Annotated in this window: 46 protein-coding genes and 1 tRNA gene (2 of these 47 cut by a window edge); 29 read left to right on the plus strand and 18 right to left on the minus strand. The window is 59.7% G+C overall.

Translation table 11 applies throughout. The annotated features are described in order from the left end of the window. The 3 genes from ACA071_RS28785 to ACA071_RS28795 form a co-directional block, all read left to right on the plus strand. Positions 1-2,432, plus strand: partial view of an EAL domain-containing protein gene (locus tag ACA071_RS28785; RefSeq protein ID WP_497642132.1) — the 3' portion only. It extends 1,315 nt beyond the left edge of the window; the window shows 2,432 of its 3,747 coding nt (coding positions 1,316-3,747); its start codon lies off the left edge, out of view; its stop codon occupies positions 2,430-2,432. Positions 2,433-2,447: 15 nt separating this feature from the next. Further along, positions 2,448-2,524: transfer RNA gene (locus tag ACA071_RS28790), tRNA-Ile, on the plus strand. A gap of 211 nt (positions 2,525-2,735) precedes the next feature. Then, the gene (locus tag ACA071_RS28795) at positions 2,736-3,158 is read left to right on the plus strand and encodes a helix-turn-helix domain-containing protein (protein WP_497642133.1); all 423 of its coding nucleotides are present in this window, start codon (positions 2,736-2,738) and stop codon (positions 3,156-3,158) included. On the opposite strand, the gene ACA071_RS28800 is transcribed toward ACA071_RS28795, so the two are convergent. Both ACA071_RS28800 and ACA071_RS28805 read right to left on the minus strand, forming a co-directional pair. Then, positions 3,155-4,374, minus strand: a protein-coding gene (locus ACA071_RS28800; protein WP_497642134.1) for an IS3 family transposase whose coding sequence is annotated in 2 segments (ribosomal slippage) — positions 3,155-4,029 and positions 4,029-4,374 — 1,221 coding nt in all. Because the reading frame shifts where the segments join, the coding sequence is not laid out codon by codon here. The genes ACA071_RS28795 and ACA071_RS28800 overlap by 4 nt on opposite strands. A 145-nt stretch (positions 4,375-4,519) precedes the next feature. Continuing rightward, positions 4,520-6,874, minus strand: coding sequence for a glucose/quinate/shikimate family membrane-bound PQQ-dependent dehydrogenase (locus ACA071_RS28805; RefSeq protein ID WP_497642135.1), 2,355 nt, complete (start codon positions 6,872-6,874; stop codon positions 4,520-4,522). 174 nt (positions 6,875-7,048) lie between these two features. Here ACA071_RS28805 and ACA071_RS28810 point away from each other — a divergent pair, with 174 nt between their 5' ends. From ACA071_RS28810 to ACA071_RS28855, 10 genes are all read left to right on the plus strand, one after another. Further along, positions 7,049-7,510: an Lrp/AsnC family transcriptional regulator gene (locus ACA071_RS28810; protein ID WP_007980298.1), complete on the plus strand. Its 462-nt coding sequence runs from the start codon at positions 7,049-7,051 to the stop codon at positions 7,508-7,510. Between the two features lie 158 nt (positions 7,511-7,668). Then, complete coding sequence (locus tag ACA071_RS28815) at positions 7,669-9,351, plus strand: flavin monoamine oxidase family protein (protein WP_497642136.1); 1,683 nt, start codon at positions 7,669-7,671, stop codon at positions 9,349-9,351. Positions 9,352-9,363: 12 nt separating this feature from the next. Beyond that, on the plus strand, positions 9,364-10,158 hold the full coding sequence (locus ACA071_RS28820) for a carbon-nitrogen hydrolase family protein (protein WP_497642137.1): 795 nt from the start codon (positions 9,364-9,366) through the stop codon (positions 10,156-10,158). A gap of 48 nt (positions 10,159-10,206) precedes the next feature. Further along, positions 10,207-12,630 carry a pyrroloquinoline quinone biosynthesis protein PqqF gene (pqqF, locus tag ACA071_RS28825; RefSeq protein ID WP_497642138.1) on the plus strand — a complete coding sequence of 808 codons (2,424 nt, stop codon included), beginning with the start codon at positions 10,207-10,209 and terminating at the stop codon, positions 12,628-12,630. 157 nt (positions 12,631-12,787) lie between these two features. Beyond that, positions 12,788-12,862 (plus strand): pyrroloquinoline quinone precursor peptide PqqA, encoded by a 75-nt coding sequence (pqqA, locus tag ACA071_RS28830; protein ID WP_009045898.1) that lies wholly within the window; start codon positions 12,788-12,790, stop codon positions 12,860-12,862. A gap of 72 nt (positions 12,863-12,934) precedes the next feature. Further along, positions 12,935-13,846, plus strand: a complete 912-nt coding sequence (gene pqqB, locus ACA071_RS28835; RefSeq protein ID WP_497642139.1) for a pyrroloquinoline quinone biosynthesis protein PqqB — start codon at positions 12,935-12,937, stop codon at positions 13,844-13,846. A gap of 129 nt (positions 13,847-13,975) precedes the next feature. Next, positions 13,976-14,728 (plus strand): pyrroloquinoline-quinone synthase PqqC, encoded by a 753-nt coding sequence (gene pqqC / locus ACA071_RS28840; protein WP_054044160.1) that lies wholly within the window; start codon positions 13,976-13,978, stop codon positions 14,726-14,728. After that, positions 14,725-15,000 (plus strand): pyrroloquinoline quinone biosynthesis peptide chaperone PqqD, encoded by a 276-nt coding sequence (gene pqqD, locus ACA071_RS28845; protein ID WP_497642140.1) that lies wholly within the window; start codon positions 14,725-14,727, stop codon positions 14,998-15,000. The genes pqqC and pqqD overlap by 4 nt, the downstream gene beginning before the upstream one ends. 4 nt (positions 15,001-15,004) lie before the next feature. Continuing rightward, entirely contained in the window at positions 15,005-16,147 is a 1,143-nt protein-coding gene (gene pqqE, locus ACA071_RS28850) for a pyrroloquinoline quinone biosynthesis protein PqqE (RefSeq protein WP_497645398.1), read from the plus strand. After that, positions 16,113-17,939 (plus strand): S9 family peptidase, encoded by a 1,827-nt coding sequence (locus tag ACA071_RS28855; RefSeq protein WP_497642141.1) that lies wholly within the window; start codon positions 16,113-16,115, stop codon positions 17,937-17,939. Before pqqE ends, ACA071_RS28855 begins: the two co-directional genes overlap by 35 nt. A gap of 140 nt (positions 17,940-18,079) precedes the next feature. Here the strand turns inward: ACA071_RS28855 and ACA071_RS28860 are convergent, their stop codons facing one another. Both ACA071_RS28860 and ACA071_RS28865 read right to left on the minus strand, forming a co-directional pair. Next, positions 18,080-18,238, minus strand: coding sequence for a YqaE/Pmp3 family membrane protein (locus ACA071_RS28860; RefSeq protein ID WP_007904205.1), 159 nt, complete (start codon positions 18,236-18,238; stop codon positions 18,080-18,082). A 209-nt stretch (positions 18,239-18,447) separates the two neighbouring features. Beyond that, positions 18,448-19,731, minus strand: coding sequence for an aspartate aminotransferase family protein (locus tag ACA071_RS28865; protein WP_497642142.1), 1,284 nt, complete (start codon positions 19,729-19,731; stop codon positions 18,448-18,450). A gap of 169 nt (positions 19,732-19,900) precedes the next feature. Here ACA071_RS28865 and ACA071_RS28870 point away from each other — a divergent pair, with 169 nt between their 5' ends. Further along, positions 19,901-20,821, plus strand: a complete 921-nt coding sequence (locus ACA071_RS28870; RefSeq protein ID WP_497642143.1) for a LysR family transcriptional regulator — start codon at positions 19,901-19,903, stop codon at positions 20,819-20,821. A gap of 227 nt (positions 20,822-21,048) precedes the next feature. Here ACA071_RS28870 and ACA071_RS28875 read toward each other — a convergent pair whose 3' ends face one another. The 5 genes from ACA071_RS28875 to ACA071_RS28895 all read right to left on the minus strand — a co-directional run bounded on the left by ACA071_RS28875 (position 21,049) and on the right by ACA071_RS28895 (position 30,545). Next, positions 21,049-22,827 (minus strand): acyl-CoA dehydrogenase C-terminal domain-containing protein, encoded by a 1,779-nt coding sequence (locus ACA071_RS28875; protein WP_497642144.1) that lies wholly within the window; start codon positions 22,825-22,827, stop codon positions 21,049-21,051. Positions 22,828-23,014: 187 nt separating this feature from the next. After that, positions 23,015-24,811 (minus strand): acyl-CoA dehydrogenase C-terminal domain-containing protein, encoded by a 1,797-nt coding sequence (locus ACA071_RS28880; protein ID WP_497642145.1) that lies wholly within the window; start codon positions 24,809-24,811, stop codon positions 23,015-23,017. A 90-nt stretch (positions 24,812-24,901) separates the two neighbouring features. Further along, positions 24,902-26,188 (minus strand): GGDEF domain-containing protein, encoded by a 1,287-nt coding sequence (locus tag ACA071_RS28885; RefSeq protein WP_497642146.1) that lies wholly within the window; start codon positions 26,186-26,188, stop codon positions 24,902-24,904. A 210-nt stretch (positions 26,189-26,398) separates the two neighbouring features. Then, entirely contained in the window at positions 26,399-28,507 is a 2,109-nt protein-coding gene (locus ACA071_RS28890; protein WP_497642147.1) for a cytochrome-c peroxidase, read from the minus strand. Positions 28,508-28,739: 232 nt separating this feature from the next. Further along, positions 28,740-30,545 (minus strand): phenylacyl-CoA dehydrogenase, encoded by a 1,806-nt coding sequence (locus ACA071_RS28895; RefSeq protein ID WP_201189810.1) that lies wholly within the window; start codon positions 30,543-30,545, stop codon positions 28,740-28,742. 399 nt (positions 30,546-30,944) lie between these two features. On the opposite strand from ACA071_RS28895, the gene ACA071_RS28900 reads away from it, so the two are divergent. Further along, positions 30,945-32,210 (plus strand): hypothetical protein, encoded by a 1,266-nt coding sequence (locus tag ACA071_RS28900; RefSeq protein ID WP_497642148.1) that lies wholly within the window; start codon positions 30,945-30,947, stop codon positions 32,208-32,210. Positions 32,211-32,268: 58 nt separating this feature from the next. On the opposite strand, the gene ACA071_RS28905 is transcribed toward ACA071_RS28900, so the two are convergent. The 6 genes from ACA071_RS28905 to bioB all read right to left on the minus strand — a co-directional run bounded on the left by ACA071_RS28905 (position 32,269) and on the right by bioB (position 37,251). After that, positions 32,269-32,565, minus strand: coding sequence for a pyrroloquinoline quinone biosynthesis protein PqqE (locus tag ACA071_RS28905; protein WP_497642149.1), 297 nt, complete (start codon positions 32,563-32,565; stop codon positions 32,269-32,271). 109 nt (positions 32,566-32,674) lie between these two features. After that, positions 32,675-33,355, minus strand: a complete 681-nt coding sequence (gene bioD, locus ACA071_RS28910; RefSeq protein ID WP_497642150.1) for a dethiobiotin synthase — start codon at positions 33,353-33,355, stop codon at positions 32,675-32,677. Then, positions 33,352-34,164, minus strand: coding sequence for a malonyl-ACP O-methyltransferase BioC (gene bioC, locus ACA071_RS28915; protein ID WP_497642151.1), 813 nt, complete (start codon positions 34,162-34,164; stop codon positions 33,352-33,354). Before bioC ends, bioD begins: the two co-directional genes overlap by 4 nt. Then, a complete protein-coding gene (locus tag ACA071_RS28920) occupies positions 34,157-34,888 on the minus strand; it encodes an alpha/beta fold hydrolase (protein ID WP_497642152.1) in 732 nt (243 codons plus the stop codon). The genes bioC and ACA071_RS28920 overlap by 8 nt, the downstream gene beginning before the upstream one ends. Continuing rightward, positions 34,881-36,059 (minus strand): 8-amino-7-oxononanoate synthase, encoded by a 1,179-nt coding sequence (gene bioF, locus ACA071_RS28925; RefSeq protein WP_497642153.1) that lies wholly within the window; start codon positions 36,057-36,059, stop codon positions 34,881-34,883. Before bioF ends, ACA071_RS28920 begins: the two co-directional genes overlap by 8 nt. Positions 36,060-36,195: 136 nt before the next feature. Continuing rightward, the gene (bioB, locus tag ACA071_RS28930) at positions 36,196-37,251 is read right to left on the minus strand and encodes a biotin synthase BioB (RefSeq protein WP_054044178.1); all 1,056 of its coding nucleotides are present in this window, start codon (positions 37,249-37,251) and stop codon (positions 36,196-36,198) included. Positions 37,252-37,342: 91 nt separating this feature from the next. Here bioB and ACA071_RS28935 point away from each other — a divergent pair, with 91 nt between their 5' ends. From ACA071_RS28935 to rarD, 5 genes are all read left to right on the plus strand, one after another. Further along, positions 37,343-38,083, plus strand: coding sequence for a double zinc ribbon domain-containing protein (locus tag ACA071_RS28935; protein ID WP_497642154.1), 741 nt, complete (start codon positions 37,343-37,345; stop codon positions 38,081-38,083). Between the two features lie 63 nt (positions 38,084-38,146). Further along, a complete protein-coding gene (locus tag ACA071_RS28940) occupies positions 38,147-38,911 on the plus strand; it encodes a TOBE domain-containing protein (protein WP_497642155.1) in 765 nt (254 codons plus the stop codon). Positions 38,912-38,969: 58 nt separating this feature from the next. Further along, positions 38,970-40,871: a PhoX family protein gene (locus ACA071_RS28945; RefSeq protein ID WP_497642156.1), complete on the plus strand. Its 1,902-nt coding sequence runs from the start codon at positions 38,970-38,972 to the stop codon at positions 40,869-40,871. A 194-nt stretch (positions 40,872-41,065) separates the two neighbouring features. Next, the gene (locus ACA071_RS28950; protein WP_054616850.1) at positions 41,066-42,040 is read left to right on the plus strand and encodes a serine/threonine protein kinase; all 975 of its coding nucleotides are present in this window, start codon (positions 41,066-41,068) and stop codon (positions 42,038-42,040) included. Positions 42,041-42,201: 161 nt separating this feature from the next. Then, positions 42,202-43,089, plus strand: coding sequence for an EamA family transporter RarD (gene rarD, locus ACA071_RS28955; RefSeq protein ID WP_497642157.1), 888 nt, complete (start codon positions 42,202-42,204; stop codon positions 43,087-43,089). A 217-nt stretch (positions 43,090-43,306) separates the two neighbouring features. Here rarD and ACA071_RS28960 read toward each other — a convergent pair whose 3' ends face one another. Continuing rightward, positions 43,307-43,825 (minus strand): glycine cleavage system transcriptional repressor, encoded by a 519-nt coding sequence (locus tag ACA071_RS28960; RefSeq protein WP_427630708.1) that lies wholly within the window; start codon positions 43,823-43,825, stop codon positions 43,307-43,309. A 561-nt stretch (positions 43,826-44,386) separates the two neighbouring features. Here ACA071_RS28960 and ACA071_RS28965 point away from each other — a divergent pair. Continuing rightward, positions 44,387-46,564 (plus strand): malate synthase G, encoded by a 2,178-nt coding sequence (locus ACA071_RS28965; protein WP_497642158.1) that lies wholly within the window; start codon positions 44,387-44,389, stop codon positions 46,562-46,564. A gap of 200 nt (positions 46,565-46,764) precedes the next feature. On the opposite strand, the gene ACA071_RS28970 is transcribed toward ACA071_RS28965, so the two are convergent. Then, complete coding sequence (locus tag ACA071_RS28970) at positions 46,765-47,211, minus strand: response regulator (RefSeq protein ID WP_497642159.1); 447 nt, start codon at positions 47,209-47,211, stop codon at positions 46,765-46,767. A 259-nt stretch (positions 47,212-47,470) separates the two neighbouring features. Between ACA071_RS28970 and ACA071_RS28975 the strand changes: the two genes are divergently transcribed. The 8 genes from ACA071_RS28975 (at position 47,471) to ACA071_RS29010 (ending at position 56,625) form a co-directional block, all read left to right on the plus strand. After that, positions 47,471-49,405, plus strand: a complete 1,935-nt coding sequence (locus ACA071_RS28975) for a putative nucleotidyltransferase substrate binding domain-containing protein (RefSeq protein WP_497642160.1) — start codon at positions 47,471-47,473, stop codon at positions 49,403-49,405. Beyond that, complete coding sequence (locus ACA071_RS28980) at positions 49,402-50,109, plus strand: 3'-5' exonuclease (protein WP_497642161.1); 708 nt, start codon at positions 49,402-49,404, stop codon at positions 50,107-50,109. The genes ACA071_RS28975 and ACA071_RS28980 overlap by 4 nt, the downstream gene beginning before the upstream one ends. A gap of 219 nt (positions 50,110-50,328) precedes the next feature. Next, positions 50,329-50,847 carry an RNA polymerase sigma factor gene (locus tag ACA071_RS28985; protein ID WP_497642162.1) on the plus strand — a complete coding sequence of 173 codons (519 nt, stop codon included), beginning with the start codon at positions 50,329-50,331 and terminating at the stop codon, positions 50,845-50,847. Beyond that, entirely contained in the window at positions 50,844-51,815 is a 972-nt protein-coding gene (locus ACA071_RS28990) for a FecR domain-containing protein (protein WP_497642163.1), read from the plus strand. Before ACA071_RS28985 ends, ACA071_RS28990 begins: the two co-directional genes overlap by 4 nt. Before the next feature lie 239 nt (positions 51,816-52,054). Continuing rightward, complete coding sequence (locus ACA071_RS28995; protein ID WP_497642164.1) at positions 52,055-54,484, plus strand: TonB-dependent siderophore receptor; 2,430 nt, start codon at positions 52,055-52,057, stop codon at positions 54,482-54,484. Positions 54,485-54,556: 72 nt separating this feature from the next. Further along, positions 54,557-55,687: a PepSY-associated TM helix domain-containing protein gene (locus ACA071_RS29000; RefSeq protein ID WP_497642165.1), complete on the plus strand. Its 1,131-nt coding sequence runs from the start codon at positions 54,557-54,559 to the stop codon at positions 55,685-55,687. Continuing rightward, a complete protein-coding gene (locus ACA071_RS29005) occupies positions 55,684-55,863 on the plus strand; it encodes a hypothetical protein (protein ID WP_123513136.1) in 180 nt (59 codons plus the stop codon). The genes ACA071_RS29000 and ACA071_RS29005 overlap by 4 nt, the downstream gene beginning before the upstream one ends. A gap of 132 nt (positions 55,864-55,995) precedes the next feature. Further along, positions 55,996-56,625 (plus strand): glutathione S-transferase, encoded by a 630-nt coding sequence (locus tag ACA071_RS29010; protein ID WP_497642166.1) that lies wholly within the window; start codon positions 55,996-55,998, stop codon positions 56,623-56,625. A 189-nt stretch (positions 56,626-56,814) separates the two neighbouring features. On the opposite strand, the gene creD is transcribed toward ACA071_RS29010, so the two are convergent. Next, positions 56,815-57,671, minus strand: the 3' portion of a protein-coding gene (gene creD / locus ACA071_RS29015) for a cell envelope integrity protein CreD (RefSeq protein WP_497642167.1). It continues 514 nt past the right edge of the window; the window shows 857 of its 1,371 coding nt (coding positions 515-1,371); its start codon lies beyond the right edge, outside the window; its stop codon occupies positions 56,815-56,817.

Raw genomic sequence — 57,671 nt, forward strand, 5'->3', positions numbered from 1 at the left:
AATTCGCGTCAGTGTTCCAGCAATGTCCCGACATCCTGGTGATCGCACGGCTGTCCGACGGTTGTCTGCTGGAAGTCAACGAAGCGTTTGAAGAACAGATTGGCCTCAAGGCCAGTGACGTCGTCGGCCAGACCGCCACCGATTTGAACATCTGGGGCATCCCAGGCGTGGGGCCGGGCTTGTTGCAACGGTTGCAAGCCGGCAGCATCCGCAATCTGGAGATGCCCTTTCGCCGCAACAACGGCCAAGTGTTCACCGGCCTGATTTCTGCTGAGCCGTTCGAGCTCGATACAACCCCCGCGCTCGTGGTTGTGGTGCGGGACATCAGCCAGCTCAAGGAAACCCAGCAACAGCTGCAAACCTCCGAAGAGAAATTCGCCAAGGCCTTCCACGCGTCCCCTGACGGCTTGCTGCTGTCCCGCCAGAGCGATGGCCTGCTGCTGGAGGTCAACGAGGGCTTCAGCCGCATTACAGGCTTCAACAGTGCGATGTCGGTGGACCGCTCGACGCTGGACTTGGGCATCTGGGTCAATTTGAACGAACGCAAGCAGATGCTCGACCTGCTGGCGCGGGACGGCTTCGTCCGGGACTTCAGCTGCCACATCCGCCGCAACGATGGGCAAATCCGTCTCTGCGAAGTGTCTAGTCGTCCGCTGCCGATCGGCGACGAAGACTGCATGCTGACCATCGCCCGGGACATCACCGAGCGGCACCTGATGCAGGAAAAACTGCAACAGGCCGCCACCGTGTTCGAGAGCACCGCCGAAGGCGTATTGATCACCGACACCCAACAACACATCAGCGCGGTCAACCGCGCGTTTACCGAAATAACCGGCTACAGCGAGAGCGAAGCCTTGGGCCACACCCCTCGCCTGCTCGCCTCGGGCCTGCATGACAGCGCCTTCTATGCGGCGATGTGGCATCAGCTGACCGATGAAGGCCATTGGCAAGGCGAGATCTCCAACCGGCGCAAGAACGGCGAGCTGTACCCGAGCTGGCTGACTATCAGCGCCGTGCGCAACCGCGACAAGTTCATCACCCATTTTGTCGCGGTGTTCGCCGATATTTCCAGCCTCAAGCACGCCCAGGCCAAGCTCGACTACCAGGCCCACCACGACCCGCTCACCGGCTTGCCGAATCGCACGTTGTTCGAAAGTCGACTGCTGACCGCGCTCAACAACCAACAGGAAAACGGTGGCCAGGGCGCGGTGTTATTCCTCGACCTCGACCGCTTCAAGCACATCAACGACAGCCTCGGTCACCCGGTCGGCGACCTGTTGCTCAAAGGCATCGCCGTGCGCCTCAAGGAGCAGCTGCGAGACATCGACACCGTCGCGCGCCTGGGCGGCGACGAGTTCATCATCCTGCTGCCCGGTCTGCAACAAGCCAGCGATGCCGACCACATCGCGACCAAACTGCTCAACTGCTTCGCCGCGCCATTCCAGGCCGGCGAACACGAGTTCTTCATCAGCGCCAGCATCGGCACCAGCTTGTATCCCAAGGACGGCTGCGACGTCGCCACACTGGTCAAGAACGCTGACGCGGCGATGTACCGCTCCAAGGCCAAGGGCCGTAACCGGGTCGAAAGCTACACCCGCGACCTCACCGCCCAGGCCAGCGAACGCGTGGCACTGGAGCACGAACTGCGGCGCGCCATCGAGCGTAATGAGCTGCACCTCTACTACCAACCGAAAATCAGCCTCGACGACCATCGCCTGGTGGGCGCCGAAGCGCTGATTCGCTGGCGTCACCCGACCTTCGGCGACGTGCCCCCTGAGCACTTCATTCCCCTGGCCGAAGAAAACGGCATGATCCTGCAGATCGGCGATTGGGTACTCGAGACCGCGTGCCGGCAAATGTTCGAATGGAATCAGCTCTACGAGAGCCTCGGCCCACTGTCGGTCAACCTCGCGGGCGCGCAACTGCGCCAGCCGAACCTGCTCGGTCGCATCGAACAACTGCTCAAGGACAACCGCCTCAAGCCCGGCTTTCTGCAACTGGAAATTACCGAAAACTTCATCATGAGCCAGGCGGAAGAGGCGTTGGCGGTGCTGCACCAACTCAAACACTTGGGCGTGCAACTGGCGATCGACGACTTCGGCACCGGCTATTCGTCCCTGAGCTACCTCAAGCGCTTACCCCTGGATATCCTCAAGATCGACCAATCTTTCGTCCGCGGACTGCCGGATGACCCCCACGACGCGGCCATTGTCCGGGCCATCATCGCCCTAGGCCGCAGCATGCAATTCACCATCATCGCCGAAGGCGTCGAAACCCAGGCCCAGCAAGAATTCCTCGCCCTCGAAGGCTGTGAACAGATCCAGGGCTACATCGTCAGCCTGCCATTACCGCCCGAAGAATTCGCCGCGACGTTTCTTCGTATAGCCGTATCGGATTTTTCGGATAGCACAGCCGAGAAACCGTCGCTATAATCCGCGGCCTACTGAGGGCCTATAGCTCAGTTGGTTAGAGCAGAGGACTCATAATCCTTTGGTCCACGGTTCAAGTCCGTGTGGGCCCACCAAACAAAAAAGCCGCGTAAATACGCGGCTTTTTCGTGTCTGGTGTTCTGGTTTTTCCAAACGCCTTTTCTGTCAGAAACATCTGAATTACCCAAAGACAGTTCACCTCGACTTGCCAGCGCACTAAAGTTAAAGACAAAAAAGAAGGGGTGAATTTTGCACCCATACGTAGAAAGCGGCCTATCGAACGTTTGGCTTAGCAATGGCTTCGTGGTGAAAGAGACCGTCTATGGCGAGTCTGTAGCAATTACGGATGTGAAAGGGCTACATGACGTTATCGGCAGGGCAATCGCCGGGAAACCTTCAGTGCTGACAGGCGCTGAGTTTAGATTTCTGAGAAAAGAGCTTGGGTTGTCCCAGGAAAGCCTCGCAGAAATCGTTGGTTTGACGAGCCAAGCCGTAGCGATATGGGAAAAAACCGACAAAATCCCGATGGTAAATGACCGGTATTTGCGTGGCCTTTATCTTGAAGCCAAATTCGGTGAAGCGGATCTGATGGCGGCTATTAACACCATCAACAAATTGGACCACGAACTCTACAAACTGAATCTGAAGTTTGAAGGTGAATGGCACAGTCAGGGCAAAGCATGCGCTTTGGACTTGCCCCTACAAAACCGGACACCAACTCCCTGTTAAATTAATGCTGCCGCCAAGCGCCTGAACTCCCTCGGTGAGCGATAGTTCAAGGCGCTGTGCGGATGCTGCTCGTTGTAGTGCTCGAAGGCAATTGCCAGGTTACGCAACGCCGTTTCTCGATCTGGCTTGGGCATGTGCGCCACGTAATCTCGCTTGATCGTCTTCACGAAGCTCTCGGCCATGCCGTTGCTCTGCGGGCTGCGTACCGGGGTGGTCACCGGCTGCAAGCCGATCTGTCGAGCAAACAGGCGTGTCTGTTCGGCGGTGTACGCCGAGCCGTTGTCGCTTAGCCATTGAACTGGGGTGGCGGGCAGTTGATCACCAAAACGCTTCTCCACGCTTTCCAGCATCAAGTCGCGGATATCATCGCCGCTGTACCCGGTCGGGCTCGCGACCCAGCCGATGGCTTCGCGATCACAGCAATCCAGGGCGAAGGTTACGCTCAGTTTGGCGCCGTCCTCGCAGCGGAACTCAAAGCCGTCCGAGCACCAACGCGTATCGCTGGTTTCCACCGCAATACGGCCTTCGTGCCGACGCGGCACGCCGGGCTGTTTGATCCGGCGTTCAAGCAGCAGATTGTGATCACGCATGACCCGGTAAACCCGTTTCACGTTGATCGCGGGCAGCGACCGCTTTTCACGTGCACGACGCAGCAGTCCCCAGACGCGACGGTATCCATAGCTGGGCAGTTCGCTGACCTCTTGCTGGATTTCAGCGACCAGCTCTACATCGTTCACAGGCCTGCTTCGCCGTACTTTGGGCGATACCGATTGCTTGATTCGAACCGTTAATTGCGAGCGCGCCACACCGAGACATTCGCTGACCAGCTTCACTGGTCGTCCCCCGGCAACAAGGGTGAGTGCGCAATCCATTTTCGCGACCGGGCGATCTCCACGGCCTCTTTGAGGATTTCGGCTTCCATCGTTTTCTTGCCCAGCATCCGTTGCAGCTCACGGATCTGCTTGAGCGCATCGCTCAGCTCGGAGGCCGGCACCACGGCTTCGCCAGCACTGACCGCCGACAGGCTGCCGTCCTGATACAGCTTGCGCCACAGGAATAACTGGTTGGCATTGATGCCGTTGCGCCGAGCGACGACCGACACACTTTGCCCTGGCTCAAGGCTCTCGCGAACCATGGCCAGTTTTTGCTCCGGGCTCCAGCGGCGTCGCCGCTCCTGACCCAAAAGCTCACCACTCTTATCGTTGCTGTTAGTCATAAACATAACCGTTTGCCTATCCCTTATCGTAAGAGGGAAACGGTGTCCTGTCTTTCATGGGGCTCGTTCACGCTTGAACTTGGTAGTTCTAATTTAAAGCCCGGCAAAAAATTCCGGGCTTTTTTATTCACCCGCCATTCAACCCTTACTCAGGCAACGCATACGCAATCACATAATCCCCACGATCCGGCGACTGCCGCGCCCCACCCACCGTCAGCAAAATGTACTGCTTGCCAGTTTTCGGCGAAACATATGTCATCGGCCCCGACTGACTCCCCACCGGCAACCGCGACTTCCAGATCTCATTGCCATTACCCGTATCAAAAGCACGCAGATAGAAATCCTGAGTCCCGGCAAAGAACAACAACCCCGACTGAGTCGCCAGCGAAGCCCCCAGCGTCGGCATGCCAATCGGAATCTGCAAGTGCATGCGGATACCCAGCGGCCCCGTGTCCTGCACGGTGCCTACCGGAACCTGCCACATCAGTTTGTGGGTCTTGAGGTCGATGGCGGACATGGTGCCAAACGGTGGTTTCTGGCAAGGAATGCCCGCCGCTGAGAGGAAGCGTTCGCGCATCGCGCCGAACGGGGTGCCTTCTTGTGGCACGACGCCCATTTCGATACCGCTGGCCCCCGCGGCGATTTTGTTGCGCGGGATCATGTAGTTGGCCAGGCCCAGGCGCATGTCGTTGACGAACATGTAATGGGTGTTCGGATCGACCGAGACGCTGCCCCAGTTCATGCCGCCCAGGGAGCCCGGGAATTGCAGCGCGCGATCAAGACCTGGCGGGGTGTAGACGCCTTGGTGGCGCATGCCCTTGAACTGGATGCGGCACATCAATTGGTCAAACGGCGTGGCGCCCCACATGTCGGATTCGGCCAGTGTCTGGTTACCGATTGACGGCATGTCCACCGAGAACGGCTGGGTCGGCGAATAGCGTTCGCCGGGCACGTTGCCCTGTGGCACCGGGCGTTCTTCGACCCGTGCTATCGGCACGCCAGTTTCGCGGTTGAGCAGGAAGATCTCGCCCTGTTTGGTCACTTGCGCCAAGGCTGGCTGAGTACCGCCCTTGTCGTCCGGCACATCGTAGAGCAGCGGTTGCGCCGGCAGGTCGAAGTCCCAGAGATCGTGGTGGGTGGTCTGGAAGTGCCAGCGCACCTGACCGGTCTTCACGTCGATGGCGACGATGGACGAGTTCCACTTGTCGTCGAAGGCCGTGCGTTGGCCGCCGAAGAAGTCCGGGGTGGCATTGCCGGTCGGCAGGTACACAAGACCCAGTTTGGCGTCGTAGGACATGGCCGACCAGACGTTAGGCGTGCCACGGGTATAGGTCTCACCGGCTGGCGGGCGTTTGGTGGTATTCGGATTGCCCGGATCCCATGCCCACGCCAGTTCACCGCTGCGCACGTCGTAGGCACGGACCACGCCTGGCGGTTCGCCAGTGGAGTAGTTATCGGCCACGCGGCCACCGACGATCACCACGTTGCCAGCGACCAGCGGAGTCGAGGTTTGCTGGTAGTAGCCCGGTTTGACTTCGCCCATGTCGGTTTTCAGGTCGACGGTGCCTTTGTCGCCGAAGTCTTCACACGGCTTGCCGGTTTCAGCATTGATGGCGATCAGACGGGCATCTCCGGTCGGCAGAAACAGACGTTTCGTACAGGCGGTTGGTTGGTTATCCGACGATACAGAGGTTTCGGAATAACCCAGGCCACGGCAGCGCTGCCAGTTCGGCGCGGTGCCTTGGGGGTCGAACTTCCAGCGCTGGGTGCCGGTGTCGGCGTCCAGGGCGAAGACTTTGCCGTAGGCGGTGCAGGTGTAGACCGTGTCACCGATTTGCAGTGGGGTGTTCTGGTCTTCGGCGCCAGCGCCGGTGCTTTGCGGGATGTCGCCGGTATGAAAAGTCCAGGCCACCTGCAATTTGTCGATATTGCCTTTGTTGATCTGGTCCAGCGCGGCAAAGCGATTGCCGGCGGTAGTGTTGCCCCAGTGGGCCCAGTCTTTCTGTTCGGCACCCGGTTTTACCGGGGTGACCGCGGGCTCGATGCTGGCCTTGACCACGTGGGTCGGCACGAACATGTAGGCCAGCGTGGCGACGATGCCAATGCCCAGAATGCCTGCCAAACCGTAGGCGCCACGGCCAGCATTAGCGCCGGAAGCACGCACCAGCGTCGGGTAAATCAGCGCGACAACCAAGCCAATCACGGCAAACGTCAGCACCCGCGAAACCAACGGCCAGTAGTCGAAACCACTGTCCCACACCGCCCAGATCGCCGTCAGAATCAGCGCCAGAGCGTACAGCCACGCTCCCTGCGGCTTACGGCGGGCAATCATCAGCCCGGAAACCAGCATCGCCAGGCCCATCAGCAAGAAATACCAACTCCCGCCCAACGCAATCAGGTAACCACCGCCACCGGCCAGGCCGAGCCCGATCAAGGCGATCAGAACACCTAGCCCCCACAGCAACCATTTGCTGCCGGCGGCAGCCCCAGAATTATTCATGTCGGAAGTTTTCCCCATTTGTGACAAGCGCGAAATGATGTACTACCTAGTTACTTATGGCAATTTGTCGCAGGTAAAAAAGTTCTGAACGGTACTGAAGCCAGATCAAACCTCCGCCGCGCAAACCGTGCTGTAACATGCCAACCCACCGATTTGTGTTGCTGGAGACGACCCTTGCCTGACACCCGCCCGCCCGTGCTTGACGAAATTGACCGCCAATTAATCGCGGCCCTGCAGATCAACGCCCGTGAAAGTGTGGCCATGCTCGCCCGGCAATTGGGCATCGCGCGCACCACCGTCACTTCGCGGCTGGCACGGCTGGAAAAGGCCAAGGTGATTACCGGTTATGGCGTGCGCCTGGGTCAGCGCGTGGTGGATGGCGGGTTGCAGGCGTATGTCGGGATCACCGTGCAGCCGCGCTCCGGCAAGGAAGTGTTGAGGCGGCTCAGTGCGATGGCTCAGGTTCAGCAGTTGTGTGCGGTGAGTGGCGAATTTGATTATGTGGCGTGGTTGCGCACGGACTCGCCGGAGCAACTGGATCAGTTGCTGGATCAGATTGGCAGTGTGGATGGGGTGGAGAAGACGACGACTTCGATCATCTTGAGTAGCAAGATTGATCGGGGACAGCCGGTTTAGCGGACGGTGTGTAGCAATTGATCGTCATATTGATCAGTTAACAGGCAAAACGACGACACATTGCGCCTTATTAACGTGTTCTACGCTCTCTAGAATGGCTGCCATCTTTTCCTATACTCAGACGCGCATCCCGCGTCGGGTCGCCAGCAAGGTCAGCCATGAACAAGAATAATCGCCATCCTGCAGACGGTAAAAAACCAGTCACCATTTTCGGTCCGGACTTTCCTTTCGCCTTCGACGACTGGATCGAGCACCCGGCCGGCCTGGGCAGTATTCCCGAACACAACCACGGTGCCGAAGTGGCGATCGTTGGTGGCGGGATCGCCGGTTTGGTCGCGGCCTACGAACTGATGAAACTGGGCCTCAAACCCGTCGTCTATGAAGCCTCGAAAATGGGCGGTCGTCTGCGCTCCCAGGCGTTCAACGGCGCCGAAGGCATCGTCGCTGAGCTCGGCGGCATGCGTTTCCCGGTGTCGTCCACCGCGTTTTATCACTACGTCGACAAACTCGGCCTGGAAACCAAACCGTTCCCGAACCCGCTGACGCCTGCGTCGGGCAGCACGGTGATCGATCTGGAAGGCCAGACCCATTACGCACAGAAACTGTCGGATCTTCCTGCACTGTTCCAGGAAGTGGCTGACGCCTGGGCCGATGCGCTGGAAGACGGCTCACGCTTCAAAGAGATCCAGCAAGCCATCCGCGACCGCGATGTGCCACGCCTCAAAGAGTTGTGGAACACGCTCGTGCCGCTGTGGGACGACCGCACTTTCTACGATTTCGTCGCCACCTCCAAAGCCTTCGCCAAGTTGTCGTTTCATCACCGCGAAGTGTTTGGCCAGGTCGGTTTCGGCACCGGCGGTTGGGACTCGGACTTCCCGAACTCGATGCTGGAAATCTTCCGCGTGGTAATGACCAACTGCGACGATCACCAACACCTGGTGGTCGGCGGCGTCGAACAAGTGCCGCTGGGCATCTGGCGTCACGTGCCGGAACGTTGCGTGCACTGGCCGCAAGGCACCAGCCTCAGTTCGTTGCACCGTGGCGCCCCGCGCTCCGGCGTAAAGAAAATCGCCCACGCACCGAATGGCCGTTTCACGGTCACCGATAATTATGGTGATATCCGCGAATACGCCGCTGTCTTGACCACCTGCCAGAGCTGGCTGCTGACCACCCAGATCGAATGCGACGAAACCCTGTTCTCGCAAAAGATGTGGATGGCCCTGGACCGCACCCGCTACATGCAATCGTCGAAGACCTTCGTCATGGTCGACCGGCCTTTCTGGAAGGACAAAGATCCAGAGACCGGCCGCGACCTGATGAGCATGACCCTCACCGATCGTCTAACCCGCGGCACTTACCTGTTCGACAACGGCGACGACAAGCCGGGCGTGATTTGCCTGTCGTACTCGTGGATGAGCGATGCGCTGAAAATGCTGCCGCACCCGGTGGAAAAACGCGTGAAGCTGGCATTGGATGCGTTGAAAAAGATCTACCCGAAAGTCGATATCGCCGCGCGGATCATTGGCGATCCGATCACTGTTTCGTGGGAATCCGACCCGCATTTTCTCGGCGCTTTCAAAGGCGCCCTGCCCGGCCACTATCGCTACAACCAGCGCATGTACGCGCACTTCATGCAGGACGACATGCCGGCCGAGCAACGCGGGATTTTCATCGCGGGTGACGACGTTTCGTGGACGCCGGCCTGGGTTGAAGGCGCGGTGCAGACCTCGCTTAACGCGGTGTGGGGCATCATGAAACACTTCGGCGGTGAAACTCACGCCGAGAACCCGGGTCCAGGAGATGTGTTCAACGAGATCGGTCCGATCGCCCTGCCCGAGTAAGAGGAATCTGAAATGCGCGTAGCCCTTTACCAATGTCCACCGCTGCCCCTGGATGTCGCCGGCAATCTGCAACGCCTGCATCAACTGGCGCTGGAGGCCAAAGGCGCCGACTTGCTGGTACTGCCCGAGATGTTCCTGACCGGCTACAACATCGGCGTCGACGCGGTCAGCGTCCTCGCCGAGGTGCACAACGGTGAGTCGGCGCAGCAGATTGCGCGCATTGCCAAGACGGCCGGGATTGCCATTCTTTATGGCTACCCCGAGCGCACCGAAGACGGCCAGATCTACAACTCGGTGCAGTTGATCGACGCCCATGGCGAGCGCTTGTGCAACTACCGCAAGACTCACCTGTTCGGCGACCTTGATCATTCGATGTTCAGCGCTGGCGGGGACGATTTCCCGCTGGTTGAGTTGAATGGCTGGAAGCTTGGATTCCTGATCTGCTACGACATGGAGTTCCCGGAAAACGCCCGGCGCCTGGCCCTGGCCGGTGCCGAGCTGATCCTGGTGCCGACGGCGAACATGATTCCCTTCGACTTTGTCGCCGATGTCACCGTCCGCGCCCGAGCCTTCGAAAACCAGTGTTATGTGGCTTACGCCAACTACTGCGGCCACGAAGGCGACATCCAGTATTGCGGCCAAAGCAGCATCGCCGCGCCGGATGGCAGCCGTGTCGCCCAGGCTGGCCTGGATGAAGCGCTGATTGTCGGCGAACTGGATCGGCAGTTGATGGTCGATTCCCGCGCAGCCAATCGCTACTTGCTCGATCGCCGCCCGGAGCTCTACGGCGAGCTGAACAAGCGCTGAGCCCCTGTTATCCGCTAGCATTAGCGCTTCTCTGTTCTGGAAGTGCTCATGCCTGCGCTGAATCATCCTCGCCCCCACACTGAAACCCTGGCCAACGGCCTGCGGGTGACGCTGCGTCATGCCCCCGATTTGAAGCGCAGTGCGGCGGCGTTACGGGTCGCGGCCGGCAGTCATGACGTGCCCCTGGCCTGGCCTGGATTGGCGCACTTTCTTGAGCACTTGTTGTTTCTGGGTACCGAGCGCTTTCCTACCGGGCAAGGGCTGATGGCTTACGTTCAGGGTCATGGTGGTCAGGTGAATGCGCGCACCAGTGAACGCACCACGGACTACTTTTTTGAATTGCCGCCTCAGGCATTTGCCGGGGGGTTGCAGCGTCTGTCAGACATGCTCGCTACCCCGCGTATGAATCTGGACGATCAGTTGTGGGAGCGGGAGGTGTTGCAGGCGGAATTTGTTGCCTGGTCCCAGGATGCTGCGGCGCAACAGCAACTGGCTCTGTTTGATGGGCTGTCGGCGTCTCACCCGTTGCGGGCGTTTCATGCTGGTAATCGCGACAGCCTGCCGGTGCCGGTGCCTGAGTTTCAGCTCGCGCTGAAAGACTTTTATCAGCGGTTTTATCAGACCGGGCAGATGAACCTGAGCCTCGCTGGGCCGCAGAGTATTGATGAACTGAGGGCGATGGCGGAGGAATTCGGTGCTGTCATTGCTCAGGGTAAAAAAGTCCTACAGCACGCGCCTACTTCTCTGATGAATTCTTCCGAAAAAAGTTATCAACAGGTCGGCGAACGTCGATTGGACTTGCTGTTCACCTTCGAGACGCTACCCAACTCATCATTTGAAGCGTTGACGTTCCTGTGTCATTGGCTGAACGCCGCGAAACCTGGTGGCCTGCTGGCCGAGTTGCAACATCGCGGCCTGGCCGACAACTTGAAAGCCACGCAGCTGTATCAATTCGCTGGGCAAGCCGTGCTGCACATCGAATTCAAACTGCCCGCCAGTGCAACGCCGACGGGAATCCGTGAACAACTGATGGATTGGCTGGGGTTCTTTGCCACCCAACAAGACTGGATCGGATTACGCGACGAGTACGCCGCCCTGCTGCAACGCCAACAGCAAGTCAGCAGCGCCTTGCAACTGGCCCAGCAGGACAGTGAGCAGCTTGAAACCGGGTTATCCGAACAAGGTGTTGCCGCCCTCAAGAACATCCTGAAGCACATCGGCGCTGTGGATAACTTCGCTGGCCATTGGCAACTGCCGGCGCCCAACCCGTTTTTGCGTTCCGAGACACCCGCTGCCAATGCCGGGCTGATTCGCGGCCAGACTAGCGCCCACCGTGGTCTGCGCACGTTTGCCCAGGATCGCTCGCGCGGTCGTCGCGAACGCTCGCCGATGCAGTTCAGTCAGGCGCTGCCGGGGAACACCGATGAAGGTGCCATTTACCTGCGCTGGCGTCTGGATTCGGCGCCGGATAGCCGCCTTCAGTCGAGCCTGGAAAACGGCCTTCAGCCGTTGCGTGAGGACGCTCGTCAGGCCGGTGTCGATTTTTCCTTCAACGCATCGGGCAATGAATGGCTGCTGAAAATGACCGGCCTACAGGAACCGATGCCAAAAGTCCTCGAACATGCGCTGACAGCACTGACAGAACCTGATGCCGGTTTCCCACAAGCAGTGCCGACAAGTCCTGCCTTAATGCCGATTCGACAGCTGCTTAAAGCGTTGCCTGAGCATTGCGTTGAACACACCGCCATCTCAACCGACCTGCAACAACTCTGGTCGAGTGCGCGCTGGGATGGCCTGGCAACCGGGCTGTCCGCCCAGACCCAAGCCTCCATGGGCGTTGCCTTGAGTCGTATCCCCGGCGTTGCGGACAATCAACTGATACCACCACCCTCGATCAACTCTCAGCACCTGTGGAATACCGTCGACACTGACTCCAGCGAACACGCGCTGCTGCTCTTCTGTCCGACAGCCACCCGGGAATTAGCTGACGAAGCTGCCTGGCGCCTGCTCGTACACTTGCTCCAGACCCCGTTCTACCAACGCCTGCGGGTCGAGCTTCAACTGGGTTACGCGGTGTTCAGCGGCCTGCGTCAGATAAACGGCCAGACCGGGCTGCTGTTTGGTGTGCAATCACCGAATGTCGCCGCTGCTGATTTGCTGAAACACATCGAACACTTCTTGAGCGGACTGAGCGACGGCATCGATGACGCGACTTATCTCGTCCAACGCCAAACCCTCGCCGACCAATACGACAGCACCACCCTGCCCAACACCCAGGCTGCCGAGCTGCTCTGGCAGGCCAAGCTCGCTGGCCACTCGTCGGATTACCTCACGCAACTTCCTGAAGCAATTTTAAAGATCGACCGACAAGAACTGCTCACCGCCGTCCAGCGCCTGAATAACGCCGAAGGCGGCTGGCGCTGCCTGGCCAACGCCGCTTGCCCGGGCACACCCTGGCAAGCGGCAAAATGATCATTACCGACGCTGCAATTAGCTTTCTCAAAGTTTCACGGGCAACGGCTCGGTAATTTTGAGTAACATAGCCACCTAACTATCTGAACATCTCCGGCTGGAGGTGGACTATATGTATAGGTCTCAACTGTCCCATCCACCTGAAAGGAGCACTCCCATGTCCTGGTCCAAACCTGCTTACACCGACCTGCGTATCGGCTTTGAAGTCACCATGTACTTCGCAAGCCGCTAAGTTTGTATCGTTGTGCAACGCCTCGGTCTGCCGGGGCGTTTTTATTTTCAGCGTTGAAATGATGGAGCAGCCATGTTTGTCCAGATTCTAGGTTCCGCCGCCGGCGGTGGTTTCCCGCAGTGGAATTGCAACTGCGTGAACTGCGCAGGCTTTCGCGACGGCAGCCTGAATGCCAAGGCGCGTACCCAATCGTCCATCGCGATTTCCGATGACGGCGTGAACTGGGTGCTGTGCAATGCCTCGCCGGACATCCGCGCCCAGCTCCAGAGCTTCGCCCCGATGCAACCGGGCCGCGCCCTGCGTGATACCGGGATCAGCGCGATCATCCTGATGGACAGCCAGATCGACCACACCACCGGCCTGCTCAGCCTGCGCGAAGGTTGCCCCCATCAGGTCTGGTGTACTGACATGGTCCACGAAGACCTGAGCAGCGGTTTTCCATTGTTCACCATGCTGACCCACTGGAACGGTGGGCTGAACTGGAACCGTATCGAACTCGACCAGAGTTTCACGGTGCCAGCCTGCCCGAACCTGCGTTTCACCCCGCTGCCGCTGCGCAGCGCTGCACCGCCCTACTCGCCGCACCGCTTCGACCCGCACCCGGGCGACAACATCGGCCTGATCGTCGAAGACCTCAGCACCGGCGGCAAACTGTTTTACGCGCCGGGCCTGGGCAAGGTCGATGCGCCGTTGCTGGAGATCATGGCCGGCAGCGATTGCCTGCTGGTGGACGGCACAATGTGGGACGACGATGAAATGCAGCGCCGTGGCGTCGGCACCCGCACCGGTCGGGAAATGGGTCATTTGGCGCAGAACGGCCCCGGCGGCATGCTGGAAGTGCTGGAACAATTGCCCAAGCAGCGAAAGGTGCTTATCCACATCAATAACACCAATCCGATTCTGGATGAGGATTCGCCGGAACGGGCGGAGCTGGCGCGGCGTGAGGTTGAAGTGGCTTATGACGGTATGAGTATTGTGTTGTAGCTAGCGCCCCCTTCGCAGGCAAGCCTCGCTCCTACAGGTTTGTCGCTGTCCCTTGTAGGAGCGAGGCTTGCCCGCGAAGGCGTCCGACCAGACACCAAAGAATCCACCGGTCCTACCCGGAGAACCGAAATGACTGACACCGCAATGTCCCCCACCGAGTTCGAAGCCGCCCTGCGCGCCAAGGGCGCCTATTACCACATCTATCACCCGTATCACGTGGCGATGTACGAAGGCAGGGCGACCCGCGAGCAGATCCAGGGCTGGGTTGCCAACCGTTTTTACTATCAGGTGAACATCCCCCTGAAAGACGCGGCAATCCTCGCCAACTGCCCCGATCGCGAGATCCGCCGTGAGTGGATTCAGCGCCTGCTCGACCATGACGGCGCCCCCGGCGAAGACGGCGGCATTGAAGCGTGGCTGCGCCTCGGCCAAGCGGTCGGCCTCGACCCGGATCAACTGCGCTCCCAGGAGCTGGTGCTGCCCGGCGTACGTTTCGCCGTGGACGCCTACGTCAACTTCGCCCGTCGGGCCAGTTGGCAGGAAGCCGCCAGCAGCTCATTGACCGAGCTGTTCGCGCCGCAAATCCACCAATCGCGCCTCGATAGTTGGCCACAGCATTACCCATGGATCGACCCGACCGGTTACGAGTATTTCCGCACGCGTTTGGGTCAGGCGCGGCGCGACGTCGAGCACGGTCTGGCAATCACCTTGCAGCACTACACGACGCGGGAAGGCCAGGAGCGCATGCTGGAGATTCTCCAGTTCAAACTGGACATTCTTTGGAGCATGCTCGATGCCATGACCATGGCCTACGAGCTCAATCGCCCGCCGTATCACAGCGTGACCGAACAACGGGTCTGGCATAAAGGAATCACCTTATGAGCTTCGATCGCAGCAAGACCCCATCTTGGCGTACCGGCTACCGTTACCAGTACGAACCGGCGCAGAAAGGCCACGTGCTGCTGTACCCGGAAGGCATGATCAAACTCAATGAAAGCGCCGCGCTGATCGGCGGGTTGATCGACGGCGAACGTGATGTCGCGGCCATCATCGCCGCACTCGACGCGCAGTTCCCCGGCGTGCCCGAACTCGGTGAAGACATCGAGCAATTCATGGAGGTCGCCCGTGCTCAGCACTGGATCGAACTTGCCTGATTCCGTGTCAGACAAGTTACCACCCAAACCCGAAATCGGCCTGCCCTTGTGGTTGCTGGCCGAACTGACGTACCGCTGCCCGCTGCAATGCCCGTACTGCTCCAACCCACTGGATTTTGCCGAGCAGGGCAAAGAACTCAGCACCGAGCAGTGGATCAAGGTCTTTCGCGAAGCGCGGGAGATGGGCGCGGCGCAGTTGGGTTTCTCCGGCGGTGAGCCGCTGGTGCGCCAGGACCTCGCCGAGCTGATCGCCGAGGCGCGCAAATTGGGTTTCTACACCAACCTGATTACCTCCGGCATTGGCCTGACGGAGCAGAAAATCAGCGACTTCAAGAAGGCCGGCCTGGACCATATCCAGATCAGTTTTCAAGCCAGTGATGAGCAGGTGAACAACCTGTTGGCCGGCTCGAAAAAAGCCTTTGCCCAGAAGCTGGAAATGGCCCGCGCGGTGAAAGCCCACGGCTATCCGATGGTGCTGAATTTCGTGACCCATCGGCACAACATCGACAAGATCGACCGGATTATCGAGCTGTGCATCGCCCTTGAAGCGGACTTCGTCGAGCTCGCCACTTGCCAGTTCTACGGTTGGGCGCAGCTCAATCGTGTCGGCTTATTGCCGACCAAGGAGCAACTGGTAAGTGCCGAACGCGTCACCAATGAATACCGCGCGAAACTGGAAGCCGAAGGGCATCCGTGCAAGCTGATTTTCGTCACTCCGGACTATTACGAAGAACGCCCGAAAGCCTGCATGAACGGCTGGGGCAGCATCTTTCTTACAGTCACCCCGGACGGAACCGCCCTGCCTTGTCACGGTGCCCGGCAAATGCCGGTACAGTTTCCCAACGTGCGCGACCACAGCATGCAGCACATCTGGTACGACTCGTTCGGCTTCAACCGCTTTCGCGGTTACGACTGGATGCCCGAGCCGTGCCGCTCCTGCGATGAAAAAGAAAAGGATTTCGGCGGCTGTCGCTGCCAGGCTTTCATGCTCACCGGTGACGCCAGCAATGCCGACCCGGTATGCAGCAAATCGGAACATCACGGCGTGATTCTCAAGGCCCGCGAAGAAGCCGAGCACGCGACCCAAACCATCGAACAACTGGCCTTTCGCAATGAACGAAACTCACGACTCATCGCCAAAAGCTGAACCCTTCAGCGCCATCAGGGCCGTCGCGGCCGGTATCGACTTCGCCGAGTTGCAGCTCGGCCGTCATGGCCTGTTCTGGAACGAGTACCGTCCCGAGGATGCCGCGTGCCGGATCTGGCATTGGCACGACGGCCAGGCGCGATGCCTGACACCACCGGGGTTTAGTGTGCGCAGTCGGGTGTATGAATATGGCGGTGGGGCGTTTTGTCTGACGGATGACGGGGTTGTTTTCGTCAACGAGGCAGACCAGCAGCTGTATCGGCAATCGCTGAAGGGCGAGACGCCTGAGGTGCTGACATCGAGTGGGTGCCGTTATGGCGATCTGCAGTTTGCTAACGGCCAGGTCTTGGCGGTTGAAGAACATCGCGATCAGCATCGGTTGGTAGCCATCGATCTGGTGGACGGCGTGCGTCATTTACTGGCCGAGGGCGCGGACTTTTACGCCGCGCCGACGCTGAGTCCGGATGCTCGACGTTTGGCCTGGATCGAGTGGAGCCGGCCCGATCAGCCGTGGACTGCGACCCGCTTGATGGTTGCCGAACGCCAGAACGAGGGTGGCTTTGGTCAGCCGCGCTGTGTGGCGGGCAATGGTGTCGAGGAGTCGCTGCAACAACCTCGGTTCGATGATTCGGGTCGCTTGTATTGCCTGACGGATCGTGGCGGTTACTGGCAACCGTGGGTGGAATCTGCGCAGGGATTGATCTCGCTGGCAAGCGCCGCTGCCGATCATGGACCGGCGCCGTGGCAGCTCGGTGGCGGCACTTGGTTACCGCTTGGCGAAAACAGTTATCTGGCGAGCTGGACCGAAGACGGCTTTGGCCGGTTGGGTCTTTGCGGCGATGCCCCTGAGGATTTCACCGGGGACTACAGCCGTTTCCGAAGTCTCGCACTGGATGCACAGTTCATTTACTGCATCGCTGCATCGCCCATCAGTTCTTCGGCGGTGATTGCCATCGACCGCAACACCCGACAAGTCAAAGTACTCGCTGGCGGCATTGCACCCTTGCCCGCCGAGCAGATCAGCCGCCCGCAAACCCTGCGCTACCCGAGCGGTTCGGGCGAGGCCCATGGCTTCTTCTACCCAGCGATGACCGGCGCTGCGAAACCGCCGCTGGTGGTGTTTATCCATGGCGGCCCGACCTCGGCCTGCTACCCGATGCTCGACCCGCGCATCCAGTATTGGGCGCAACGCGGCTTCGCCGTGGCCGACCTCAACTACCGTGGCAGCAGCGGCTACGGCCGGGCTTATCGCCAGGCGCTGCATTTGAGCTGGGGCGACGTGGATGTGGAAGATGCCTGTGCCGTGGTCGCCTATCTCACCGAACGCGGGCTGATCGACGGCGATAAGGCCTTCATTCGCGGCGGCAGTGCCGGCGGTTATACAACGCTATGCGCACTGGCCTTTCACAACGTCTTTCGCGCAGGGGCCAGCCTGTATGGCGTGAGCGATCCAGTTGCACTGGCCAGGGCTACGCACAAATTTGAAGGCGACTATCTGGATTGGTTGATTGGCGATCCCGTGCAAGATGCCGAGCGCTACGCCGCCCGCACACCGCTATTGCACGCGAGCAACATCGCCGTGCCGGTGATTTTCTTTCAAGGTGAACTGGATGCCGTGGTGGTGCCGCAGCAAACCCGCGACATGGTCACGGCGCTGGAGGACAACGGCATTCTGGTCGAAGCCCACTACTACACTGATGAGCGCCATGGGTTTCGCAAGGCGGGGAATCAGGCTCATGCGCTGGAGCAGGAGTGGTTGTTTTATCGGCGGGTGATGACGTCGACGGATTGAAGACAGAGCCAGGCGCATAAATAGCGGTGCGTCCTTCGCGAGCAGGCGCGCTCCCACCTTTCATCGCATTCCCCTGTAGGAACCCGGTCAATGTGGGAGCGAGCCTGCTCGCGAAAGCGATCTATCTGGCGCAGCCGATTTCAGCGCTTGGCGATGATGTACACCGCATGCACGATCCCCGGAATATAACCGCACAACGTCAGCAGAATATTCAGCCAGAACGCCCCGGCGAAACCGACTTGCAGAAACACACCCAGGGGCGGCAACAGAATGGCGATGATGATTCGAATAAAGTCCATGGGTCAGCTCCTGATTTGAAGTTGGCTTGTGTAAGCCACACAACCAATCGACCTGTGCCATTTGTCAGGGTTCAGTTCGAGTCTCGGCCTGATACCAGTCTCTCGATGAATCCCCGAGACAAAAAAACGCCCCGCACCAAAAGAATCAGGCGTGGGGCGATGCGTTATTACCGCGAGACGGTTCGGGAATTCGTGTAGGACCGGTCTGATCAGACGGCAATCCCTTTGCGGCACTGCAGTTGTGCAGTGCGCACTCGGGAAAACGCGCGGGCCAGGCGCAGGAGCATTTCGTCGATGTTGGCTTTGCTGACGTTTAAGGCCGGGGTGAAGCGCAGGCAATCAGGTTGCGGGGCGTTGAGCAGCAGGCCTTCGTGGAGCGCCGCTTTGACGACCGCGTCCGCTGAATCGTCCGACAGCGTCAGCCCCCAAAGCAGCCCTTGTCCGCGCAACTCGCCATGGCCGTAGCGATGAGACAGGCGCCCCAAGCCTTCGCCAAGGTACTCACCGGTCTTGCGCACATGCTCGAGAAAGCCTTTGTCGTGCACGCTATCGAATACGGCCAGGCCGGCGGCGGTCATCAGTGCATTGCCATGATGGGTGCCGGTCATTTCACCGATGTCGAAACAGCAGGCCTTGCCCCGGGCCAGCAATGCCGCCAAGGGCACGCCCCCGCCCAGACCTTTGCCGAGGACCACGATATCGGCCCGCACGCCGTAGGATTGTTCCGCGAGCAAAGTGCCGCAGCGGCCAATCCCGGTTTGGACTTCGTCGAGGATCAGCAGGATGCCCAGTTCGCGACACAAGCGTTCGACGCCCTTGAGGTAATGCTCGTCGGCCTCAATCACCCCGGCTTCGCTCTGGATCGGCTCGAGCATGATCGCCACGGTCTGGGCATCCACGGCCGCGTGCAACGCAGGAAGGTCATTGAAAGGGACGTGGTTGAAACCCGGAAGCTGCGGCTCGAATCGGTTGGTCAGGTTTGAACTGTCCGACGCCGACATCGTCCCCAGACTACGACCATGGCACCCTTTGTTGGCGACGATGATCCGCGAAGCGCCGCCACGATGCAGTTGGCCCCATTTGCGGGCCAGTTTGATCGCGGCGTCACAGGCTTCGCTGCCACTGTTGAGCAGGTACGCCTGGTCACTGCCGGTACTGGCGCAGAGGCGCTTCGCGAGGTTGAGCATGCCGCGGTTGTACAGGCCGAAACCGGGATTGATCAGCGCCTGGGCCTGATCCGAGATTGCGTTGACCAGCACGGATGGGCTGTGCCCCAAGCTGTTGGCGCCGCCACCCTGAGTAAAATCCAGATAAGCGCGATCATCGCTGTCCCACAACCACGAGCCTTGGCCCCGCACAAAGATCTGCTGTGGCCGCTCGACACTGGGCATCAGGCACTCGCTGGACAGGTTGTCACTGCGAGATGGCAGTGAAGTGTCCATGACTAGGTCATCCAGACTGGGTGGGTTGCGTCGCAAACTAAACAGATTCATCGCAAAAAGCCTCGTTGGAGGTTTTTAGTCTTTCCTATGTAAACACCATCGTTGCAAACGGTATTCATCGCGCTTTCTGGCCCTGTAAGCCTTATGAATGCGGTTAGACTAGGCTCAGGCACGGCGCTGAGCCATTTCGATTTCAAAGCATTTTCGATAAGTATTACTTATGGATTTCAAGCAACTGCGTTATTTCGTCGCGGTCTACGAAGAAGGCCATGTGGGCCGGGCTGCGGAGCGCCTTTCCATCTCCCAACCGGCGCTGTCGCAACAGATCCGTCACCTCGAACAAAACCTCGATGTGAGCCTGTTCGAACGCAGCAGCAAACGCTTGCTGCCAACCCTGGCGGCTCACACGTTGTACAACCACGCGCTGCCCCTGCTTGACGGTCTGCAACGGGCGCGGGAAGCGCTGGGCAACTTCAAGGGGCAGGCGCTGCGCACCTTGGCCATCGGTGTGTTGCAGACCGTCCACACCAGCCTGGTGCCGCAGATGCTCGAACGGGTGCGCAAGGCGCAGCCGCATCTGGTGGTGCAGATCTATGAGCTGACCGGCCTGGAGATCGAACGGCGCTTGCTCAACGGCTCTCTGGACATCGGCATCAGCTACCTGCCACCCCGTCAGCCAGGTTTGCACGGCGTGATGCTGTACGAAGATGAACTGACCCTCGTCATCCCGGCGGATCATCCATTGCGGGAATTCAAGAAAGTCTCCATGAGCCAGGCTGCGGAATTGCCGATGTTGCTGTTGGGCGAAGAGTTTCAACTGCGACAGATCTGGCAAGCGCAATTGGCCAGCCTGGGACGACGGCCCCAAGTGCAGGCTGAACTGAATAACATGGCAGGGATTCTCGACAGTTTGCCCCACACCCGATTGGCCACAGTCCTGCCGGGGCGCTCGCAAAAGGCCCACGGCAACCATGAACTGCTGTGGAAACCCCTGACGGAGCCGCGCGTGCCACTGAAAGTCGGATTGGTGTGTCGAGATGTGCAACGCCAACAAGCCTCACTGGCACTGTTGCAGACATTGCTGGAAGAAGTGCTGAATGGGCCCGATGCCCGCTTGAACGGCTCGACGACAATGGCCTGAGCACTTTTCTACAGGCAAAAGAAAACCCCGCCGAAGCGGGGCTTTGCAGACTGTTTCCCTGACATCCATTTCACTCCGCCGTCCTGGCAGAATCCTACGTGTCCATGTTGTTGCTTTGCGCTTCCTGCGCGACGTCCATGTGAAGTAGGTTAGCTCTGGATCCAATCGGCGCATATGGGAAAACAGCAGTACGTTATGTAAGAGAATGCTTACATGACGTTACAAGGTCAGAACTGCGAGGCGTCCAGCAGGAACAGCGACTCGCTGCCGGCCTTCACCGATGCGCTCAACGAGTGAATCCGCGGTAGCAGACGGGCAAAATAGAACCGCGCGGTGCCGAGTTTGCTCGCGTAGAAATCGTCCTGCGCTTCTTTGCCAAAGGCTGCCTTGGCCATCAATGCCCACATGTAGGCGTAGGAAACGTATCCGAATGCTTGCAGATACTCGACCGAAGCTGCGCCGATTTCGTTCGGGTTGTTTTTCGCCCGATCCAGCAGCCACGAAGTCAGCTCATCGAGGGTGGTCACCGCGTCGTTCAACGGTTTGGTGAACTCCGCTAGGTCAGTGCTGGCTGTCGCGGTGAAGTGACGAATTTCGTCGGCGAACAAGTTGTAGAACGCCCCGCCGTTGCCAACGATCTTGCGACCGACAAGGTCCAGCGCCTGAATGCCGTTGGTGCCTTCATAGATCTGGGTAATTCGCACGTCGCGAACCAGTTGTTCCTGGCCCCATTCACGGATGTAACCGTGGCCGCCGAACACCTGCTGGCCATGCACAGTGGTTTCCAGGCCCAGATCGGTCAGGAATGCCTTGGCCACTGGCGTCAGCAGAGCGACCAAGTCTTCCGCGCGTTTGCGGGTGGTGGCGTCTTCACTGAACTTGGCCGTGTCCAGTTGCATCGCCACGTACGTCGAGAAGGCACGGCCGCCTTCGTTCGAGGCTTTCATGGTCAGCAGCATGCGACGCACGTCGGGGTGGACGATGATCGGGTCAGCGACTTTGTCTTTGTTTTGCGCGCCGGTCGGCGAACGGCTTTGCAGGCGATCGCGGGCGTATTCGACGGCGTTCTGGTAAGAGCGCTCGCCGGTGGCCAGGCCCTGGATACCGACGCCCAGACGCTCGTAGTTCATCATGGTGAACATCGCCGCCAGGCCTTTATTCGGCTCGCCAACCAGGTAACCCACGGCTTCGTCGAAGTTCATCACACAGGTCGCGGACGCCTGGATGCCCATCTTGTGTTCGATCGAACCGCAGTTCGCAGGGTTGCGTGCGCCGAGGCTGCCGTCGGCATTGACCATGAACTTCGGCACCAGGAACAGCGAAATGCCTTTCGGACCGGCCGGGGCATCCGGCAGTTTGGCCAGTACCAAGTGAATGATGTTTTCGGTCAGGTCGTGTTCGCCACCGGTGATGAAGATCTTGGTGCCGCTGACTTTGTAGGAGCCATCGGCCTGAGGTTCGGCCTTGGTGCGAATGATCCCCAGATCGGTGCCGGCATGCGGCTCGGTCAGGCACATGGAACCGGCCCAGACGCCGGCATACATGTTCGGCAGGTACGCAGCTTTCAGCTCGTCGCTGGCGTGGGCGTTGATCGACAGGCAGGCGCCAGCCGTCAGCATCGGGTACAGACCGAACGACAGGCTGGAGGAGTTGACCATTTCTTCGACCTGGGCCGACACAGCCTTGGGCATGCCCATGCCGCCGTAAGCCGGATCGCCACCGACACCGACCCAACCGCCTTCAGCATAAGTCTGATAAGCCTGTGGGAAACCTGCCGGCGTGGTGACGGCACCGTCCGCCCAATGGCAACCTTCTTCGTCAGCCGCACGGCTCAGAGGCGCGATGCTTTTGCTGGTGACCTTGCCGGCTTCTTCGAGAATGGCTTCGACGGTTTCGGCATCGACCGTATCCGCCAGCGCCGGCAGCTCGGCCCAGAGTTTGGCGACCTCGAAAACTTCATTGAGGACGAAGCGCATATCGCGCAGGGGCGCTTTGTAGTCAGCCATGGCAAACCTCGCAGGATCTAAACGGGTGATTCGTAGGAATTGTGCTTTCGTTGGATTCGAGTGTAACCCAACAACTTTTACGACACATAGGGTCAGCTCATGACCCTTTTGTAATTTTTAGTCACCGACTAGCCGGTCATAAAAAAGCCCGCAGCAAGGCGGGCTCCTTTGTGATGGGTTTAAATGATTAAAGCGCAAACAACTCCGCCGGCAGCTTCATCAAGCAATCACTCCCCGCCTCAATCGCCGCCCGATGAGCGGCAGTGCGCGGAAGCAGACGCTTGAAGTAGAACTCACAGGTCGCCAGTTTGCCCTGGCAATAATCAGCGTCGCCGCTGCCCCCATCGATCTGCGCCTGAGCCACCAGCGCCATACGCAACCACAAATACCCGAGGATGATGTACCCGCTGTACATCAGGTAATCCACCGACGCGGCGCCGACTTCATCCGGATTTTTCATTGCGGCCATGCCGACTTTGGTGGTCACCTCGCCCCACTGCTGATTCAAGCCATTGAGCTGTGCCACGAAGCTGCCGAGTTGCGGATGCTCGGCGTTGGCAGCGCAGAACTTGTGGACGATTTTAGTGAAGCCACGCAGCAATTTGCCTTGGCTACCAAGGACTTTTCGCCCCAGCAAGTCCAACGCCTGAATGCCGTTGGTGCCCTCGTAGATCGGCGCAATCCGGCAGTCGCGGACCAACTGTTCCATGCCCCACTCGCGGATAAAGCCGTGACCGCCAAACACCTGCATACCGTGGTTGGTCACCTCCAGGCCAGTATCAGTCATGAAGGCTTTGCAGATCGGCGTGAGGAACGCCAACAAGTCCTCGGCCTCCTGCCGCGCCGTTGCGTCCGAACTCAGGTGCGCAACATCCAGCAATTGCGCGGTGAAATAGGTCAGCGCCCGGTTGCCTTCGTTGAAGGCCTTCATCGTCAGCAGCATCCGCCGAACGTCGGGGTGAACGATGATTGGGTCGGCGGCTTTTTCCGGGGCTTTCGGGCCGGTCAGCGAGCGCATTTGCAGGCGGTCATTGGCGTATTTGATCGCCCCCTGGAAGCTCGCTTCACCCAGACACAAGCCCTGCATACCGGTGCCCAGGCGCGCGTGATTCATCATGGTGAACATGCAGTTCAGGCCCTTGTTCGCTTCGCCGATCAGGAAGCCTTTGGCCTCGTCAAAATTGAGCACGCAAGTGGCCGACGCCTTGATGCCCATTTTGTGTTCGATGGAACCGCAGGAAACGCCATTGCGCTCGCCGGCCTCCCCGTCACCGTTGGGTAGGAATTTTGGAACGATGAACAGCGAAATGCCCTTGGTCCCGGCTGGCGCGTCTGGCAGTTTGGCCAACACCAAATGAATGATGTTGTCGCTCATGTCGTGTTCGCCGGCCGAGATGAAAATCTTGCTGCCGGTGATCGCGTAACTGCCGTCGGCCTGGGGCACCGCGCGGGTCTTGATGATGCCCAGGTCGGTGCCGCAATGGGCTTCGGTCAGGCACATGGTGCCGGTCCATTGGCCGGCGGTGAGTTTGCTCAGGTAGGTCTGTTTTTGCGCTTCGGTGCCATGGGCGTGAATCGCCGACATCGCGCCGTGAGTCAAACCGGGGTACATGCCCCAGGACGTGTTGCTTGAACCGACCATCTCGCTGATGACCAGGCCCAGCGAGCTCGGCAAACCCTGGCCGCCGTAAGTTGGATCAGCCGCCAGACCATGCCATCCAGCTTCAACGTATTGTGCGAAGGCCTGCTTGAAGCCTGTAGGCGTTGTCACCACACCGTTGTCGAAATGGCAGCCTTCTTCGTCACCGCTTCGATTCAGCGGTGCCAGAACGTTCTCACAGAATTTCGCACCTTCTTCGAGGATCGCATTGACCATGTCCGGGCTGGCATCGGTGGCGCCCAGCGCGGCGTAGTTGCTGTGAAAGTCGAAGACGTGGTCGATCAGAAAGCGCATGTCGCGCAGAGGAGCTTTGTACTCAGGCATGGTCGTTTCTCCGGCAGCAGATCCCTCAAACCTACTGCCGCGAACCACGCCTCACAATCACAGTCCAGACGCTGAATGCGCCGTCATCACTCAACCCGCAGCGGCGTCCATGCGTACCGCGCCACGGCGGCTTTGACCGAATGCCACCACGCAGTTACGCCCGGCGCCCTTGGCGCTGTAGAGCGCCTCGTCCGCAGACTTGAGCACTTGTTCGGGGGTGCGCTGCTCCAGGCGCTCGGCGACGCCGATGCTGACCGTGACCGACACACTGGAAGCGCCGGAACCGGCTCGGCGCTGACGACCTTGCTGATCGTCCTGAGGGCGGTCCGGGTTGCGCAATTGAATGTTGTAGGACGCGATCGACTCGCGAATGACTTCCAGATGCGGCATGCACTCTTCAAGCGTCTTACCCGCGAACACCAGGGCGAATTCCTCGCCACCGTAGCGATACGCCCTACCGCCACCGCTGATCTTGGACAGTTTGCTAGCGACCAGTCGCAGAACCTGATCGCCGACATCGTGACCGTGGGTGTCGTTGAATTTCTTGAAGTGATCGACGTCGCTCATGGCCAGCACGTAATTGCGCCCCAGTCGCTGCATGCGCTCGTTCAAAGCGCGGCGGCCCGGCAGACCGGTCAGTTCGTCGCGGAAGGCCATTTGATAGGCTTCGTGGGCAACGGCCGCGGCAATCATCAGCATCACCTGGCTGCACATGATGTTCAGGGTGAACGGCAGGATGAACGTTTTCGGCAACATCCAGAACAAGCCCAGCAGCCCCACCAATTGCGCGGCGTGCAACGGTCTCGGGTTGCGCCAGTATTGCCAGGCCAGGAGCAAGAACGAGGCGATGAACACCGGGTAGGACAACTGGATCAGGCTCATCCAGGCGCCATGCAAGGCCGGCCAGCGGATTTCCGACAGCCACATGAGCAATGCCTGTGGGTAACTTTGTTCAATGCCCAGCGCCACGCTGCCGAATGCGAGCAACACGGCGAAGCGCGCCACCATGTCCTGGAACAGGTGAGTGCGCTCCTGCCACGCCGCAAACAGGCCGAACAGCAACGGCAGCAGTAAACAACAGAGATGGAAAACCACTGCAGCGTCTTCACGAACCTTGCCGTTGTCACGGTAATAGTCGGTCTGGGTGTCGAGCAGGAAGTAGGCGATGTACACCGCGACCATCAGAAACAGTTCGCGCTGACGTCGGTAAACCGCGCAGTAGGCACCGCCGAGCAACAGCACCAGGGTTGGCAGCACGTTGAACAGCGACGTGAAGAAGACGTTGAGATCCTTGATGTACGCAGCCGAAAGCCCAGCGAGCAATAGCAGTAGAGAGGGCAAGAAATGACTGAAACGTACAGCGGAAGAACGCGGCAAGGGTAAAGCTCCGACCCGGCATAGCAATTGATGGCATTGTGCCTGCAATGCGCACGATTAAGCACACGAAATGTGATGCAGATCACGTGAACGTCTCTTTAACGGCAGAAATGCTGACTTTCTGAGCGATTTACTAAGGTTTTTTAGCGGCAGGGTAAAAGCAGCGACGAGGGACCTTGCCCCTCGCCACAAATGGATCAGCCCACACATTCAAAGATCGTTGTAGAACGGCTGCAAAGGCCCCTCGGTGGCGGCGCGACCTTCTGCACCGATAGGCTTAAGCGCGATCGGTGCATCGAGCGCCTGTCGGGTCGAAATCTTCGGACTGACAGGCCGTGCCGTCACCGCATTCTCATCACCAACATGACCTTGGGGAATGACCAGCGACGGATGATCGAACGGCGCCTGCTCCCAGGCCACACGCGGATCGGTCAGCCCGACTTCCATGAATTTCACCAGCGCATCGACTTCCTCGGGGGTCAGGTTCAGCGAAGTCATGTCGGGATCGAGGTTCGAGGCGTTGTGCTGATTCGCCGAAGGATGTTCGAAGCCGCTGGTGTTGCTCGCATCCTTGCCGCGCCGATCACCGCCACGGTTGTAGAACTCCATGACCTGTTTGAGCGTCGACCGGCTGCCATTGTGGAAGTACGGACCGGTCAACGCGATGTTGCGCAACGTCGGCGTCTTAAAGGCGCCATCGACGGCATCGCGGAAACCGACATTGGGTTTGAGCGTCGCGTCGCAAGGCAACGCCGCACTCAATGGCGCTTCGAAGGTGCAGACATCGACATCCAGTGGGTCAGGCACCTTCCCGCCTTGCAGTAGGGTGTTGTACTCCCGGGTGAAGGACAAAGGATTGCCCCACCCGTCCGAACCGCCCAAAGCCAAATCTTCCGACGTCGGCCGCACGCCGGTGTTGTAGAAGCCGTTGTCATAGAGCGTGGTGAGGTTATCCGCCATCAACATACGTTCTATGCGCTCGCGGGGATGGAACAGCAAGCGGCTGCCGGCGTTGGTCAGCTCCGCCCCACCGTGGCAACTGATGCATTTGCCTTTGCCAAGGAACAGATTCATGCCCTGGACTTGCTGGGCATTCATTGCCTGATGATCGCCCTGCAAATAGGCATCCAGTGGCGCCCGGTCCGAGACCAGGGTGGCTTCGTACATCTGGATCGCCAAGCCGAAAAACAGTGGGAAGTTGGCTTCGATCTGGGTGTACGGCGCATCGCCCAGCAACACCTGCTGCGTGGCATTCCACAGACGCGGCTGGAACGCAGCCTTGACCAATTCTCGGTAAGTGGGCCGGCGCGCACCGGAAACGGAGGCCAGCACCGAATCGGTCGAGGAAATTCGTTGTTGCTTGAGCATCAGCGTGTCGAGCATGCGCCGGCCGATGTCCGCAAACGTGCGCCCGCCGCAGGACATTTCTACCGGGCTGCCGGGAGGTCCCACAGCCTGCGAGGCCGCCGAGGCATCCTTGAGCGCCAGTCGAACCTTGGTCGCTACGCCGCCGCGATCGCCGGTGACGAAAATCCCGGCATCGGGATCGCGATTGCCGAACGGTGAGAAGCCGTTGAACACGTTGTTCGCCCGGCCATCCCAGAAATTGCGCACGTTGAACGCGGCGTTGATCACCGTCGGCGCGTTACGCCCGGTGCTGCGACGGACATTGATGCCGCCCACTTGGAAGAGGCCGTCCGGCTGCTGTGTGCACTTGTCGAAACGCGGTTGATGCGGCTTGACGAAGTTGGCGTCGAACACACCTTGGGAGCCGATCACATCGTCACTCGAATAGAGGATCGGCGAATTTCGATCCAGTGGATCGGCCAGCACATGGGTTGGAAAGTCGGTTTTCTTCAAGGTGTAGTTCGGGCCACCCTTGCCACCGGACTTGGTCAAGTAGGAAGCGACGTCGCCCGGAATGTCGGAGGCGACAAACGGTTTGTTAAAGATCGAGGCGACGTTGGCATTGGTGTTTGCCTGGCCAGGGTTGATCTGATTGGTGATCCGGTGATCGACACCCGCGTGAAAGTGGCAGGACGCGCACGCAGTTGAGCCGTCGCTGCCGATCTCCATGTCCCAGAACAACGCCTTGCCCAACAGGATCGCCGCTGAGCGGTTGAGGACGTAGTCAGTCATCAGGTCGACTTTGCGCCCGCCTTCGGTTCCCGACGGGTCGGGCGGGGTCATGCCGCGCAGTGATTGCAGGGTGGGTATCTCCGGGGCGGGAACATCAATCTCTGGTGCTGTAGCGGCAAAAGCGCCCTGGACGGGCAGCATGAACAGGCAGGCCAAACGAACCATTCGGACGATGTTCATGCGCTTCACCCTGACGAGACTGTCGATTCAATAGGTAGTTTTCAGCGGTTTTGCAATTAATCTGCCAGTACGTCAAAGGCCCCATCCGTCAGGCGTTGGCTCGGTCAATGCGATTATTTCGGGGCATTAATACCGGGGAATGGGCCCCAGCAATGGGGGGGTTCAAATTCAAGGCAAAAAAAAACCGCTGCTCCCGGAGGAGCAGCGGTTTTCTTAACGACTGCGCGAAGGCTTAGTAGCCCAGTGCGAAGTCTTCTTCTTTCATGTCCATCAGGTTGTTGGCACCCGACAGCATGGTCACTACGTGAGTGCGGGTACGCGGCAGGATGCGCTGGAAGTAGAAGCGCGCCGTCTGCAGCTTGGCGGTGTAGAACGCGGTTTCGGTGGTGCCGGCAGCCAGTTTCTCGGCCGCCAGGCGCGCCATGTCAGCCCAGAAGTAGGCCAGGCAGGCGTAACCGGAGTACATCAGGTAGTCCACGGAGGCCGCGCCAACTTCTTCGCGGTCTTTCATGGCAGCCATACCGACCTTCATGGTCAGCTCGCCCCACTCTTTGTTCAGCGCAGCCAATGGCTCGACGAACTCTTTGACCGCTTCGTTGCCTTCGTTGGTCTGGCAGAACTTGTGGACGATCTTGGTGAAGCCTTTCAGGGCCTCGCCTTGGGTCATCAACACTTTGCGGCCCAGCAGGTCGAGTGCCTGGATACCGGTGGTGCCTTCGTACAGCATCGAAATGCGGCTGTCGCGAACGTTCTGCTCCATGCCCCACTCGGCGATGAAGCCGTGGCCGCCGTAGATTTGCACGCCGTGGTTAGCGGATTCAAAACCGACCTCAGTCATGAAGGCTTTGGCGATTGGAGTCATGAAAGCCAGCAGTGCGTCGGCTTTCTTCTTCTCTTCTTCATCTACGCCGTACTTGACGATGTCGACTTGCTTGGCGGTGAAGTAAACCATCGCGCGGTTGCCTTCGGCGAAAGCCTTCATGGTCAACAGCATACGACGTACGTCAGGGTGCACGATGATCGGATCAGCGGCTTTTTCCGGCGCTTTCGGGCCAGTCAACGAGCGCATTTGCAGGCGATCGCGAGCGTATTTCAGGCCGCCCTGGAAACCGATCTCGGCGTGAGCCAGACCTTGTAGAGCAGTACCCAGACGCGCGGTGTTCATAAAGGTGAACATGCAGTTCAGGCCTTTGTTCGCCGGGCCGATCAGGAAACCGGTGGCCGCGTCGAAGTTCATCACGCAAGTCGCGTTACCGTGGATGCCCATTTTGTGTTCCAGGGAACCACAGGTCACGGCGTTGCGCTCGCCGATCGAACCGTCGGCGTTCGGCATGAACTTCGGAACGATAAACAGCGAGATGCCTTTGGTGCCAGCCGGTGCATCCGGCAGACGTGCCAGCACGATGTGGACGATGTTGTCGGCCATGTCGTGTTCGCCGGCCGAGATGAAGATCTTGGTGCCGGAGACTTTGTAGGAACCGTCGGCCTGAGGTTCGGCCTTGGTGCGCAGCATGCCCAGGTCGGTGCCGCAGTGCGGTTCGGTCAGGCACATGGTGCCGGTCCACTCGCCGGAAACCAGTTTGGTCAGGTAAGCGTCTTGCTGCTCAGGCGTACCGTGCTCGGAAATGGTGTTCATCGCGCCATGGGACAGGCCTGGGTACATGCCCCACGACCAGTTGGCTTCGCCAACCATTTCGCTGACGGCCAGACCCAGAGACTCCGGCAGGCCTTGGCCACCGTGCTCTACGTCGTGAGCCAGGCTTGGCCAGCCGCCTTCGACGAATTGTTTGTAGGCTTCTTTGAAGCCCGTCGGGGTTTTAACGCCGGACTCGCTCCAGGTGCAGCCTTCGGTGTCACCCACGCGGTTCAGCGGTGCCAGCACCTGCTCACAAAACTTGGCGCCTTCTTCGAGAATGGCGTCAACCATGTCCGGAGTTGCGTCTGCGCAAGCCGGAAGGCTCTGATAGTGCGCTTCGTAGCCGAGCAGTTCGTCACGAACGAAGCGAATATCACGCAAGGGGGCCTTGTAGTCAGGCATAGCGATAAACCTCTGCTGATGTAACCGGGAATGAACGACCGTGTTGATTTGTTGTGACGGTCAAACAGTTGTTTGAAACATACGTTTACGACCAAATCTTGTCAAGCATCGCGCCAATACCATTCGTCACGGCTCATGGAAAATTGGCGCGCGTGCAGCGCGCCTCACATTGAAAAGGCGCAGGTTTTATCGCTATTCATCCAGTTTAGTGAATAGCAGAAATCGCGTCGAAAACAGCATCGAGTCCTCAGCCTGGTGACGGCACCATGCCCTTAAAAGGCGTGACCTGTAATTTCTGACAGTTACCTCATGCAAAAAAAGCGTCTCCAATGGAGCCGTAAAACTCCTTGGATCGGCCAACGAGTTTTATTCAGAGAATGGCAAATCAAGGAGAGCACCATGAGCGAATTATCAGGAGTACAACCACAGCAGGCTGGTGACAGAGACATCAGCTTCGGCAATAACGGATACATTTACCCCAGCACTGAGCCCGGCAGGACGTTCAACCTCGCCTGCGCCGAGAACGGTGCAGTGACACATGCCACAGAACTGGACGGAAAGATTTTCACTGATCGCGCTTTGGCCAATGGTGGCAAGGATCCAGCATTCACTTCCGATCGATGGAATTTTGAAAACAGTGACACGTCTCGGTCCAACCGCTTGCTCCTGCAAACCTTCGCGAACGACAAACGCGTTGTCGTGATTGGCGAGTCCATACGAAACCGAACTTCCCGTCCCGCCGTCACGCGCCTGCTGCCAAATGGCAGCCCGGATCTGGTGTTCGGCCGCAGAATCCTGCCGCAGCCGGATGACCATCAACCCACCCCTGCTTTTTGGTACCCAACGAGCGATGGATGCCTGCAACAAGGCAGCAAGATTCTTGTTGCGGCGGTTTACATAACGGGGAGCCTGTACAGGAACATCACCAGACTGTACTGCCTTAAAAGCACCGGGGACCTGGATGAAGGTTTTGGGCAAGCAGGTTTCATTGAGATCCGGTTTCACGACCAACCGTCCAGAGCATGCGCTGTACAGGTGCAACACAACGGCAGCATCGTGGTAGCGGGCAAATACGGATCTCTAGACAATATGTCGCTGGCTCGCTATAGCCCTTCGGGTGTACTGGACGAAACCTTTGGCGAGGGTGGATTTATCGATATCCCGATCGAGAGTTCATCCGAAGGTTCGGACGAATTGGCAGACTTCGTGAATGTCTACCCTCTATCCAGGCTTCTGATTCTGGATGACGACCGAATTGTCCTCACTGGCCGCACTATAGGCCCTGGCAAAAAGCGTGGCGTACTGATGCAACTGACGGCGGACGGTTATCGTGACTCAAGCTTCCACGATGGCAAACCGGTCTACACCGAACATGACTTGGCAGATGTGGGCTGGGCGACCGCAGCGCTACAACCGGATGGAAAAATCGTGGTGGCAGGCAGTGGTTTCGATAATGAGGCCCCTGGAGCTAACCGAGTGATTGGCCACAAGCAACGCTTCCTACCCAACGGCGACCGCGACCCATACTTCGACAACACCCCGGTATCAGGCGAGTTCAGGGATATTGCTATCCAGCCTGATGGACGAATTCTCCTTGCCGGCAGCCAAGGCATCAACTGGGCGAAAGAACGTCACCCGAGCATCACAGCCTTCACCGGCAAGTGAAGAATGTCGGTCAAAAAAAATGCGCTCAACCGAGCGCATTTTTATGCCAACAAAAAACTCAAGCGTAGGTATCAATCAACGTCCCAAGCACTTCATCGGAAGCCTTGGCGACTTTCGCGCCGAGCTCAACCTGAAACTGGCCTTGGGACATTTCGACCATATTGCTGGCCACGTCTGATTCCTGACTGCGATCAACCGAACGTAAACGATCGACCTGAGATTCGGAAGACTGGCTGGTCTGCGAACGTTCAATAGTGGTGTTGGCAATCTGGCCAGCGGCCTGATCGACACGGTTCTGCCCTGTCTGAATAGTGCTCAGACCGGCATAAAAAGCGGTGCTTCCTGAGATTTCCATGGGAGAACTCGTCCTTGCAAAGGATCAACAGCGGCCATTGAAGCAGACGCGCGGACAAAACACCCGACAAAAACACTAATGGCACAGTGCCTTGTCATAGGCAAAAACATTAATCCAGCAGATCCAGCTGAAGATACTCAGCCACCGCCTCCGCCGTCACTGATTTGAGTTTCGGCACCCGGCCCAGGCACGGCGCGGGTATCCGCTCGGCCAACGTGGCAAGGTTCTCCTCCAGGCGCGAAGTCTTCGGTTCGATGATGTTGGCCACCCATCCCGCCAACTGCAGCCCATCGTTAGCAATCGCCTCAGCCGTCAACAGCGCATGGTTGATACAACCCAGACGCACGCCGACCACCAGAATCACTGGCAGATCCAGCGCTATCGCCAGGTCCGAGAGGTTGTCCTGATCCGCCAACGGCACGCGCCAGCCGCCAGCACCCTCGATCAGCGTGAAATCCGCCTGCAGATCCAGAATCTCGCGCATCGGCGCCAACAAGGATTGCACCGTTAACGCAATGCCCGCCTCCCGCGCGGCCAGATGCGGAGCGATTGCCGGCTCGAACGCCACCGGATTGACCTGTGCATAAGTCAGCGGCACCGAGCATTGCGCCAACAACGCCAGCGCATCAGCATTGCGCAACCCTTTGGGGGTCACTTCACACCCCGAGGCCACCGGTTTGCCCGCCGCCGTACTCAAGCCCGCCAGGCGTGCGGCATGCAGCAAACCGGCGGCGACGGTGGTCTTGCCGACGTCTGTGTCAGTGCCGGTAATGAAATAGGCTGCGCTCATAAGGGTTTCTCCAACACGGCATAAACCACTTGATAAGTCGCCGGCAGTCCTTGTGCCTGACGAAACTGCTCATATGCCTCAATCAAGCCGAGGATCCTTGCCCGGCCAGTCAAACCGCCCGGCCGACCGGGGTTCAGGTTATGCGCGCCTAACGCCTTGAGTTCATGGGTCAGGCTACGCACATCCGGGTAATGCAACACATGTGGACGGGTTTGCAGGCTGACGACCTTCAAGCCACTGGCCGCGCACAGCTGTTGATAAGTCCCGAGCTCGCGGAAACGATTGACGTGCACCATGCCGTCCACCTGACGCCAGCTGTCACGCAATTCGTACAACGTGCCGACACACAGACTAGCAAACGCGAAAATTCCGCCCGGTTTCAGTGCCCGATTCGCCTCGCTGAGCACCGCCGCAAAGTCCGAACACCACTGCACCGCCAGGCTGGAGAAGATCAGGTCGCAGGTCGAAGCCTTTAACGGCAACCGCTCGGCATCACCGGCGATGAAATGCGTAGCGCCGCCCAATGGCCGGGCGTGATTGAGCATGCCTTCAGCGATATCCAGCGCCACCCCGTGACCGGCAGGAAAACGCTCACCCAGCGCGCGGCTGAAAAACCCGGTGCCGCACCCCAGGTCCAGCCAGCGATCAGGCACAAAATCATCCGGCAACCGACGCAAGAGCTCGCTGCCAACATCGCGCTGCAACTCAGCCACACTGTCGTAGCTGGCCGCCGCACGGGAAAAGGACGCCGCTACCTGGCGCTTGTCGGGCAAGCCATCGGGCAAGTTGGGAAGGGATAAATCAGTCATCACCGGACTCATGCAAAAAAGCCTGGATCGCCCCTGCCACACCGTGGGGGTCTTCCAGAAGAAACGCGTGGCTGGCCTGTTCGATCAGGCCGATTTCGACATCCGGCAGCAAGGCCAGCAACTCCCCCGCCGCTTCGGCCGGGACCAGCCCGTCGAGGCCGGCGAACAGGTGCAGTTGTGGGCCGCGAAACGCCTGTAGCGCTTGCCGGGTATCCAGTTGCGCGAGCAGTTCCAGGCCGCTCATCAACACCTGAGCCAACGTATGCGGCGCGCCGCCGAGCAACAATCGCGATAACCCGCGCGGGTCTTCCGCACCTTGGGCGCAGAGCAACGAAAAACGTTTCAAAGTCATGCGCGGATCGGCGCCGCAACCGGCCAGAAACGCATCGAACGTTTCGCCGGGCATCGCACTCGGCCATTGTTCATGGGCGACAAACGAAGGATTGCTCGCCAGGGTCAGCAAACCGCAGCAACGATCACCGCGCCGCGCCGCCAACTCGGAAGCGAGCATCCCGCCCAGCGACCAACCACCGAGCCAGGCATCCTGAGGCACGGTCGAATCCAGCTCATCGAGCCATTCTTCAAGATCGCTCGATTCCAGCTCCGGCAACGGCTCGATCTCGACCCGCAGGTGTTCATCCAGCCCCTGCAACGCCGCCGCCAAAGGCTCCAGCGGCGAAATCCCGAGGCCCCAACCGGGCAGCAGAATCAGTCGGTCACGCATGGCTTGGCTCCGGTCCCAGTTGTGCAAAACAATCAGCCAGTCCATTTAACAATAGCTGCACCTGCGCCTCGCTGTGGGCGGCGGTCAGGGTCACCCGCAGGCGCGCGCTGCCGGCCGGCACGGTCGGTGGACGAATCGCGGTGACCATCAGCCCGCGCTCACGCAGCATCTGCGACAGTCGAACGGCACGCCCGGCATCGCCAATCATGATCGGCTGGATTGGCGTAAAGCTGTCCATCAGCTCCAGGCCAATTTGCTCGGCGCCGTGGCGGAACTGGCTGATCAACGTCTTCAAATGCTCGCGCCGCCAATGCTCAGTACGCAGCAGTTCGAGACTCTTCAGCGTGGCGCAGGCCAGGGCCGGCGGTTGGCTGGTGGTGTAGATGTAAGGGCGGGCGAACTGGATCAGGCTCTCGATCAACTCTTCACTGCCGGCCACAAACGCACCGGCCGTGCCGAACGCCTTGCCGAGGGTGCCGACCAACACCGGTACATCCTCCTGGCTCAAGCCGAAGTGCTCGACGATCCCGCCGCCATTAGCGCCCAGCGGACCAAAACCGTGGGCGTCATCCACCATCAACCACGCGCCCTTGGCCTTGGTTTCCCGGGCCAGCGCTGGCAGGTCGGCGATATCGCCGTCCATGCTGAACACGCCGTCGGTGACCACCAGCGTGTTGCCGGTGGCCTTCTCAAGACGCTTGGCCAGACTGACCGCGTCGTTGTGCAGGTAGCGATTGAAACGCGCACCGGACAACAAACCGGCGTCCAGCAAAGACGCGTGATTGAGCCGGTCTTCCAGCACCGTATCGCCTTGTCCGACCAACGCGGTGACGGCACCGAGGTTGGCCATGTAACCGGTGGTGAACAGCAGCGCACGCGGGCGACCGGTCAGATCGGCCAGGGCTTCTTCCAACTCATGATGCGGCGTGCTGTGGCCGATGACCAAGTGCGAAGCCCCTCCGCCGACGCCCCAACGCGCCGCGCCGGCGCGCCAGGCTTCGATCACTTGCGGGTGATTGGCCAGGCCCAGGTAGTCGTTGTTACAGAACGCCAGCAATGGCTGACCATCGACCACCACTTCCGGGCCTTGAGGGCTTTCGAGCAGCGGACGATGGCGATAGAGATTTTCGGCACGACGGACAGCAAGACGCGCGCTGAGATCGAAAGACATGCAGACCTCGCGATTAGGAAAGAGGTACAGCCTCTGTAGGAGCGAAGCTTGCTCGCGATGGGATCGCCGCGTTCATTCAGGCAGACCGAGGCGTATCAATCGCGAGCAAGCTTTGCTCCTACAGGTTCAACGGTTGTCAAACAGCGGCGTTATAGAACTGCTCGCTGCTCTTCTGCTCAACCAATGCCTGCTCGATAGCCGCTTGATGCACTTCATCAGCATGCTCTTCCCGCGCTTCCGGCAAGATCCCCAGACGCGAGAACAGTTGCATGTCCTTGTCGGCCTGCGGGTTGGCGGTGGTCAGCAGTTTGTCACCGTAGAAAATCGAGTTGGCGCCAGCGAAAAACGCCAGGGCCTGCATCTGCTCGTTCATCGCTTCGCGGCCAGCGGAAAGGCGCACGTGGGATTGCGGCATCAGGATACGGGCGACGGCGAGCATGCGGATGAAGTCGAACGGGTCGATGTCATCGGCGTTTTCCAGCGGCGTACCGGCGACTTTCACCAGCATGTTGATCGGTACCGACTCCGGATGCTCCGGCAGGTTGGCCAACTGGATCAGCAGGTTGGCACGGTCATCAAGCGATTCGCCCATGCCGAGGATGCCGCCGGAGCAGATCTTCATCCCCGATTCACGCACGTACGCCAGGGTTTGCAGGCGTTCGCCGTAAGTGCGGGTGGTGATGATGCTGCCGTAGAACTCCGGCGAGGTATCGAGGTTGTGGTTGTAGTAGTCGAGGCCGGCATCAGCCAGCGCAACGGTCTGGTCTTGGTCGAGACGACCGAGGGTCATGCAGGTTTCCAGGCCCATGGCTTTCACGCCTTTGACCATCTCCAATACATAAGGCATGTCTTTGGCAGACGGATGTTTCCACGCCGCGCCCATGCAGAAACGCGTCGAACCGATCGCTTTGGCGCGAGCAGCCTCTTCGAGGACCTTCTGCACTTCCATCAGTTTTTCTTTTTCCAGGCCGGTGTTGTAGTGACCGGATTGCGGACAATATTTGCAATCTTCCGGGCAGGCGCCGGTTTTGATCGACAACAAGGTCGACACTTGAACCCGGTTGGCGTCGAAATGCGCGCGGTGCACCGTCTGTGCCTGGAACAACAGGTCGTTGAATGGCTGAACGAAGAGTGCTTTGACTTCGGCCAAAGACCAGTCATGACGCAGGGTTGCAGAGGTGCTGGCGCTCATGGGCGTTTCCTTGATTTATGCTTGGCAAGCGGCTGGGGAATGGAATACCCACAGGCGCGACACGGATGTTCGGCATATTTAAGGAAGAGCGATGCGCTGTCAACCACGATACGAAGGACCGGTTTACATCTGGTTAAAAAACAAACAACTCTGTTTGCTCTGTGGGGAGCCCGCCGATCACTCCACGCCAATCTGTACGGCCTGCGAAACCGAACTGCCCTGGCTCGGCGATCACTGTCAGACCTGCGCCCTGCCTCTACCCGCGCCCGGCCTGACGTGTGGCCAATGCCTGCAACAGCCACCGGCCTTCGAGCGAGTGGCGGCGCCCTGGACGTACAGCTTTCCGCTGGACACGCTGATTACTCGCTTCAAGCACAACGCGAAGTGGCCGTTTGGCCGCTTACTCGGCGAACTTCTTACCCAGTTCCTGCAACATCGCTTCGATGAAGACCTGGAGCGACCCGATACGTTGATCCCGGTGCCGCTGGCTGCCAAGCGCCTGCGCCAACGTGGTTTCAACCAGGCGGCCCTGCTCGCACGATGGCTCAGTGAAACACTGAATATTCCTTGCGATGAAACGCTGTTGCTGAGGATTCAGGACACCAGCGCCCAACAGGACCTGAATGCCGAAGCGCGTAAACGAAACCTGCGTAACGCCTTCGCCCTGTCATCCGACGCGTCTGTCACGGGTCGTCACCTGGCGTTGATTGATGACGTACTGACCACCGGCGCCACCGCGCAATCCCTGGCTCGCTTGCTGATGGACGCCGGTGCCGCCCGGGTCGATGTCTATTGCCTGGCGCGCACACCCAAACCCGGTGAAGTGAGCTGACTTGACTCCCGAGTCCCAAGCCGCCAACGTCGTCCCCATTGCCACAGCCCAAAGCACCTCGCCATGTCCTTGCCTACGTTGTTGTCCCAGCACATTGTCCGTCGTCCGCAGCGCATTGCCCTGCTGCAACACATTGCCGAACAAGGCTCGATCACCCGCGCCGCAAAAAGCGCGGGCCTGAGTTACAAAGCGGCGTGGGACGCCATCGATGAGCTGAACAACCTCGCGCAAAAGCCGCTGGTGGAACGCAGCGTCGGCGGCAAGGGCGGCGGCGGTGCCAAGCTGTCCAGCGAAGGTGAACGGGTCCTACGCCTGTATCAAAAGCTGCAAGTGTTACAGGCCCAAGTGTTGGAAGCGGCCGAGGACGCCAGCGACCTGGACCTGCTCGGTCGGCTGATGCTGCGCACCAGCGCGCGCAATCAACTGCACGGCAAAGTCGTGGCGATCGAGTCCCAAGGTCGCAATGACCGCATTCGTCTTGAGCTGGCCGAAGGCTTGAACATCGACGCGCAGATCACCCACGACAGCACCCTGCGCCTGGAGCTGCAAACCGGTACCGAGGTCGTGGCTTTGATCAAGGCGGGATGGCTGGAATTATTGGGCATCGAGCAAGCCGCAACACTTGGCAACAATTGCCTGAAAGGCATTATTGAGGAGGTTCTCGATGCCGAAGACGGCCCCAGCGAAGTGCGCATCGGCCTGCCCAATGGCCAGACACTCTGTGCCCTGGCCGAGCCACTGCATTTAAGAACCTCCAGCCTTGGCGTCGGCCAACCAGTGCTGGTGCAATTCTCGCCGTCCAACGTCCTGCTCGGTACACCGCTCTGAAACAAAACCTTCACTAACGCTCATTAAGGTGACTGCAAAAACCCGCAGGGAGCCTGATGTGAGCCTATTAGAAGAACACCAATCCACCGACCTGGAAAAAATGGTCGGCCTCAGCCGTCGTGGTTTCATCAGCGCCGGCGCCCTCTGCGGTGCGGCGATGTTCCTCGGAGGCAACCTGCTGAGCCGTAGCGTGCTGGCCGCCAGTGTCAGCGCCGGCTCCAGCAGACTGCTGGGTTTCAACAGCATCGCCGCCGCCACGACCGACGCGATCACCCTGCCACCGGGCTACAAGTCTTCGGTATTGATCAGTTGGGGCCAACCCCTGCAGAAAAACGGTCCTGCCTTCGACCCAAGCGGCAACGGCACCGCTCAGGCGCAGGAAGTCCAGTTCGGCGACAACAACGACGGCATGAGCCTGTTCGCCTTCCCCGGCGACAATGACCGCGCGTTGATGGCGATCAACAACGAATACACCAACTACCGCTACCTCTATCCCCACGGCGGCATGCCGCAATCGGCGGAGGATGTGCGCAAGGCCCTGGCCTGCGAAGGTGTTTCGGTGATCGAAGTGCAGCGTCGCCGTGGTCAGTGGGAATTCGTCCAGGGGTCGCGCTACAACCGGCGCATCCACGGTAACTCGACATTGCGCTTCGGCGGTCCGGCCGCCGGTCACGAATTGCTCAAGACCAGCGCTGACAAGCACGGCAAGAAAGTCCTCGGCACCTTCCAGAACTGCGCCAACGGCAAGACGCCGTGGGGCACCTACCTGACCTGCGAAGAAAACTTCACCGATTGCTTCGGCAGCAGCAACGCCGAGCAAAAATTCGATGCCGCGCAAAAACGCTACGGCGCCGTGGCCGCCAGCAAGGACATCAACTGGCATCAACACGATCCGCGTTTCGACCTGGCGAAAAACCCCAACGAACTCAACCGTCACGGCTGGGTGGTGGAAATCGACCCGTTCGACCCGCAATCGACGCCGGTCAAACGCACCGCCCTGGGCCGCTTCAAGCATGAAAACGCCGCACTGGCCGAAACCCATGACGGTCGCGCCGTGGTCTACATGGGCGACGATGAGCGCGGCGAGTTCATCTACAAATTTGTCAGCCGCGACAAGATCAATCACAAGAACCCAAAGGCCAACCGCGACCTGCTGGACCACGGCACCTTGTATGTGGCGCGATTCGATGCCGGTGACGGCAATGCCGATCACCCGAAAGGCCAAGGACAGTGGATCGAACTGACCCACGGCAAGAATGGCATCGACGCCAGCAGCGGTTTTGCCGATCAGGCCGAAGTGCTGATTCACGCGCGTCTCGCCGCCAGCGTGGTCAACGCCACGCGCATGGACCGCCCGGAATGGATTGTCGTCAGCCCTAAGGATGGCCAGGTCTATTGCACACTGACCAACAACGCCAAGCGCGGCGAAGACGGCCAGCCGGTGGGTGGGCCAAACCCGCGTGAGAAGAACGTCTACGGGCAAATCCTGCGCTGGCGCACTGACCGTGATGATCACGGTGCGAAAAGCTTTGCCTGGGACTTGTTCGTGGTCGCCGGGAATCCAGGCGTCCATGCCGGCAAGCCGAAGGGCGGTTCGTCGAACATCACCCCGCAGAACATGTTCAACAGCCCGGACGGTTTGGGTTTCGACAAGGCCGGACGCTTGTGGATTCTCACTGATGGCGATTCGAGCAATGCCGGTGACTTCGCCGGCATGGGCAACAACCAGATGCTTTGCGCCGACCCGGTGACCGGGGAAATCCGTCGGTTCATGGTCGGGCCGATTGGTTGCGAGGTGACGGGGATCAGCTTCTCGCCGGATCAGAAAACCCTGTTTGTCGGGATTCAGCATCCGGGGGAGAACGGTGGCTCGACCTTCCCTGAGCATTTGCCCAATGGCAAGCCGCGGTCTTCGGTGATGGCCATTACCCGGGAAGATGGCGGGGTCGTCGGCGCCTGATCGGCCCTTCCCTCATGATCGTTCCCACGCTCCGCGTGGGAATGCAGCCAGGGACGCTCCGCGTCCCAGAAACGGACGCCGAGCGTCCGGTGACGCATTCCCACGCAGAGCGTGGGAACGATCCCACTTTAGAAGCCCCGTCTGCGCTACCATGCTTGGCCGGACGCGGCAGCCTGCTGCGCGCAGGAGTCAGCATGGCCCACCCGTTTGCAACCCTCACCCCAGACCTCGTGCTCGATGCCGTCGAAAGCATCGGCTTTCTCAGCGACGCGCGCATCCTGGCGCTCAACAGCTACGAGAACCGTGTCTATCAAGTCGGCATCGAAGACTCCGAGCCGCTGATCGCCAAGTTCTACCGCCCGCAGCGCTGGACCAACGAAGCGATTCTCGAAGAACACCAGTTCACCTTCGAACTCGCCGAATGCGATGTGCCGGTGGTCGCGCCGATGATTCACAACGGTGCCAGCCTGCACGAACACGCCGGGTTCCGTTTCACCCTGTTCCCCCGCCGTGGCGGCCGTGCGCCGGAGCCGGGCAATCTGGATCAGCTGTATCGACTGGGCCAATTGCTCGGGCGCCTGCACGCCGTCGGCGCGACCAAGCCGTTCGAACACCGTGAGGCGTTGGGCGTGAAGAACTTCGGTCACGATTCGCTGAACACCTTGCTTGAAGGCAATTTCGTACCAAAAAGTCTGCTGCCCGCCTACGAGTCCGTCGCCCGTGATCTGCTCAAGCGCGTGGAAGAGGTCTACAAGGCCACGCCGCACCAGAACATCCGCATGCACGGCGATTGCCACCCCGGCAACATGATGTGCCGCGACGAGATGTTCCACATCGTCGACCTCGATGACTGCCGCATGGGCCCGGCAGTGCAGGACATCTGGATGATGCTCGCCGGGGATCGTCAGGAATGTCTCGGTCAGTTGTCGGAATTGATGGACGGCTACAACGAGTTTCACGACTTCGACCCGCGGGAATTGGCGCTGATCGAGCCACTGCGGGCGTTGCGTCTGATGCACTACAGCGCCTGGCTGGCCCGGCGCTGGGATGACCCGGCGTTCCCGCACAGCTTTCCGTGGTTCGGGAGTGAGCGGTATTGGGGCGATCAGGTGTTGGCGTTGCGTGAGCAGTTGTCGGCACTGAATGAAGAGCCTTTGAAACTTTTTTAGATTCAAGAGCAAAAGATCGCAGCCTTCGGCAGCTCCTACGGGTGTGCACATTCCCTGTAGGAGCTGCCCAAGGCTGCGATCTTTTGCTTTTCCGAAGCGACATGTCTATACAACCGCCTTACAATCCCCCCCTTTGTTAGCTGCCTAAGCAAGGATTCTGCATGCAAGCCGCCAACCCGCGTCGCGGGTACATCCTGGGCCTTACTGCCTACATCATCTGGGGACTTTTCCCGCTCTACTTCAAAGCCATCGCCTCGGTGCCGGCTGTAGAAATCATCATCCACCGGGTGCTCTGGTCCGCGCTGTTCGGCGCCTTGCTGCTGATGGTCTGGAAACATCCGGGCTGGTGGCGCGAGTTGCGGGATAACCCGAAACGCCTGGCGATCCTGGCCTTGAGCGGCACGCTGATCGCCGCCAACTGGCTGACTTACGTGTGGTCGGTGAACAACGGGCGCATGCTCGAAGCCAGCCTCGGTTACTACATCAACCCCCTGGTGAACGTGCTGCTGGGGATGTTGATCCTCGGTGAACGCCTGCGGCGTATGCAGTGGCTGGCGGTGGGGCTTGCCGCTGTCGGCGTGGCGCAACAGGTGTGGCAGGTCGGCAGCCTGCCGTGGGTGTCGCTGGTGTTGGCGCTGACCTTCGGTTTCTACGGGTTGATCCGCAAGCAGGCGCCGGTCAAAGCGTTGCCGGGGCTGGTGGTGGAAACGTGGATGCTGGTGCCGATTGCCATCGCCTGGTTGCTGTTCAATCAGACAGCCACCAGCGCGCAGCCCGAGTTCTGGACCACGTCTCAAGCGTGGTGGCTGGTCGCAGCCGGTCCTGTGACGCTGGTGCCGCTGGTCTGTTTCAACGCGGCTGCACGGCATTTGCCCTACACCACGCTGGGATTTCTTCAGTACCTGGCGCCGACATTGGTGCTGCTGCAAGCCGTCCTCCTGTTTGGCGAACACATGTCGTCCAGTACCTTGGTGGCGTTTATCTTTATCTGGGCTGGCCTGGCGATTTACAGCGTCGATGCGGTGATTAGTATGCGTCGTCGTAGCTGATCAGAAAACGTACAAATCCCCACAGGCCACGTACTCCGTGGCCTGCATCAATCCTTCCCAAGGTTATCCACAGCGTGATCCCCGCCGTTTGTGTGCAACTTGCTGAAACTGCTGGTTTTTTGATCAGATGCTGAAGAACCCCGGCCGGCGTGGCCTGGCGGGCTGTCTCTACAGGTTATCCACAGGCAGGTGCACGTATAACTTGGATAACCCTATGTCAGGGTTCACTGCGCAGGACCAATTCAACCATCAAGTCGTCGGCCAGGGTTTCCAATCGCGATTGCAGCACGTCCAGCGATAAGGTCAGCGGCACGGCGAGAATGGCTTCGGCGTGGAACAACGGTTCGCTGCTCATCGGCGCCGGACGCACTTCGGTGACCAGACGTTCCAGGCTCACCCCCTGCTCGCTCAACAAACGAGTGATATCGCGCACAATCCCCGGCCGGTCATTGCCCACCAGCTCCATGGCGATCGGCTTCCAGGTGCAGGATTGCTCGATACCGCTTTCAGCGATCAATACGCGAATGCCATGGGCAGATAACGCCTGTAGGGCATCAACCAATTCGTCGTAGGCTTCCGCTGGCACACCCACCCGAAGAATCCCGGCGAACTGCCCGGCCATGCGCGACATGCGGCTTTCCAGCCAGTTACCGCCGTGCTCGGCAATGCACTGGGCAATGCGCTCGACCTGCCCTGCCTTGTCCGGCGCGAATACAGTGAGTACGAGGTGGTCCATGGCGCAGCCCTCTTTTGTTATAGAAAAAGAAGTATAGGCAAGGGTTGTTCGTGCGTTGAATCGGCCGACGCCTTTGCGGGCAAGCCTCGCTCCTACAGGATCAAGGGAATCCGCAATCACCTGAACGACACGGCCCTGTAGGAGCGAGGCTTGCCCGCGAATGAAGCACCGCGTATGCCGCTGACGAAAACAAATCGTGTACAAGTTTTTATATTTAACTGGAACAATCTAATAGTTTTTTGAGAACATCCCGTTCCCCGACATGACTGCAATGCGTCATGGGGTCGCAGAACGACGTAATTAGTCTGATTTTCACAAGCGCAATTCATCATGTAGTATGCCGCAGCGCGCACTACATAACGTTGGATCGATGTCTGCCCCAGGCACACTCGCAACCCTGAAAGCCCCGTCAGCAAGGCCTCCAAGCCGTTGATTGGACCAAACCCAGCCGCCCGCAAGGGCATGTACTGGCGGACGGGTTTGTGGTTTAAATGGCCAGAGGCTTCATTGTCAAAATTGAAGAGCTGAAAAGCGAAATAGCTGAGCAGAGTGAGGCAAGCAATGACTGAACACGTTCAAGTCGGTGGCCTGCAGGTCGCCAAAGTCCTGTTCGACTTCGTGAACAACGAAGCCATTCCCGGTACCGGCCTCACCGCCGATAAGTTCTGGGCCGGTGCCGACAAGGTCATTCATGACCTGGCACCGAAGAACAAAGCCCTACTCGCCAAACGCGATGATTTCCAGGCTCGTATCGACGGCTGGCACCAAGCGCGTGCCGGTCAGGCGCACGACGCCTTGGCCTACAAAGCCTTCTTGCAAGACATCGGTTATCTGCTGCCAGAAACGGCCGATTTCCAGGCAACGACGCAAAACGTCGATGACGAAATCGCCCGCATGGCCGGCCCGCAACTCGTGGTGCCGGTGATGAATGCCCGCTTCGCGCTCAACGCCTCGAACGCCCGCTGGGGTTCGCTGTATGACGCGCTCTACGGCACCGACGCGATCAGCGAAGCTGACGGCGCGGAAAAAGGCAAAGGCTACAACAAGGTTCGCGGCGACAAGGTCATCGCGTTCGCCCGCGCCTTCCTCGACGAAGCGGCGCCCTTGGCGGCCGGCACTCACGTCGATTCCATCGGCTACAAGATCGTTGACGGCAAACTGGTGGTCGCCCTTAAAGGTGGCAGCAACACCGGCCTGCGCAACGATGCCCAGTTGATCGGTTTCCACGGCGATGCTGCCGCGCCGACCGCGATCCTGCTGAAGAACAACGGCCTGCATTTCGAAATCCAGGTCGATGCCAGCACCCCGGTCGGCCAGACCGACGCAGCCGGCGTCAAAGACATCCTGATGGAAGCCGCGCTGACCACCATCATGGACTGCGAAGACTCCGTCGCCGCCGTCGATGCCGATGACAAAGTGGTGATCTACCGCAACTGGCTCGGCCTGATGAAGGGTGATCTGTCGGAAGAAGTCTCCAAGGGCGGTAAGACCTTTACTCGCACCATGAACGCCGACCGTACTTACACCGGCGTCGACGGCAAGGAACTGAGCCTGCACGGTCGCTCACTGTTGTTCGTGCGCAACGTGGGTCACCTGATGACCATCGACGCGATTCTCGACAAAGACGGCAACGAAGTGCCGGAAGGCATTCTCGATGGCCTGATCACTTGTTTGGCGGCGATCCACAGTCTCAACGGCCACAACTCGCGCAAGAACAGCCGTACCGGCTCGGTCTATATCGTGAAGCCGAAGATGCACGGCCCGGAGGAAGCAGCGTTCACCAACGAGCTGTTCGGGCGCATCGAAGACGTGCTCGACCTGCCGCGCAACACGCTGAAAGTCGGGATCATGGACGAGGAGCGCCGCACCACGGTCAACCTCAAGGCCTGCATCAAGGCTGCCAGCGAACGTGTGGTGTTCATCAACACCGGTTTCCTCGACCGCACCGGCGACGAAATCCACACCTCCATGGAAGCAGGCGCCATGGTGCGCAAGGCCGACATGAAGGCTGAAAAATGGATCGGCGCCTACGAGAACTGGAACGTCGATATCGGTTTGAGCACCGGCCTGCAAGGTCGCGCCCAGATCGGCAAAGGCATGTGGGCCATGCCTGACCTGATGGCGGCGATGCTCGAACAGAAAATCGCTCACCCGCTGGCCGGCGCCAACACCGCTTGGGTGCCATCGCCGACCGCCGCTGCGCTGCACGCGCTGCACTACCACAAGGTTGACGTGTTCGCCCGTCAGGCCGAACTGGCCAAACGTGCGCGCGCTTCGGTGGACGACATTCTGACCATCCCGCTGGCCGCCAATCCGGACTGGACCGCAGAGCAAATCAAGAACGAACTGGACAACAACGCCCAGGGCATCCTTGGCTATGTGGTGCGCTGGATCGACCAGGGCGTGGGCTGTTCGAAAGTGCCGGACATCAATGACATCGGCCTGATGGAAGACCGTGCGACGCTGCGTATTTCCAGCCAGCACATCGCCAACTGGCTGCGTCATGGCATCGTCACTGAAGATCAGGTGATGGAAAGCCTCAAGCGCATGGCGCCGGTGGTAGACCGTCAGAACGCCAACGACGCGTTGTACCGCCCGCTGGCACCGAACTTCGACAGCAACATCGCTTTCCAGGCGGCCGTCGAGTTGGTGATCGAAGGCACCAAGCAGCCGAACGGCTACACCGAGCCGGTGCTGCACCGTCGTCGTCGCGAGTTCAAGGCTGCCAATGGCCTGTAACTGAGCGCTGATGCCGGACATGAAAAAGCCCTGATCTTTCGATCAGGGCTTTTTTATTTGTGAATGCGATCACCTGTGTAGATGCAGATCGTTCCCACGCTCTGCGTGGGAATGCAGCCCGTGACGCTCTGCGTCACATCAAAAGCGGACGCCGAGCGTCCATTGAGGCATTCCCACGCGGAGCGTGGAAACGATCACGGTCAGGGCTCCATCCCCAACTCATGCTTGACCAACGCCAGCAACTTGACCGTGTCAATCGGCTTGAGCAGGAAGTCCACCACGGCCAAATGCATCGCAGCAATCGCGTCCTTCACGTCGGCATCGCCGGACACAATGATAATCGGCAGTGCCGCCCGGACCGACTCGCGCACCTGGCGGATCAAGTCCAGGCCATCCACATGCCCCATCCGCAGATCGGTAATCACCAAGCCAATCGAGGGCTTCTCGTCCAACATTTTGAGTGCGCTCTCACCACTGGCTGCGGTCATACAGCGAATGCCATCCAACGCAAGAATCTCCGACAGCAGCTCCCTGGCATCCTTATCGTCATCGACGATCAACACCCGCTGCGGCGGCAGATCAGGTTCCAGCATGATCGCACTGAGCGCCTCGCGCTCGGCGTCACTCAAAATATCGTGGTCGGACATGGCTTTCTCTACGTTTTCAATTCAATCCCCTAGCACAGTGGTCAGACATCGCTAAGCAGAGCTTCAATGTGCACTTCGTCGGATATTTTTCCTAGGGGAAAAATGAGACGTTTTCCAACAGCATGTGTAGGGCATATCTGAAATATAGCCAAATGCACCGACTACCTAGACTTACGTCCAATGGGCACCCTGCCCGCAGGGGCCGACCATGGCTAAACGATCCGACAACAACAATTCAAAAAAGACTGCGGTAATAGTTATGAGTAAAGCGGATGCCTTCACCCAGGCAGGGAAAACCGCGGTATTGCAGAACATCCAGGGCACTTTGCAATTCCTCCAGCGCTTCCCGCCCTTCAATCAGATGGAACATGCCCACCTGGCCTATCTGGTGGAGCAATGCCAGCTGCGCTTCTACGGGCCCGGCGAGAGCATCATCAAGCCTGCCGATGGCCCGGTTGAACATTTCTACATCGTCAAACAGGGTCGGGTGGTGGGCGAACGCCCGCACACGGCCAAGGGCGGCACTGAAACTACCTTCGAAATAACCACCGGCGAGTGTTTCCCCCTCGCCGCGCTGCTGGGTGAACGAGCGACTCGAACTGAGCACTTGGCAGCTGAAGATACGTTTTGCCTGCAACTGAACAAACTGGCCTTCATCAAGCTGTTCGCGCTTTCCAATACCTTTCGCGACTTCGCCCTGCGCGGGGTCAGTAGCCTGCTGGATCAGGTCAACCAGCAAGTCCAACAAAAAGCCGTGGAAACCCTCGGCACGCAATATTCCCTGAACACCCGGCTAGGCGAGTTAGCGATGCGTCATCCGGTGACGTGCAGCCCGGCTACGCCGCTGCGCGAAGCCGTGACCTTGATGCACGAGCAGCAGGTCGGCAGCATCGTGATTGTCGACGAACAAAAAGCCCCATTGGGGATTTTCACCCTGCGCGACCTTCGCCATGTGGTGGCGCAAGGCACCAACGATTTCAACGAAGCCATCGAACGGCACATGACCCAGGCGCCGTTTTTCCTGACCCCGGATCACAGCGCCTTCGACGCGGCGATTGCCATGACTGAGCGGCACATCGCCCACGTTTGCCTGGTCAAGGACCAGCGCCTGTGTGGCGTGGTCTCCGAGCGCGATCTGTTTTCCCTGCAACGGGTTGACCTGGTGCACCTGGCTCGGACCATTCGCAGCGCGCAAAAAGTCGAAAACCTGGTGGCAATGCGCGGCGAGATCGGCCAATTGGTGGAGCGCATGCTGGCCCACGGCGCGTCCTCGACCCAGATCACTCACATCATCACCCTGCTCAACGACCACACCGTGTGCCGGGTGATCGAACTGACCCTCGCCGAGAAAGGCGACCCCGGCGTGCCGTTCAGTTGGCTGTGCTTCGGCAGTGAAGGCCGCCGTGAACAGACGCTGCACACCGATCAGGACAACGGCATTCTCTTTGAAGCAAGCGACGCGGCTCATGCCGCCGAGATTCGCGGCAAGCTGCTGCCCATCGCCCAACAGATCAACCACAGTCTGGCGCTCTGCGGCTTCACCCTGTGCAAGGGCAACATCATGGCCGGCAACCCCGAGCTGTGCTTGTCCCGGGCCGAATGGGCGCGGCGCTTCGCGGCATTCATCCGCGAGGCAACGCCGGAGAACCTGTTGGGTTCAAGCATTTATTTCGACTTGCGGGTGGTTTGGGGCGACGAGCAAGGCTGTGAGCAGCTGCGTCGAGGCATTCTTGATCAGGTGGCAGATAACCGCTTGTTCCAGCGGATGATGGCCGAGAACGCTTTGCGTAACCGCCCGCCGGTAGGACGTTTCCGCGAGTTTGTGTTGGCGCGCAAGAATGGCGAGAAAGCCACGCTGGACCTGAAAGTCCAGGGGCTGACGCCTTTTGTCGACGGTGCCCGCTTGCTGGCCCTGGCCAATGGCATCGAAGCCAACAACACCCAGGAGCGCTTCCGGCAACTGGTGGAAAAAGAAGTGATCGATCGGCTCGACGGTGCGGCGTACGAAGAGGCGTACCACTTCATTCAGCAAACCCGCATGCAACAACATCAGCTACAGACCCGGGAGAATTTGCCCTACTCCAACCGCGTCGATCCCGACAGCCTCAATCATCTGGACCGGCGCATCCTGCGTGAATCCCTGCGCCAGGCCCAACGCCTGCAAAGCAGCCTGACCCTGCGGTATCAGCTATGAGCCTGTTTTCATGGTTGCGCCCGGCAACCCCGCTGCTGGCCGAGGACTTGCAACAACGCCTGCAACGCTTGCCGGTCGGTGCCGGGCTGGGCGAATGCAGCCTGCGCGAGCAGCGCTGGGTGGTGCTGGACCTGGAAACCACCGGGCTGAACCTGAACAAAGATCGGGTGTTGTCCATCGGCGCCGTGGTGATCGAGGACGGCGCGATCGATTTCAGCCAGCAATTCGAACGCACCCTGCAATGCGTCGATATGAAACTGGCGCCGAGCGTGTTGATCCATGGTCTGGGACCGAGCGCCATTGCTGCCGGCAGCGACCCGGCCGAGGCGTTGCTGGAATTCATGGAGTTCCTCGGCGACAGCCCGGTGCTGGCGTTTCATGCGCCGTTCGATCAACACATGCTCGGGCGCGCGTTGAAAGATCATTTGGGTTACAAGTTGCAGCATCCGTTTCTGGACGTGGCGGACATCGCGCCGCTGCTCTGCCCGCAGGCGCACATCCGTGAGGCTGGGCTGGATGAGTGGATCGATTGGTTCAAGCTCGAAGTCTTTGAACGGCATAACGCCAGTGCCGATGCATTGGCCACGGCGGAACTGGCGTTGATCCTGTTCAGCCGGGCGCGGCAGCAGCAGATTCATAGCCCGTTGAATTTGCAGCAGCGGATCAGCCAATGGAAACGGCGGCAGCGGGCGCCTTCGTTTTAAATCTCCGGCGCCTGTCCGGGCGCCTTCGCGGGCAAGCCTCACTCCTACAGGTCCGCGTCGGACGCGAAATGGGCGACGACACAAACCTGTAGGAGCGAGGCTTGCCCGCGAAGAACGATGACGCGGTCTCCCGACCAGCGTTAATTGCTTACCTCCCCCGCCTCTGCCACAATCGCGAACAATTCTCGTTAGTTAACACTTCCCAATCGGTGATGCTACGTGTCGTCAGTCCAAGCCCCCCACCGCGAGCTCGTTGGTGCGTTATATCGCGACCACCGCGGCTGGCTATTGGCCTGGCTACGACGCAATGTAGCCTGCCCGCAACGGGCCGAGGACCTGAGTCAGGACACCTTTGTCCGCCTGCTCGGTCGGGATGAACTCAAGGAACCTCGTGAACCCCGAGCGTTCCTGGTGGCAATCGCCAAAGGCCTGCTGTTCGACTATTTCCGCCGCGCCGCGCTGGAACAGGCCTACCTCACCGAATTGATGCTGATCCCCGAAAGCGAACAACCGTCGATGGAGGAGCAGCAAATGATCCTCGAAGACCTCAAGGCCATCGACCGCCTGCTCGGCAAACTCTCGAGCAAGGCCCGGGCCGCCTTCCTCTATAACCGCCTCGATGGCCTGAGCCACGCAGAAATCGCCGCGAAACTCGGCGTCTCGGTCCCACGAGTGCGGCAATACCTGGCCCAAGGCATTCGCCAGTGCTACATCGCGCTGTACGGTGAGCCGGTATGAGCCCGGTCAGTTCCAAACCGGTGTCGGCCCAGGTACTGGATGCGGCGATTGCCTGGCAATTGTCCCTGGATTCCGGCAGCCCGATCGAGCGCGAAGAGTTCGCCAAATGGCACGCCGCCCACGAAGAACACGCCCGAGCCTGGCGTCAACTGGGCATGCTCGACCAACGCTTCAGCGTCGCCAGCGGCCCGGCCCGCACGGCGTTGCTGCAATCACGCGAAAGCATTCGTCGGCGCGTGCGCAAGCTCGGCAGCGGCTTGGCCAGCATTGTTGCGGTGATCGGGTTGGCGTTGTTCGCCGGTGATCGTTACCTGCCCATCGATTATTGGCTGGCCGACCAGCGCACCGTCACTGGCGAACAACGCACCCTGCACCTGGCCGACGGCACGGTGATCAACCTCAACACCCACAGTGCCGTGGATGTGCGCTTCGATGAGAAGCAGCGACGAATCATCCTTCAGGAAGGCGAGATCCTCGTCGAAACCGGTCACGGCGATGCCCGCCCGTTTATCGTCGAAACCCGCGAAGGCAGCATGCGCGCACTGGGGACGCGGTTCCTGGTCAAGCGCGAAGAGGAAGGCACGCGCCTGAGTGTCTTGAAATCGGCGGTGGCGGCTCATCCCGAGTCGAGCCCCGAAGAACAGATCCTGCGCGAAGGCCAGCAAGTGCTGATGCGCAGCAACGGACTGGGCCCGATTGCTGCGCTCAACCTCGGTGCCGATGCCTGGACTCGCGGCATGCTGGTCGTAGACAACGCGCGACTGGAGGACCTGGTGCACGAACTCGGCCGCTACCGGCGCGGGCACCTGGGCGTGGCGCCGGAGATTGCCGACCTGCGAATCACCGGCAGCTTCCCCCTGCATGACACCGACAAAGCGTTGAGCGCGCTATTGCCGACCTTGCCGGTGCAGATCGAGCAGCACACGCCGTGGTGGGTGACGGTGGCGAAGGCTGACATCAAACCCTGAGGACACTGATCGTTCCCACGCTCTGCGTGGGAATGCCTCAATGGACGCTCCGCGCCCGCTTCGGCATGTGACGCGGAGCGTCACGGGCTGCATTCCCACGCAGAGCGTGGGAACGATCCTCAAGAGCATGGGAACGATCCTGGCTCTGAATCGAAATTATTTTCATCCAGCCCTATCACTTTTGCATTCTCGTTCGGCACCTAGGCAATTGAGAAATATTTCCATTCAGGAGCCGCTGTATGTCCCGTTCGCTCGACACCTTGTTGCGCCCCAGTTTGCTGGCGGTCGCCATTGCCCTTTGTGCCCCTCTGGCCAGCAGCCAACTGATCGCCGCTGAACAGGCATCCAGCGTTCGCGCCTACAACCTGCCGGCCGCGCCATTGGCCAGCACCCTGAACCAGATCGCCAGCCAGGCCGGCCTGGCGTTGTCGTTGAATCCGTCCTTGGCTGCCGGCAAGACCTCGGCGCCGGTCAACGGTCAGTTCGACGCCACCGCCGCCCTGCGTGAAGCCTTGCGCGGCACCGGTCTGCAACTGGAACAGAGCAGCACCGGCACCTACAGCCTGGTGGCCGTGCCCGAGGGCGTGATGGCCTTGCCGGAAACCGCTGTCATTGGTGTGGAAAACACTGAAAGTGCCTGGGGGCCGGCGACCGGTTACCTGGCCACCCGCACCGCCGCCGGCACCAAGACCGACACCGCTCTGGTCGAAGCGCCGCGTTCGATTTCGGTCGCCACCCGCGAGCAAATGGACGACCGCAACGTACAGAACATCGATGATGCCGTGCGCTACATGCCCGGCATCGTCGCCAGCAGTTACGGCAGCGATACCCGCGCCGACTGGCTGCGGGTACGCGGTTTCGAGCCGACCCAATTCCTCGACGGCTTGCCGCTGCCAAGCGGCGTGTACGCCAACCCGAAACAGGAAACCTGGAACCTCGATCGCCTGGCCCTGCTGCGTGGCCCGGCCTCGTCCGTCTATGGCCAGACCCCACCGGGCGGTCTGATCGATATGGTCAGTCGTCGCCCCAGCGCCGAAGCCAGCCACGAGATCGAACTGCAATACGGCAGCGACAACCATCGCCAGATCAACTTCGCCAGCACTGGCAAAATCGATGACGAAGGCCAGTTCCTCTACAGCGTCAGCGGCGTCGTGCGCGACAGCGGCACGCAAGTCGATCACGTCGATAACAAGCGTTACAACATCGCGCCCAGCCTCACCTGGAACATCGACCCGGACACCCAGTTCACCCTGCTGACGCAATTCACCCGCGACGATACCGGCATTACCAGCCAGTTCCTGCCGGTGCAAGGCACCAAGATCCGTTCGCCCCTCGGCGACATTTCCCATCACAAAAACCTGGGCGACCCGGACTGGGAATACTACGACCGCACCTACTACGCACTGGGCTATGCCTTCGAACATCGTTTGAACGATGTCTGGCAGTTCAAGCAGAACCTGCGCTACACCAAGTCGGACTTGTCCTTCCAGGCCCTGACCCCGGGCGCGTATCCGTTCACCCAGGTCGACGCCGATGGCAACGTGGGACGTTCGAGCACCAGTGTTGACGAGGACATCAGCCAGTTCGCCATGGACAACAACTTCCAGGGCGATTTCGCGACCGGCGACATCCGTCACACCCTGTTGATCGGTCTCGATCACCAACGCACCAACACCAACTACACCTCGATTTTTGGCGACGGTCTGACCACCAACGTCAACAACCCGATTTACGGCCAGCCCATCGTGCGTCCAGCCCGCTCGACGGCGTTCTACGACTACGACCAGAAGACCTACCAGACCGGCGTCTACGTCCAGGACCAGATGGCCCTCGATCAATGGCGCCTGACACTGGGCGGTCGTGAGGATTGGGTCCACACCGGCACCACGTTCTTCAACAAGGGCGATGCCACCAACACCGAACGGGACAAGAAATTCAGCGGCAACGCGGCGATCAGCTACGTGTTCGACTCGGGCTTCGTGCCCTACTTGTCCTACGCCGAGTCGTTCCAGCCGACCAGCAAAGCCACCGCATCACCGACCGATTCGTTCAAACCGACGGAAGGCAAACAGTGGGAACTGGGCATCAAGTACCAACCGCCAGGCAGCAGCACCCTGCTGACCGCTGCGGTCTACGACCTGACCCAGAAAAACGTCTCCGTCACCACGACCAACTCGGACAACGTCTCGATCACCAGCCAGACCGGCGAAGTGAAGGTCAAAGGCCTGGAGCTGGAAGCTGTCTCAGACGTGACCGACAACCTGAAAGTCATTGCCGCGTACACCCTGGCCAAGTCCGAAGTGCAAAAAGGCAACTTCAAAGGCAATCGCCTGCAACTGATCCCTAACCAGCAAGCCTCGCTGTGGACCGACTACACCTGGCACGCCGGCGTGCTGGACGGCTTCGGTATCGGTGCCGGCGTTCGCTACACCGGCAACACCTATGGCGACCAGGCCAATACCTGGCTGGGCAAGGCGGACGCTTATACGGTGTTCGACGCCTCGGTTCATTACGACCTCGGCCGTTTGGACAATAGCCTCAACGGCGTGTCGGTAGCGGTCAAAGCCACCAATCTGTTCGACAAGGACTACATCTCCACCTGTGACAGTTTCTATTGCTACTACGGCGACCAACGCAGCGTCGTCGCCAGTGCTTCTTACAAGTGGTAATCGCCTGACCTGACACGCCCTATGACCGAGCCGTCCCCTGTGGACGGCTTGGGTCTTTCTGAAGGCCATGAAATGAAAAGTAAAACAATCCGCCGCTGGTCGTGCATCCACACCTGGACCAGCCTGATCTGCACTGTGTTCCTGCTGATGCTGGCACTGACCGGCCTGCCGCTGATTTTCCATCACGAGATCGACCACTTGTTGGGCGATGCCGCCGAGTTGAAGGTCATGCCGGCCGACACCCCGCAGCTGAATTTGCAGCAGTTGGTGGCGGCCGCTGAAAAACATCGTCCCGGCGAGGTTATGCAGTATTTTGGCTACGACGATGAAGACCCCAACGGCATGATCGCGATCATGGCGCCCACCGCTGGCACCGAGCCGAATTCATCCCACACCTTCATGCTCGACGCCCGCACCGGTGAAGCGCTGGAGATGCCGTCGGCCAATGGCGGGTTGATGATGGTCATGCTGCGTCTGCACGTGGACATGTTCGCCGGGCTGCCGGGCAAGTTGCTGCTCGCGTTCATGGGGATCATGTTCGTGGCGGCTATCGTGTCCGGCACGGTGCTGTACTTGCCGTTCATGCGCCGTTTGAAATTCGCCACCGTGCGCCAGGACAAATCCACCCGCCTGCGCTGGCTCGACCTGCACAACCTGATCGGCGTGGTGACCCTGACCTGGGCGTTGGTGGTTGGGGTGACCGGTGTGATCAGCGCTTGCGCCGACCTGCTGATCGCCGCGTGGCGCAACGACAGCCTGAGCGCGATGGTCGCGCCCTATCGCGATGCGCCGCCGCTGACGCAACTGGCACCGGCCACGCGACTGCTCGACATTGCCAAGGAAGTCGCGCCGGGCATGCAGCCGGACTTCATCGCCTTCCCCGGCACGCGTTTTTCCAGCGAACACCACTACGCGGTGTTCATGAAAGGCAGCACGCACCTGACCTCGCACCTACTGACCCCGGTGCTGATCGACGCCAGCACCCTGCAGGTCACCGCCGTGGCCGAGCGCCCGTGGTACATGGACGCCATGGGCATGTCGCAACCGCTGCACTTCGGTGATTACGGCGGCATGCCGATGAAAATCCTCTGGGCGACCCTGGATGTGCTGACCATCATCGTGCTCGGTAGCGGGGTTTACTTGTGGGTAGTACGGCGCAAGGCGGCGAAAACGGTGCTCGATAAAGTGGAGCGCCCGGCATGAAACCCAGACAGTCGAACTTCTGGAAAGTCTTCGCCACCCCGACGGTGATCGCGCTGCTCAGTGCTGCCGGGTTGTTTTCCGCGCTGTTGGGGGATGGCGTGTGGGACGCGTTGAGCTGGCTGGGCTTGGGCATTCCTGCTGCTCTTGCCCTGCGCGGGTTGCTGCAACGCCACTGAATGACCTGAAACACCACAATCCCTGTGGGAGCAAGCTTGCTCGCGTACAGGGATCGGGTGTTCATTTCTGATCTTGAGCTATCGGGGCAACACGCTATGCTGCCCGGCACTGCCACCGATCGAGACGCTGCCATGTCCGCCCCGAGCATGAGCCTGTTCCACAACCCGGCCTCCCCCTTCGTCCGCAAAGTCATGGTGCTGCTGCACGAGACCGGTCAGACCGGCCGCGTTGCCTTGCAAACCAGCCAACTGACGCCGGTCAGCCCTGACCTGGCGCTTTGCGAAGACAACCCGCTGGGCAAGATCCCGGCCCTGCGTCTGGCCGATGGCAACGTCATCCATGACAGCCGGGTGATCCTCGACTACCTCGATCACCAGCACGTCGGCAATCCGCTGATTCCGCGTGACGGCTCGGCCCGCTGGCGCCGCCTGACCCTGGCCTCCCTGGCCGACGGGATCATGGACGCTGCGGTGATGATTCGTTACGAACAAGCGCTGCGTGCCCCGGAGAAACACTGGGACCAATGGCTCGATGGCCAACGCGAGAAGATTCGCCGCGCACTGGCGTTGCTGGAAGCGGATGCGATTGCCGAGCTGACCAGTCATTTTGATGTGGCGGCGATCAGCGTGGCGTGTGCCTTGGGTTACCTCGACCTGCGCCATCCGGATCTGGAATGGCGCACGGCGAATCCGAAGCTGGCCGAGTGGTTTTTTGAGGTGAGTCAGCGGCCTTCGATGTTGGCGACGATGCCTAAGGCCTGATCTCAAGCTTTGAGGTCGGCCATGCCGGCCTCAAAAGATCGCAGCCTGCGGCAGCGCCTACAGGGATAGACGTTCGGCGTAGGGGCTGCCGAAGGCTGCGATCTTTTGATCTTTCGGGAAACAACCCGAAAATCAGCGTCGCCAACACCTCACCTTCCCGCTGATCCTCACGCAACCCCAGCGACCGGCTCATTCCACCGCTCCGATATCAAACGCCAATGGCTTGGCTGTCTTCGCCCCAATCCCGTACCAGTCCAGTTTGCGGGTCAGCACCATGAACACACCCAGCAGCCCGAACAGCAACAGCGAGCCCATCAACAGCGCGTAATCCTCGGCACTCAACAAGCCATAAAGCAAACCGTACAACGCCGCCAGCCCCGCCGAAAAACTCAGACCGTGGCGCACGCTGCGCAGCACGTGGCAGACGTAGAACCCGATCAGCAACACACAGCCACTGGCCGACAGCAGATACGCGAGGGCAAAGCCGATGTGCTCGGACAGCGACAACAATAAGAGATAGAAGAACGCCAGGGCCACACCGACCAGCGCGTATTGCACCGGGTGCACCGCCAGGCTTTTCAGCACTTCGAACAGGAAAAAACCGGCGAACGTCAGGACGATAAACAACAGCGCATATTTGATCGCCCGGTCGCTTTTCAGGTACTGGTCCACCGGGTCGATGAAGCTGACACCGAAGCTGCGACCGTTGAACGCTTCACAGCCCGCGCCGGACGCGCAACTGCTCAAGGCTTCTTGCAGATTGGTGGAGAAAAACGAGGTCTGCCAATTGGCGGTGAAACCCTGGTCGCTGACTTCACGCTGGGCCGGCAGGTAGTTGCCGATAAAGCTTGGGTGCGGCCAGTTGGCGGCAAACGCTACTTTGCTGGTCTTGCCCACCGGCAGCACTTGCAACTGACCGGTGCCTTGCAAGCGCAGGTCGAAACCGAAGGCCAATTCCGTGGCCTGCTTCGCGTTCAGTTCCGGAAGCATGACGTGCACGCCCTCCCCCAAAAAGCCCACCTGGCTGCCCGGGACGAAGTCCAGGC

The sequence above is a fragment of the Pseudomonas sp. LBUM1646 genome (assembly GCF_059716165.1).

What these genes read in the sequence shown, in the direction of transcription:
- ACA071_RS28805 (WP_497642135.1), bottom strand. Translation starts at nt 6,874, where the DNA reads ATGAATAATTCTGGGGCTGCCGCCGGCAGCAAATGGTTGCTGTGGGGG.
- ACA071_RS28815 (WP_497642136.1), top strand. Translation starts at nt 7,669, where the DNA reads ATGAACAAGAATAATCGCCATCCTGCAGACGGTAAAAAACCAGTCACC.
- ACA071_RS28820 (WP_497642137.1), top strand. Translation starts at nt 9,364, where the DNA reads ATGCGCGTAGCCCTTTACCAATGTCCACCGCTGCCCCTGGATGTCGCC.
- pqqF (WP_497642138.1), top strand. Translation starts at nt 10,207, where the DNA reads ATGCCTGCGCTGAATCATCCTCGCCCCCACACTGAAACCCTGGCCAAC.
- pqqB (WP_497642139.1), top strand. Translation starts at nt 12,935, where the DNA reads ATGTTTGTCCAGATTCTAGGTTCCGCCGCCGGCGGTGGTTTCCCGCAG.
- pqqC (WP_054044160.1), top strand. Translation starts at nt 13,976, where the DNA reads ATGACTGACACCGCAATGTCCCCCACCGAGTTCGAAGCCGCCCTGCGC.
- pqqD (WP_497642140.1), top strand. Translation starts at nt 14,725, where the DNA reads ATGAGCTTCGATCGCAGCAAGACCCCATCTTGGCGTACCGGCTACCGT.
- ACA071_RS28855 (WP_497642141.1), top strand. Translation starts at nt 16,113, where the DNA reads ATGAACGAAACTCACGACTCATCGCCAAAAGCTGAACCCTTCAGCGCC.
- ACA071_RS28860 (WP_007904205.1), bottom strand. Translation starts at nt 18,238, where the DNA reads ATGGACTTTATTCGAATCATCATCGCCATTCTGTTGCCGCCCCTGGGT.
- ACA071_RS28865 (WP_497642142.1), bottom strand. Translation starts at nt 19,731, where the DNA reads ATGAATCTGTTTAGTTTGCGACGCAACCCACCCAGTCTGGATGACCTA.
- ACA071_RS28870 (WP_497642143.1), top strand. Translation starts at nt 19,901, where the DNA reads ATGGATTTCAAGCAACTGCGTTATTTCGTCGCGGTCTACGAAGAAGGC.
- ACA071_RS28875 (WP_497642144.1), bottom strand. Translation starts at nt 22,827, where the DNA reads ATGGCTGACTACAAAGCGCCCCTGCGCGATATGCGCTTCGTCCTCAAT.
- ACA071_RS28880 (WP_497642145.1), bottom strand. Translation starts at nt 24,811, where the DNA reads ATGCCTGAGTACAAAGCTCCTCTGCGCGACATGCGCTTTCTGATCGAC.
- ACA071_RS28890 (WP_497642147.1), bottom strand. Translation starts at nt 28,507, where the DNA reads ATGAACATCGTCCGAATGGTTCGTTTGGCCTGCCTGTTCATGCTGCCC.
- ACA071_RS28895 (WP_201189810.1), bottom strand. Translation starts at nt 30,545, where the DNA reads ATGCCTGACTACAAGGCCCCCTTGCGTGATATTCGCTTCGTTCGTGAC.
- ACA071_RS28900 (WP_497642148.1), top strand. Translation starts at nt 30,945, where the DNA reads ATGAGCGAATTATCAGGAGTACAACCACAGCAGGCTGGTGACAGAGAC.
- ACA071_RS28905 (WP_497642149.1), bottom strand. Translation starts at nt 32,565, where the DNA reads ATGGAAATCTCAGGAAGCACCGCTTTTTATGCCGGTCTGAGCACTATT.
- bioD (WP_497642150.1), bottom strand. Translation starts at nt 33,355, where the DNA reads ATGAGCGCAGCCTATTTCATTACCGGCACTGACACAGACGTCGGCAAG.
- bioC (WP_497642151.1), bottom strand. Translation starts at nt 34,164, where the DNA reads ATGACTGATTTATCCCTTCCCAACTTGCCCGATGGCTTGCCCGACAAG.
- ACA071_RS28920 (WP_497642152.1), bottom strand. Translation starts at nt 34,888, where the DNA reads ATGCGTGACCGACTGATTCTGCTGCCCGGTTGGGGCCTCGGGATTTCG.
- bioF (WP_497642153.1), bottom strand. Translation starts at nt 36,059, where the DNA reads ATGTCTTTCGATCTCAGCGCGCGTCTTGCTGTCCGTCGTGCCGAAAAT.
- bioB (WP_054044178.1), bottom strand. Translation starts at nt 37,251, where the DNA reads ATGAGCGCCAGCACCTCTGCAACCCTGCGTCATGACTGGTCTTTGGCC.
- ACA071_RS28935 (WP_497642154.1), top strand. Translation starts at nt 37,343, where the DNA reads ATGCGCTGTCAACCACGATACGAAGGACCGGTTTACATCTGGTTAAAA.
- ACA071_RS28940 (WP_497642155.1), top strand. Translation starts at nt 38,147, where the DNA reads ATGTCCTTGCCTACGTTGTTGTCCCAGCACATTGTCCGTCGTCCGCAG.
- ACA071_RS28950 (WP_054616850.1), top strand. Translation starts at nt 41,066, where the DNA reads ATGGCCCACCCGTTTGCAACCCTCACCCCAGACCTCGTGCTCGATGCC.
- rarD (WP_497642157.1), top strand. Translation starts at nt 42,202, where the DNA reads ATGCAAGCCGCCAACCCGCGTCGCGGGTACATCCTGGGCCTTACTGCC.
- ACA071_RS28960 (WP_427630708.1), bottom strand. Translation starts at nt 43,825, where the DNA reads ATGGACCACCTCGTACTCACTGTATTCGCGCCGGACAAGGCAGGGCAG.
- ACA071_RS28965 (WP_497642158.1), top strand. Translation starts at nt 44,387, where the DNA reads ATGACTGAACACGTTCAAGTCGGTGGCCTGCAGGTCGCCAAAGTCCTG.
- ACA071_RS28970 (WP_497642159.1), bottom strand. Translation starts at nt 47,211, where the DNA reads ATGTCCGACCACGATATTTTGAGTGACGCCGAGCGCGAGGCGCTCAGT.
- ACA071_RS28975 (WP_497642160.1), top strand. Translation starts at nt 47,471, where the DNA reads ATGAGTAAAGCGGATGCCTTCACCCAGGCAGGGAAAACCGCGGTATTG.
- ACA071_RS28980 (WP_497642161.1), top strand. Translation starts at nt 49,402, where the DNA reads ATGAGCCTGTTTTCATGGTTGCGCCCGGCAACCCCGCTGCTGGCCGAG.
- ACA071_RS28990 (WP_497642163.1), top strand. Translation starts at nt 50,844, where the DNA reads ATGAGCCCGGTCAGTTCCAAACCGGTGTCGGCCCAGGTACTGGATGCG.
- ACA071_RS28995 (WP_497642164.1), top strand. Translation starts at nt 52,055, where the DNA reads ATGTCCCGTTCGCTCGACACCTTGTTGCGCCCCAGTTTGCTGGCGGTC.
- ACA071_RS29000 (WP_497642165.1), top strand. Translation starts at nt 54,557, where the DNA reads ATGAAAAGTAAAACAATCCGCCGCTGGTCGTGCATCCACACCTGGACC.
- ACA071_RS29005 (WP_123513136.1), top strand. Translation starts at nt 55,684, where the DNA reads ATGAAACCCAGACAGTCGAACTTCTGGAAAGTCTTCGCCACCCCGACG.
- ACA071_RS29010 (WP_497642166.1), top strand. Translation starts at nt 55,996, where the DNA reads ATGTCCGCCCCGAGCATGAGCCTGTTCCACAACCCGGCCTCCCCCTTC.